This window comes from Actinomyces sp. Z5, assembly GCF_003287795.1.
Classification (GTDB): Bacteria; Actinomycetota; Actinomycetes; order Actinomycetales; family Actinomycetaceae; genus Actinomyces; species Actinomyces glycerinitolerans.
On the sequence record NZ_QMIN01000047.1, the window covers coordinates 1 to 42,526 of the forward strand.

Here is a 42,526-nt window from a genome sequence, read left to right on the forward strand (position 1 = left end):
CGTCGGCGCCGCCGACACCCTCGACCCTACTCCAAGACACCCCCACAAACGACACCGGTGTAACACATCATCTAGGAGCGTAACCGGCCAGCAACCACAACATGTTGTGGTCACAACCCGCACCATACCCGCAACGGTGGCGCCATCCGGCGCGACCGCCGCTCTGCGTAACCCCACTTCTTGTGGGTGGCGCAGCTCACACTTTTACTGACGCGCACGCGCGTGTCGCCAGGCGGGCGAGCCGCGCTACCCCACGCGGCCGCAGGTAGAACCGGCAAGCCTCGGCGAGCGCAAGGTGCTGAGCTACCTGTGGACCTTCCGTCATGCGCAGAACGCCAGCTCGCCGCTGATGCAGAAGGCTTACCGAGCGGCTCTCAGCCATCTGTCGGCGACGACATTCATCCAAATTTCTTGGTCGACCAGAATCGGCCCCGGTTTCTACATCGGACACCGCGGCCGGATCATCATCAATCCGGCCGCAGTGATCGGCAGCAACTGCAACATCGCCACGGGTGTAACTGCCTTCTCCCCCGGTTGAGGCGATGGGTGGGGCCCGATGCGCTCATCGCAGCGATGCGAGCAGCCGGGAAGCCTCCGGAGTCCTGCTCACCCGCCCCGAAAGTGACCATCCGTCGCGGCTTTGACCTCAAGAGCACAGTCGTAGCCCTCATGGGACGTCACGTATGCCCAGGTCAGAGGCGGTTTGTCCCGGCATCGAAATTAGACCGCCGCGCCAAAGCCGCTACGGATGGACACTTTTGGCCGCCGAGGCTCACCCGGCTCATTCGTGCGACGCGAGCAGACGCGCTCGCAGCTCATCCAGAGTGGGGCCGTCAAGGCTCCCCAAGCGCCAGAAAGTCCAGCCGTTCGTGCTGGTGCCTCGCACCTGAGACGCCGGCGTCGACGGAGCCGCATAAGTTACGCCTTCGAACACCAGTCTCCCGGCTGCGTCAACGCCGCCACGCGTTTCCTCGTCCCTTCCAACACCGACCAGCTCATCCCCGACCGCCAGCAGGCCCGCGTCCAGGAGGTCCTTCATCGTCGCATTGTTGACGCTTAGCGCACGGCGCGGGGCGTGGTGAACGTGCCCGGCGGGCGTCGGCCAGATGGCGAGGACCTCTTCGGTCAGTAAGGTATTACGGTCCTGGAGAACGACGGCGCCAAGGAAGTGGGGCTCCGCCGGGCGTCGTGCGTTACCTGGGCCGGGCGCGTGTGGATCAAGCCAGGCCTCGGCGAGGGTGCGAATGTCCTCCCACAGGGGCGCCCACTGGTCCTCCTGGTTCCACACGTATGGGCGCTGGAAGAGCGGTGCATCCAAGCGCATGGTGAGGGCGAAGAGGTCTTGTGGGATCGCGAGCTCGGTGATCATGCGTGCTCCTGGGCGCCGATGGGATGGGGCGATCGTAGGTAACCGTCTGCCGGGGCCTGCACGAATAGACGGAAATCGGCGCCCTGCCGAGACCAACGGCGGCGCTAACAAGCATGAAGTCCGTCAACACCGTCGTCGGCACGCGGCCGAGACCGCTAGTTCAGGAGTCGACCGGCGGGGCATCCCACGTGATGATGCGCGTACCGAAAGCGGGCACCGTCACCATCGCGCCTTCGCGGATGTCCTGCGAGAAGTCGGGGTGGGCCGCACGCTCGGGCGAACAGACGCACAGAGACGCGCTCTGGACCGTGGAGGAGGCGTGAACCTGGACGGGCACCTCAACGGCGGTTGCCCCGTGGTTGGTGGCCACCAGCATGCCTCCCCCGTTACCGGTGAGTACTCCCCTGGTCAACTCGCCGTCGTCCAAGTCCACCGGCAGGCGACATCCCGACAGCTCGCGGACGAAGCGGTACAGGCGCCAGACGCGGTCGTCGTCGTGGGCGTCCGGAGTGGCCGCGGCCATAAGCTCGAGCGGATACGCGCTGACGACCACGGCGCCATCCCCACGGGTGAATAGCGTCAGCGCCGGGGCACCAGCCGCCGTGCGCGCCAGGACCTCGGCGCCCTCCGCCTCCAGTTCCACCCCGCGTCCATGCAGGTCGGCACTGCCTCCGGGAAGGGAAAGCTCATCGCCTACTGCGAAGCCGCCGAAGGGCCGAACGACAGTGAGCCTCAGATCCTCATCGACCGGAGCCCGGTCCTTGATACGCACACCGGCGAACCGGTGCAGCTCGGGGATCGCGCTCTCCGCGGACAGCGACAAGTAGAGAACTCCCCCGTCAGCCACGTAGTTCGACGCACCCTGCCAGAAGGAGGTACGCACGTGCAGCAGGGAGTTCGTCGTCGACGTTAGCGGCGCGGGCAGCACGGTTACAGGCGTCGTCGGCCAGGCGTCGTCTAGGGTCTCCCGGGGGAACTGGACGGGCATCCCCGCCCGCTCGGAGTAGACGAAGGCGTTGAGAAGGCCGCGGATGAGGGGTTTGACGTCGCGGGTGGAGTCCCAGGACTGTTCGGATGGGACGTAGGGTCCCGCCGGCGCATCGTCGAGTCCGTAGTTCTCCTGCGCGTAGGGGTGGGCGTACTCGCGCGGCACCGGTATCGAGGCCAGGGCTCGGGGGCCGTCCGAGGCGCAGCGCTCGAGGTCGAAACCCGCCAGGCAGGCGCGCAGGTCGGACAGGGATGTCAGCCGCGGGCGCGGGACGTTGTCGGCGTCGACGAGTCCGAACTGGGTCTCGTGTGGCATCCGCACATACGGTGCGCGCCCATAGGCGTCGGCCTCGGCGTCGATCCAGCACCAGGCGTAGAAGCCGATGGCGCCCGCCCCAAAACCTGACCAGCACGACAGATGGTCGTAGTGCGCAATGACATCGGGGGCGTGCTGGGTCGACGAAGCACCGAATTCGTGGATCATCACGGATTTGCCGGCGCCGCGCGCCAATGCGGTCTCGAATGCCGCCGCATGCGTCATGCGACGCGATTCCAGCCGATCGGCGTAGAGCTCCGGCGAATAGATCGGGTAGGGGTGCACACAGCAGAAGTCGAGTTCGTCGGCCACGACGTCGCAGCGGAATGGCCCGCCGTCGACCTCCTGGGAGGCGGTTCCCACGGTGATCAGGTGGTTCGGGTCGTTCAAGCGCAACGATTCGGCCAGGCGATGGGTCCATAGGCGCGCGTCCTCATCCGAGGTGGAGTCCCCATAGATCCAGAAGGGCGGTTCATCGGTGAGGTCCCAAGCGATGAGTTCGCGGCGACCGGACCAGCGCTCGGCGAGACGGGCGGCGTGCGCGCACTGCGCGTCAAGCAGATGCCGATCCGAATGGGGGTTGATTCCGCTCGCCCAGGGAAGGTCCCAGTAGGCGTCGCCGACTTCGCCGCCCACAAAGAGCGTCGGGTGAAGTGTCAGTCCGTTAGCGGCCGCCGCGTCGAGGATCCGGTCGAGGGTCTTCAGGTGCTCCTCGTCGAGCACGCCCTCACGCGGTTCGAGGGCCGCCCACAGCAGGTCGATCCTGACCGTGTCCAGTCCGTGAGCCGCGATGTCGCGGAAAGCTCGGGCGAATTCCCCGGACCCCGTGCGCCACGGCCAATCCGGCCCCGAGCGCGGGACGTAGTGAACGCCGACCGGCACGACCGCCCGGCCCTGGTCATATATGAAGTGTGGCCCCATGCGGAAGCGCCCCGGGCCGTCGTTCAACGGATTCACTCGCATGTCGTCACCTTCGCTCCGACGCTGAACACTCCGGGGGTCTCGCTTTTACGGGATGCCTCCGCCCACGCGGCGAGGAGCAGCGGCAGGGCGACGAGTCCCGCATCTATCAGCGGCTCGCTGTCGGGCAGGACATAGTCGATCGGCAGGTCACCGGCCCGGCAGGCATCGACACCGATAGTCATGGTCGATGCTCCTCTACTCAGCAGTTCGTTGCGGAGCCGGGCATCGAGATCGGAGACCGACGGCTCGACGCACATGAGCACCACTCCGAGTCCGGGGGCGGCCAATTCGAGTGGACCGTGACGAAACTCGGCCGAGTCCATCGATTGGGCGGAGACATGCGCCGATTCCTTGAGAACGAGAGCATTGACCTCTGCCGCCGCGACTCCCGCGCCGCGACCGACGATGATGAGGGAATCCACCTGTTCCATCCAGTCGGCGAGCCGCGCGCCCACGCCCTCGGCATCGTCTATCCAGGCCGCCAGGACGTTCGCGGCGGCGTCGGCCCTGCGGTCCGCCCGCGTGAGGATCGATTCGACCGCGTCGTCCAGGGCGAGGAGCTCGGCGAGTACCTGCATGACGAACATGGTCGAGACATAGGTCTTCGACGAAGGACCGACCTCGACTCCGGCGCCCAGCGTGATTGCGACGTCGGCGGCGTCGGTGAGCGGATTGCCCGCCATGTTCGTGACGACGACGACGGGAATGCCTCTTTCCCTGGTCAAAACACTCATGAGTTTGACCGCCTCCACGCTGTGACCGGACTGGCTGACGATTATCACTCCGTGCCGGTCCGTGAGCGACGCGAGACGGAAGTGCAGAAGCTCGGCGGTGTTGATGACGGTGCTTTCGCGTCCGGATCGACCGAGAACGGACGCCAGACCCGTGACCGCGTCCCCGGAAGTGCCCATGCCCGTCAGAATCAGACGACGCCCGGACAGGCGGCGTCTGACCTCGTTGAGCGCGTGTTTCTGGGCGCGCAGTTCATCGGCCGTCCTGCGCAGGGCGTCCCCGCTCTCGCAGATCTCGCTTAGGAAGACGTCGCGTTCAATGGGTTCGGCGGACTCATATGTCGAGTGCATTCTTGTTCCTTTATCGGTTATTCCTTGGTGGAGCCGGCCGTCAGGCCGTCAATGAACTGGCGCTGCGCCAGGAGGAAGATGATGACCATCGGGACGGCTGTGACAACCGCGCCCGCCATGGTCCCGGGCCAGTCGACGGAGTTCTTGCGCGCGAGGAGCGCCAGTCCGACGGGCAGGGTTCTGGTGGACTCCGAACTAGACACGATCAGCGGCCACAGAAAGTCGTTCCATGTATCGAGGAAGGTGAATATCGTCAGGGTCGCCAGCCCCGGAGCGGCGATCGGCAGGACGATTCTGCGCAGGATTTGGAGTTCGGAGGCGCCGTCCAGGCGGGCCGCTTCCAGCATCGAGTCCGGGATCGACAGGAAGAACTGTCGCATGAGGAAGATCCCGAACACCTGGACGATTCCCGGGGCGATGATGCCCGCAAGCGTGTCTACGCCGAACCATGAGAAATACCGGTTCGCCCACACCATCATCCGATACAGGGGGATGAGGTTGACCTGCATGGGAATCATCATCGTCACCATCAGCAGCCAAAACAGGACGTTGCGCCCGGGGAACCTCAGTTTGGCGAAGGCGTATGCCGCGCACGAGTCGAAGAGGATGTTGAGTGCGACCACGCACACGGTGACGATGACCGAGTTCATCGCATAGGTGCCGAAGGAGGTCTCCGTGAAGATCCGCTCGTAGGCGTGCAACGAGAAGGGCGAGGGGATGATCCCCGAGTCCGGCGAGAATACGTCTTGGGAACGCTTGAAGGAGGTAGACAGGGTCCATAGCCACGGAGCGACCATGACGATTGTCGAGACGACGAGGAGTGCGTAAATCGCCGTCGTAGACGCGGCCCTTCTACGCCGCATGCTCGGTTGCGCTACGCGTACGTCCTTCATTGCTCGTCCCTCCTCTCGAGGAGCATTTGGACAGCGGAGGCGAGTGCCAGGAACATGGCAAGGAGATACGCCGCGGCGGAAGCGTGGCCGAGGTCGAGCTCCTCGAAGCGCTTGACGACGAAGTAGACGACGGTCGTCGTCGCCGACACCGGACCCCCCTGAGTCATGACGAAGACCTGGTCGAACACCTGGAAGGCGCCGATGATGCCGACGATGAAGACGAACAGCATCGTCGGGCGCAGCGCGGGAAGGGTAACCGCCCAGAAGCGTCTCCAGGGGCCCGCGCCGTCGACGGCAGCGGCCTCGTAGAGCTCGTGGGGCACGGATTGCAGGGCGGCCAGGAAGACGACCGTTTCGAAGCCGAATCCCTGCCAGACACTGGTCACCGCGACGGCGATCAGCGCGGTCTTCGTGTTGTTCAGCCAGGACACGCCGTTGAGGCCGACCAGTTCCAGCATCTGGTTGATGACCCCGTGTTCGTTGAGCAGCATCTTCCACATGGATGCGACGACGACCAGCGACATGGTCACCGGCAGGAAGAACGCGGACCTGAACAGGGATTGCAGCACCCGCGCCTGATTCAGCAGGAGTGCGGAAAGCAGGCCCAGGAGAGGGCCGGTGGTCATGGTCGCCAGGGCGAATAGTCCCGTGTTGATCCCCGACTTCAGGAAGAGGGGGTCGGTGACGAGGTCGACATAGTTGTCGACGCCGACGAACTGCGGCGGGGCAATACCGTTGTATCTGGTGAAACTCCACCACAGGGAGAGCAGCATCGGGATGAAGAAGAACACCGTGGTGATGAGCATCGCCGGGGCGACCAGGAGCAGGCCCGCCTTGGCCTGGCCCGACGTGAACCGTGATCCGCCGGCGCGCACTCCCGTGCGCCCGCCCTCTCGGCGCCTTCTCCCCCTGCCGCTCAGTGATGGGATCAGATTTGCGCTCATTGCGCCGTCACCTACTTCTGAAGCGCCTCGTCGGCCGTCGCCGCCGCTTTTCGGAGTGACACCTCCGGCGAGGTTCCTTGGACAAGGGTTTCGACCACCCCGTCGGTGATCGCCTGATCGATATCGCTCCATCCGGCCACGTAGGGGAAGGGCTGGGCGGACTCGAGGGCCTTCTCGAAGACGGGGAAGGGGACCTGCCCGTCGAAGAAGGGGTCCGCCTGCGTGAGTGCGGGCAGTTCGAGGGCCTCCAGAGTGGCGGGAGCCGCGCCCGCCTTCGTGTAGACGAGCTCCTGCTGGGCGGGTTGGAGAAGGAACTGCGCGAGCTCCCATCCACCCGCGGGGTTCTTCGCGCCGGTGGGGATGACTAGTCCTGTCCCGCCGAGGTAGCTGCCCGGCTCCTTCGAGAAGGGCGCATCGGCGACCGCCCACTTCCCGGATTGCTCGGGGACACCGTCCTTGAGGATTCCCATCATATAGGGGCCGTTGAGGAACATGCCGATGCGCTCGTCGGCGATGCCGGCCAGACCGCCCGAATCGCCCTCGTCCGGCCCCCAATAGACCGAGCCGGCATCCATGAGTCGTCCCATGTACTCCAGCGCATCTACTCCCTCGGGCGATGCGAAGGCCGACTTCGTACCGTCCTCGGTGACCAGGCTTCCTCCCTCCTGGAAGAGGAACTGGCTGAATTCGAAGGTGTCGGGTCGCAATTGGAAGGCGTACTTGTCCACCTTTCCGTCGCCGTCGGTATCCTCGGACATCTCTTCGACGACGTTGAGCAGCTCCTCATGCGTCGTGGGCACGTCGAGGCCCTTCTGCTCGAGGATGTCCTTGCGGTAGTAGAGGGCATAGGCATCGAAGTCGTAGGGCAGGACGATCGTGCGCCCGTCATACTCCATCGCCTCTAGCGCACCCTTGGAGTACTGACTCTCGATGGGTTCTCCGTTGAGCTCCCCCTGGGAGATCTCCGATATGTCGGAGAGCACGCCCTGTGCGGCGTAGACGGGTGTCCACACCATGTCGATGGTCGCGAGATCGGGCGCCGCACCGGAAGACACGGCGACCGCCAGCTTGTTCTGGAAGGTGTCGTAGTCGTACTCCTGGTAGTCGATGGTGACGTCGGGGTGGCTCTCCTCGAACAGGTCGAGGGCGGGCTTGACCGGAGATGAGGAGCCGTAATAGTCCCAGACGACGATTGCGTCGCTGTTCGCGCCGTCGTTCGCCGAGCAGGCCCCGACGAGTCCGGACAGCGCGAGAGCGCCGGCGACGAGGGCGGCGGCCTTCAATGGCTTACGTGTTTTCCCTGTGTTCATTGTTCGCTCCTTTGCGAATCAATCTCGGATCGGGTTAGAGAGAGCGCGGGCGGGAGACTTCCAGGTGGTACCTGGCGCGAGATCCTTTGACCACTGTTCGGCAGTATTCGATGGGTCTTCCGTCTGACGAGTAGGAGGTGAGGCGCAGCAGGAGGACGGGCTGACTGCGGTCCTGCTCTAGGAGTCGGGCCTCACGAGCCGAGGGCAGAGCGGGTTCGACGGTCTGATGTCCGCGGACCAGCTCCACCCCGAACTGCTCATAGAGGTAGGAGTACAGCGAGGTGGTCCCGAAATCCACCGACAGCAGGCCCGGGAACATGTGCGCAGGAAGGAAGACGTGCTCAATGAGGAGCGGTTCATCGTCGGCCACGCGTAGGCGTTCGATGGCGTAGACCGGCGCGCCTTCGACGATTCCGAGCCTGTCGGCGGTCGAGGCGATGGCTTCGGTGATCTCACCGCCCAGGAGCTTGGTCTCCTGGGACAGGCCCATGAGCGACATCTCGTCGGTGAATGACGTCAGTTGGTTGAGCTCACGGTCAATTCTCCGGGCGGAGACGAAGGTGCCCTTGCCGCGGGTCCTGGTGATCGCCCCCTCCCGAACCAGTTCATCCAGGGCCCGCCTGATGGTCACCAGGGAGCAGCCGAAGGAACTCGCGAGCTCCTTCTCCGTTGGGAGCCGATCTCCGGCCGAGAGCTCCCCCGACTCCAGCCGGGTACGCAGCGCACGGTAGACCTGATGGTAAAGGGGCGATGCCCCTTGTACCAGAGGCCCACCTATACGACTCCACTCCTGCGCGGTCTTCGCGTCGGCACTTCCCTTCGCCAAATCCGACACCCCCTCACGGATCGAAAGATTATAATGTTATAATCAAGTATGGACAGTGTCAGCCCTCTTGTCAACAAGCATCAGATCGCGGCGTTCAGCGCTCGGGACGTCGGCGTCCTCGACATCGGCGGCACCTGGATCCGCGGTGCGCGAGTAAGTCGCCGAGGCCAGATCCTGACGCGAGCACGGCGTAAGACGCCCGGAGGGCCCGACCCGTCGTCCGTCGTCACCACGTGCGTGCGCGCCCTCGAGGGTGCGGGAGCCCTGCTTGAATACGCTCCCGTAAGGCGCATCGGCGTCAGCGTCACCGGACCGGTCGACCCGCGCACCGGCACCCTGTTCACCCCGCCGAACACGGACTCGAACTTCGCCGGACTGGAACTCGGTGCACGCCTGCACGAGGCGACCGGGCTGCCCATCGCGGTCGACAAGGACACCAATGCCGCCGCGCTCGCAGAAAACGCGCGCGGGGCGGCCCAGCACGTCTCGGACTTCATCTACCTCACCCTGTCCACCGGAGTCGGAGGAGCCGCCGTGGTCGATGGCCGACTCCTCTACGGAAGCACCGGGACCGCGGGCGAGCTCGGGCACACGAGTCTGGATCCAGCGGGACCGCGATGTGGCTGCGGGCGGAAGGGGTGCCTGGAGGCCTACACCTCCGGGCCCGCCCTCGCCCGGCGCGCCGCCGAGTTCGCCGCCGATGTAGCCGGCCCGCTGCAGGAGCATCTCGCCGCCGGCCGAGAAGTCACGGGGGCCGACATCAGCCACTTCGCGGAACTCGGCGACCACGCCGCACTCCGCGCCCTCGACGACGCACGTCGCGCCCTGAGCTCCGCCTGCGTCGACCTCGTCAACGTGTTCAACCCCCGACTGATCGTCGTCGGCGGGTCCGTGGCGGCCCACCATGAGGAGTGGCTGGGGGCCGCGTCCCGGGCCATCCGGACCGCCGCCCTCTCCCCGTCCTCCGACGCATGCACCGTCGTACCGGCGCGACTCGGCGACGACGTGTCCCTCATCGGCGCCTCGCTCCTGAGCCGCAGGTGATTGCGGGCGAGTGGAGGCTCGCCATCGGGCATCACACACCGATGGATGCTGAGCCATGCCCCGCCACGTACCGGATCATGGGAGCGGCGATTACCCGGTGCTCGCGGGATCCGACGTCAGGCGTAGTGCCGGAACGCGTCTGGAGCCCCGCCGCTCCCGTTCGCCAGCCCTGGTACCGCCTCACCCGTCCTAGGAGTGGACGCCTGCGCCCGCCGTAACCCGGGGAGCGCCTCATTCCCGCCAGAGGTGCTGCGTACGTACCAGGCGACGGATCGGGCGCTATTACGGGAGAGCCGCGGCCGCCTCCAGCAGCGGGTCGGAGCGCCTCTCCTCCGCGGGCAGGTTCGCGGCCGTCATCAGCACATCCGCAACGCGCCGCAGTCGCTCGCCCTGCTCGCCCGAGGCCGCCCGGTCGGCGAAGTGCGCTGCGAGGTTCTCATCCTTCGTGATGATGTCTAGCCGCGCCCTGTCCTCACCCTGCCGGAACCGGACGTAGCGCACGTCCGCCAGCGGGAAGTCGTCGTCGATCAGTCCGTCTTTGGTGAGCGTGGAACGTGAGGCGAGGAAGAACCGCGTGGGCGTCACCCCCAGGTATCCGCCCTTAAGGTTGTTGTCTCCCGCCCAGGCGCGGCCGAATTCGGCTAGGACGAGTAGGGGCCCGCCATTGGGCAGCGCCCATCTGAGAATGTCGAGCGCGTGCGCCGCGGCGTCGTCATCCTCAACCACTTCGAGGTTCGGCTCCAGTGGCGCGGGGGCGTCATAGGCGCCGACGCACAGCGCTGCCACGTATTGGGTCATGGCGGCGACGACCTGCTCGGTGCTCGCGCCCCGCCGCGCCCGGTGCAGCGCCGGGACGCGTCCGGAGACCTGCCCCGCCAGGTCACCGATCCGGGCACCGGCACGCCCGAGATCGACGCCGCGCCCGTCCAGTAGCACCACCAGGTGACAGTACGCGTCGAGTTGACCGAGCACCTGGGCGATCCTCGCCATGGTTTCCGCCCGCTCAGCCGGTATCCGTTCGGCTCGGTACCGCATGAGCTGCTCATCCTGCTCGCTGCGCTCACTGTCTGAGGCGATCTCGGCCGCTCGGAGCAACTGGTACCCGTAGTGGGCGTTGGCGGACATGACGAGTCCTTGGACGTCTGCGGCGACCTCCTGGGCATGGTCCCGCAGGTAGTCGCGCCGCTCGACAGCGGTCCCGCCCAGCGCCTTTAGGTGACTTTGCAGGCGGCGGTCGAAGTGCTTGTACTCGGCGCGAAGATCGGCCTCAAGGTGCGCGATTGGTTCAAATACCCGTGACGTGACGGCCCCGATCGTGCGTGCCGCATCAATGGCGCCGACGACGGCGTCATACATGCCGCTGAGGGCGTTCCAGTGGTCCTGCAGCAGGCTCTGGAGGACGTCGCGAGTCAGTTCTAGGTTCTGGTCGACCCGTTTGGACAGTGAGGTCAGCTGCGCAGTGATGGCCATCAGGGCGAAGGCCGGACCGGCACTCGCGGCCACCGTGGCGGCCTGAACTCCGGTGGCGGGGACCCAGCGAACCTGGGCCGCGAATTTACCGCCTTGGGTCAGGACGCCGAGGTTGTAGCCGTCTTTAACAATGGTGTTCATGGTGCGCAGGTTGTGCAGAGTCTCCGGCGCAAGTCGCACCAGCCCCTGGGCGGAGACGAGCCCCTGCGCCCCTTGTGCGACGAGGTTGAGTGCACCGGCGGCGTTGCTGACGGCATTGGTGATCTCGGTGTTGGCTCGCTCCCCCAGGTTGAAGGGCTCGATCTCCCAGCCGTCCGGCACCGTGTCGGCGAGTAACACGGCTACGCCGGGGGCGGCCTCCAGCAGCGTAAGTTCGGTGGCGGCATTCGGCGCCGGCGCTTCCGCTCCTGTTTCCGCCGGCGACGGCGTCACCGCCCCGGCCGCCTGCGCAGGGGGTTCACTCGACTCCTGTGAAGCCCGTGATGGACTCCCGACCCCACTCGTGTCCACTTGGATCCCCTCTCGCGCTTGAGCTACGTGTCAGCGGGAACGTTAGCGCCCGCCTAGTCCCGCTAACCCGCCTTCGCATCTCGGAACGAGGGCAGTTCCATCGCTGATCCAATCCGGCCAGTCAACCCCTGGATGGACACGTTAGGCGATCCAGTCTCTCACCCAGCCAAGCACCTGCCCCAGGACATCGTCATCAACAACACCGATACGCTCGACCAGTCTCCTCCGGGAGATCGTGCGGACCTGTTCGGTCATGGCGAAGGAGTCCTGGGGCAGACCCGCACCGCGGGGGATCCGCACATGGTTCGGCCAGCGTCGGTCGACGGAGGTTACCGGGACAGTTACCGCCAACGTCGTTACGGCCTGATGGTAGCGGGCGTTAGAGATCACGAGAACAGGACGTCGCCCAGACTGCTCACGCCCAACCACCGGGTCCGGCGCAGCCCACCACAGTTCGCCAGTCAAAGGCTGCGCAGTCAGTTCCACGCGTCCGACTCCCAGTCAGCGAGTTCGGCAAAGTAAGCCTCATCCGGAGGGTTTGCTTCCATGGCAGCCTTGAGGTCAGCGAAACGTAGCTCACGCTCCGCAGCTTTGGCCATCTGCCGGATGGCGACATCCATGGTGACACCCTGACGCTCAGCGAGGGCGCGGACCGCATCACGGGTGCTGCTCTCGACTTTGATCGTAGTCATCCTATTCATGCTTATAGTATGCCCGCTAGGCATACTCTTGACCATACCTGCAGTCGCTCGACAATAGACGCCTCGGGGAGGCCATCACGCCGGCCCCTCTGAGTTGAGCACCACTGGTCGGTCGATGTTGAGTGTTGCCTCAACATCCAGGGCTCGCGGTTCACCGGAGGCACGGCGACGCTCGCGCTCACGCTCATCACGAAGCCGCGCTTCGCCCTCTCGGCGTAAGAGTGTGCGTACTGACATTGATCGCCGTCACCCTGGACACGACTCCATGTATGCCCGACGACGAACCGCCTATTCGTGGGGACATGGAGGTTGGCGGTGCGAGCATCCGAGGTGGGGCGGCGTAGTAGACGACGTCAGCGCTAAGCACGCGGGCGAGCCAACTCCCGGCTTCATCCACACCCTCAAACGCGAAGAGTTACTATAGCAATGCGATCTGCTGGAGCACCTCACGGACGCACTGCGCAAACCCAGGACACCCGGACCGCATCAACGCATCATCCAACTGCCGATACCCCGGCCTGTCCATCCAGTACTCCATTTGCTTCCGAACGATGGGCATCATACAGTTCGGGGCAGAGTTTGCGATCAATAGGAAGAACTCATCGGGGGCGATGACCGAGTAGCTCTCACCGTCGGGATTATCGGTAAAGTCTCTGGAATCATTATGTGTGAGCAGAAAATCCGCCTGACCGAACACCGCCGCCGCGTGAACATGATAGTCCTTCGGATCAGCGCCGCTGAACGGCACATTGCCGGGATAGTCGGGAATCACCTCATCTAGGCTCTTCCGAATGAGTTCAGCGCGACGGCGGGTGACATGTCCGGGCATCCTCGGCTTCTTCTCACGCATATTTGCAATGACCTCGGCCAAGATATCCTCAGTGGCATAGATCTGGAACATGCCCTGATTATGAAGACGCAGCAGGAACAACCAGTCCATGGTTGTTTTCTGAAACAGTACGTTGGCATCCACGAGCACCCGCTGCGTCATAGACGCAGAGTACGGCAAGACGCAGCCCCGCTCACAGGTTTCCGTGGTTGTTGTCGCAGTCAGTCTTCGAAGTGCTCGAAGTCCCCTTCCGCGTCCAGGGCTCGCAGTGCCTCGAAGGCACGGCGACGCTCGCGCTCACGCTCATCACGAAGCCGCACTACGTCCTCCCGGCGGAAGCGAGTGTGCGAGCCGACCTTGAAAGAGTCAATCAGGCCGTCGCGGCTCCACTTCAGCAGCGTAGGACGCGAGACACCGAGCATGTCGGCGGCAACAGTGCTGGTGAGCTCGTCAGGGACACGTCCGATAGTGACCTCGCCATGCTCGGCGATCGAGGCGAGGGCTGCCAACAGAGCCTTCTGAACACCCTGCGTCAACACGACCTCGCGGCCGTCAGGGTCACGCAGTACGAGTACGGCTCCTTCTATGGGCTTGATCTCCTGGACCTCACGCACGGTCTGCGCCGCGAGGCCGACCCTGGTGAGCGTACCGGCTGACATGATGTCTCCCCTCTCCTCACACACCATTCGTAGGTGCTGTTACAGCATAACGCAGTTTCACGTATATGTGAAACACAGTGGGGATCACCACTCTTCTGGTGCAACCACAGGAGACCGGGCCGCGAACCGGGGCGTCCACCGGATGGCGACATCCGCGACCACGCCCTGACGCTCCGCGACGGCACGGATCACTGCGTTTGACCCTAATCGGCGCCGTCCTGGCATGACTCCATGCCATGCATTCCCGACGAGGACGGCTCCTCGTGCGTGGAGTACGGCGGTTGGCGGCGGCATCTGAGGTTGGGTGCGGCACTAGGGCGCGAACGTATACGGTGGGATGCAGCGCTCGGCATGGCGTTGATGACGCGGAGGCCAGAGCCCGATCATTGGGTACGCCCCTTCGGCCTCTACTACGCCAGTTAGACCTCCGCTAAAGGGCCCAGACCCCTTCAACAAACACCTAACCGGCGTAGTAAACCCCGAACCGGCGTAGTAGACGACGTCACCGCTGAGCACGCGGGCGAGCAGACCCCCGGCTCCACCCACACCCTCCCCGGCCGGATAACAAACCGTCACCCTGGGGGCGCCTTCTCCGGTACCCTCTCCCGGATCACGCATCGTCCTGATGGCCGGGGAAGAAGGAGGTCAGGGAGGAGGTGAGGGGGTGTGCCAAGTCGAAAGGCCGACACGCCAAAGTCCGCAAGGACCAGGAAACGGCCCGGAAGACGAGCGAGTTCATTAACGCTATCGCTCATCTGATCCGGGCCGTTAGTGTCCTGATGGATTCCCTCCGCGGCTGGTTCTAGGACCGACCGCGTCGGGGAGTCATCCGGGTTGCTGCCGGGTGGCTCCCCTCTATTGTGCCCGCCGTACGGCCCGGCGGGCAAGGGCGAGTCACACCTCGAACACAGTTGTCCGTCCTGGCCTCCTGGCCGACGGCGCTTCTTAGGATCATCCCCGTGACCACGGCCACCCCCTCCGACCCAAGCGCAGCGAGCGCGGTCTCCACTCCCGCGCCTTCCGCGGCAACCGTCTCCCCCACCGTCACCGCCCGCTCGGACGCTTCTTCCGCCGACGTTTCCTTGCCCGTCACCGCTCCCGCCAGCGCCGCCCCTTCCCCCACCCCTGCGCCGTCCACCTCCACTCCCCCGCCGTCCCTCGACGTCGCCCCCGGCTCGGTGGTGCGAGTGCGCGACGAGGACTGGCTGGTCACCCAGGTCTCCACGAACTCCGACGGCACCCTGGTGACGGTGCAGGGGCTGTCGGAGCTGGTGCAGGACGTCACCGCCCAGTTCTCCGCCGGGATCGACCGCATCGAGCCCGTTGACCCGCGCCGCACCCGGGTGGTGGCGGATACCTCCACCCGGCATCGGCTTTCGCGCCTGTGGCTGGAGGCGACGCTGCGCAAGACGGCGCTGCCGGCAGGCTCCACGGAGCTGTCGGTGGTGGGCGACATGCTGGCCGACCCGCTCCCCTACCAGCTCACGGCCGTCCGGCAGGCCCTGGACCCGGCCAACCTGCGCCCGCGCATTCTGCTGGCGGACACGGTGGGCCTGGGTAAGACCCTGGAGATCGGCATGATTCTGGCGGAGCTGGTGCGCCGCGGCCGCGGGGACCGGATTCTGATCGTCACGCCCCGGCACGTGCTGGAGCAGATGCAGCATGAGATGTGGTCGCGCTTCGCCCTGCCCTTCGTGCGCCTGGACTCGGTGGGCATTCAGCGGGTGCGGCGCACCATCCCGGCCACCCGCAACCCGTTCTCCGTCTACCACCGGGCGATCATCTCCATCGACACCCTCAAGTCCGACCGCTACCTCAACCACCTGCGTAAGCAGCGCTGGGATGCGGTGGTCATCGACGAGTCGCACAACGTCACTAACAAGGGCACGCTCAACAACCGTCTGGCGGACATCCTGGCCCGCCAGACGGACGCCCTGATCCTGGCCTCCGCCACGCCTCACAACGGGGACCCGAAGTCCTTCGCGGAGCTGATTCGCCTGCTGGAGCCGACGGCAGTCCATGCGGACGGCTCGCTGGATCAGGAGGCGGTGCGTCGGCTGGTGATCCGCCGCCACCGTCACTCCGAGGAGGTGCGCGACGTCGTGGGCGACCGCTGGAAGGAGCGGCTGACTCCGGTGAACCGGCTGGTAGCGCCCTCCCCGGCGGAGGATGCGGTGGCCGGGGAGCTGTCCCGCTCCTGGCTGCACCGGCCCGACGGCGCCTCCGCCCCGGGCGCTGCCGGCCCGGGCACCGCGGGCAATAGCGGCAGCGCCCTGTTCTCCTGGACACTGGCGAAGGCCTTCTTGTCCTCCCCGGCGGCGCTGATTCAGACGATCGACGAGCGCATGGCGCGGCGTCGCGCCCGGGCCGGAAGTGAGGAGGCGCTGGAATCCTCCGAGCAGTCCCGGGCCCTGGCCCGCCTGCGGCAGCTGGCCGAGGCGGCCAATAACACCGAGTCCGGCAAGTACCAGGCGCTGCTGAAGGAACTGCGCCGCATCGGCGTCGGCCCTCGTTCGACGGCGCGGGCGGTGGTATTCGCCGAGCGCGTGGCCACCCTGAACTGGCTGGCCGAGAATCTTCGGCGGGACCTGCGCCTGCGCGACGGCGCGGTGCGCGTGATGCATGGTGGCCTGTCGGATGTGGAGCAGCAGGAGATCGTTGAGGAGTTCCGGCAGGCGCATACGCCGCTGCGCGTGCTGGTGACCGGCGACGTCGCCTCGGAGGGAGTGAACCTGCACGCCCAGTGCCATGAGCTGATCCACTATGACATCCCCTGGTCGCTGATCCGGATCGAGCAGCGCAATGGCCGCATCGACCGCTATGGGCAGGAGACCAGCCCGCAGATCACCACCCTGCTGCTGGACCCCTCCGACGCACGCTTCTCCGGTGATGTGCGCGTGCTGACCCGCCTGATGGAGAAGGAGGATCAGGCGCACCGGGCGCTGGGCGACGCCGCCTCCCTGATGGGCCTGTACTCCGGGGAGAAGGAGGAGCAGGCGATCCGTGAGGCGTTGCAGCAGGGTGCGGACATTGACGCGGTGGTGCCGGATGTGGATGCGGCCCTGGAGCTGGATCCGATGGCGGCCCTGTTCGCCTCCCTGACGGGTACCGCCCAGGCCGGCTCCGACGACGCCCCGGACACCTCCGACGACGGCGCCCCGGCCGCTGCCGCACCAGCCGCTGCCGAAGCCGCCCCGGTCGGCGGCGCCCCGGCCGCCGGGCTCTCGCCGTCGGCCCGCCCCGCGGCCCCGCTGCCGTCCTCCACCCTGTACGACTCCCAGCTGGATTACCTGCGTCAGGCCCTGACCGAGCTGTATGAGCGCCCGGAGGAGGCCGAGCACGGGCAGACCGGCGGCGGTGGCGTCTCCTGGCGGGAGCATGAGGACCATGTGGTGGAGCTGGTGCCGCCCGCGGGCCTGCGCGCCCGCCTGGCGGTGCTGCCGCAGTCGTATCTGAAGGACCGGCACGTGCAGGAGCACCTACTGCTGGCCACCAGCCAGCGCAAGGGCAGGGCGCTGCTGGCGCAGGCGCTGCGGGACTCCTCGGACTCCTCCTGGCCGGAGGCCCACTACCTGGGGCCGCTGCACCCGGTGCTGGAGTGGGCGGGCGACCGGGTGCTGGCCCGGCTGGGCCGCTCCTCCGTGTTCGCGGTGCACGGGGCGGTGGAGTCGCCCACGGTGCTGCTGCTGGGCACGCTCACGAATCTGGCGGGCCGCACGATCTCCCTGGTGAGCGTCTCCGTCGCCTTCCCGTTCCTGGACTTGGCAGCCGCCCGCGCGCAGTTGCAGGCGGGCCGGGACCCGGAGGCGGTGCCGATCGGGCGGGTGCACGCCTCCCCGGCGGAGATGTTCAAGGCGGTCGGTGTGGAGCGGGAGCTGACCAATGCCGGCGGCGCCCCGGATACGGCACTGTTGGAGGCGCTGCTGGCCCCGGCGGTGGATGCGGCCGAGAAGCAGATGACGTTGACGGTGCAGGCGGCCCGGGAGCAGGCGCGCACCCGGGTGGAGGCCTGGGCGCGGCGGGCGGATTCCTGGGACGACGACGCGGGCCGCCTCATCCAGAACCGGCAGCTGCGTTCCCAGCGGCAGACGGTGGCGGCGGAGCATGCGCTGATGGAGCAGCAGCTTCCGGCACACACCCTGGTGCGGCCGCTGCTGGTGGTAGTGCCCCATGGTTTCGACAGCGGCGCGAGTACCGGCCTCGGCGGTGGCGCGAGTACCGGCCTCGGCGGTGGCGCGGGGGCTGGCCTGGGCAGTGGTTTTAGTGGTGGTTTCGGGAAGGAAGGGGACCGCTGATGGCGGCGTCGGATGCGCTCGTGGTGGGCGAGGACTGGATCAGTGAGCACTACTTCACCACCGACGCCACGAAGGAGTCCTTCCTGGCCCGTGTGCTGGAGCGTCGCAAGGAGTGGGAGGAGCTGGAGAAGCCCTCCGACGGCGCCGCCCCGGTGTCCACGCCGCGCAGCCGCTTCCGTTCGGCGCGCCCGCACCTGGAGGAGTTGTTGGCGGCCCTGCCCGACGACGACGCCGCCACACCCACCGCCGCCGCCCTGCGGGCCGCCGGGGAGCTGGACGCCGCGCTGCGGGAGATTCTGGGTTTCGCCTCCGCCGAGTTCCGGCTGGTTGACCGCGGCCCGGTGACGCTGGTGCGGCCGGTCGGCGATGAGGGCCCGGCACCGCTGGCGCTGCTGCGGGCCCGCCCCGCGGCCACGGTGGAGGACCTGCTGGTCAAGGATGCCCAGACGCTGTCCGAGCCGTGGGAGCCGGTGGATTTGGAGGACCCGGATGCCCCCGCCCTGGAGGGCGCCGAGCCGGTGGTTTCGGTGGCGCGGGCGCTGTCCACGCTGATGACCGACGAGCACGGCCCGGCCTTCGCCCTGGTGCTGGCGGGTCGTTGGGCGCTGGTGGCGGAGAAGGAGCGTTGGCCGGAGGGCCGCTGGCTGGCGGTGAATGTGCAGCTGGTGGTGGAGCGCAATGACGCCAAGCGGGGCGGTGAGGTGGAGCGGGCACTGACCTGCATGGACGCTCGCTCCCTGCTGCCGACTCCGGAGGGCGAGACCTGGTGGTCGGGCACGCTCGCGGATTCGGCGGCCCACACGGTGGGGGTGTCGAGGGATCTGCGTGAGGGGGTGCGCTCCTCCATTGAGATCATCGCCAATGAGGTGGTGCGGCGTCGGGCCGCCCGGGGTATGCCGCCGCTGGGCCAGGAGCAGGCGCAGCCACTGGCCTTGCAGTCGCTTAGGTACATCTACCGGATCATCTTCCTGCTGTATGCGGAGGCGAGCCCGGAGCTGGGCGTGCTGCCGGTAGGTGCGGCCGAGTACGACGCCGGCTACGGCCTGGAGCGGCTGCGGGAGCTCACGCTGCGGGAGCTGCATGAGGAGACGGCGCAGGCGGGCACGCACATCTACCAGTCCCTGAAGCTGCTGTTCAAGCTAGTGGATTCGGGTTGGAACACGGGGGTTACGCCGGATCAGGAGGAGACCTTCGACGGCCTGGTGTTCCAGCCGATGCGCGCGGACCTGTTCCGCCCGGAGGCGACGGCGCTGATTGATGAGGTGGGCCTGGGTAATGCGGCCCTGCTGCGGGTGCTGCGGCACCTGCTGCTGACTAAGGAGAACGGCCGGACGGGCCGGGGCTTCATCTCCTATGTGGAGTTGGGCATCAACCAGTTGGGCGCCGTCTATGAGGGGCTGATGAGTTACACGGGTTCCTTCGCCGTCGAGCGCCTGTGGGAGGTGGCGCCGGGCGGGGACGCCTCCAAGGGCTCGTGGGTAGTGCCCGAGGATGTCATGGAAGGCCTGGATGAGAAGGACTTCGTGACGGTGGAGGATGAGGTGACGGGTGAGCGCCGCAACGTCACCTATGAGCCGGGCGAGTTCGTGTTCCGGCTCTCGGGCCGGGATCGGCAGCGGTCGGCGTCCTTCTACACCCCGGAGGTGCTGACGCGTTTCACGGTGCAGCAGGCCCTGGAGGAGTTGCTGGATCAGGATGGCCGCACGACGACGGCGGAGGAGGTGCTGCACCTGACGGTGTGTGAGCCGGCGCTGGGGTCGGGCGCCTTCGCGATTGAGGCGGTGCGCCAGTTGGCCGAGCAGTACCTGTCCCGCCGGGAGCGGGAGCTGGGGCGGCGCGTGGACCCGGAGGAGCGTCCGCGCGAGTTGGCCAGGGTGAAGGCCTACCTGGCGCTGCATCAGGTCTACGGCGTGGACTTGAACGCCACGGCGGTGGAGTTGGCGGAGATTTCCCTGTGGCTGGACACGATGGTGGAGGGGCTGGCGGCGCCGTGGTTCGGCCTGCGGCTGCGGCGAGGCAATTCGCTGGTGGGGGCCAGGCGGGCCCTGTATCCGGTCAGTGCCCTGGGCAGCAAGCGGAAGTGGTTGAGCACCACGCCGGTGGCCGAGCCGCTGCGGCAGGTGGCCGAGGCCATTGATGGTTCGGCGGGTGCCGACGGCGTCGGCCCGGATGGCCCGTCGAGCCCGGCCGGCCCGGGAGGCCTGCCCGCAGGCCGGGGTGAGCCTGCCGCGCCCGTCTCCGTGCACCGCCTGGGCCAGGCCCTGGACATGACCGGCCGGGTGCATCACTTCCTGCTGCCCGCCAGCGGCTGGGGCTCGGCCACGGAGGTGCCCAAGCAGGTGCGTAACCTGGTGGACGCCGGGCGCTTGAAGGCTCTGAAGGAGTGGCGCAAGGACATCACCAAGGCCCCGAAGGACAAGCCGAATAAGCAGATCAAGCGGCTGACGGCGCTGGCGCGGCGCGTGGAGGTGCTTTGGGAGTTGACGCTGCGGCGCCTGCGGGTGGCGGAGGCCGAGGCCTCCCGCCGCATCGACCTGTGGGGCCGCGAGCCCCAGGCGGGTGCGGATTCGGCGGTGACGCGGGAGCAGATAGAGACCTACCTGGCCAACCCGGATTCGGCCTACCGGCGCCTGCGGCTGGTAATGGATGCCTGGTGCGCACTGTGGTACTGGCCGCTAACCACCGACGTCAAGCCGCCGAGCCTGGAGGAGTGGCTGGAGACGCTGGAGCACACGCTCGGCTACGCGGGCGACGCCGCCCCCGCCAACGCGGTGCCGCTTGCCGAGGCGACCACCTGGGAGGGCCTGGAGGAGACGGAGGCCTGGGACCTCCAGTTCGCCGGTGCCCGCAGGGTGGAGGCGGTGCTTGAGCAGCAGCCGTGGCTGCGTGTGGCCAAGCGGGTTGCGGACGAGCAGGGCTTCTTCCATTGGGAACTGGACTTCGCCACTGTGTTTGCGCGCGGCGGATTCGACCTGCAGGTGGGCAACCCGCCGTGGGTGCGGCCCACCGCCGACGTGAACGCGCTTCTATCAGAGAGCGACCCGTGGTGGACCCTGACGAAGAAGCCCTCGGAGGCCGCGAAGCAGGCGCGCCGCCCGGAAACTTTGGCACGCCCGGGCATGCGCAACCTGGTAATCGACGGCACCGCCGAACAGATCGTGCAGTCCGAGTTGCTCAGCGACTCGACCGTCTACCCGCTGCTGAGCGGCCAGCCCGATCTGTATCGAGCCTTCATGTGCCAGGTGTGGGAACACCAGAAGTCGAGCGGCACCTCGGGGCTCATCCATATGGAGACCCACTTCACGGATGCCAAGACCCAGAACTTGCGCGCAGCGACGTATCGGCACCTGCGGAGGCACTGGCAGTTCATCAACGAGCTTCAGCTGTTCGATATTCAGCACCAGAAGATTTACGGCGTCCATGTCTACAGCACCGAACGGGCACCGCATTTCCTTCATGCCGCTTCGCTCTACCATCCCGATACGGTCGCACGTTCTCTCAAGCATGACGGCTCAGGCGAAGAGCCCGGCTTCAAGGACCCGCACACGGGCACTTGGGACCTGCGCCCACACGCCTCCCGCATCCAGCAGGTCGACGACGCCATGCTTCGGACCTGGCAGGCGGTGACCGAGGCCGACGACTGGCGTTCCGCCCCCATGGTCTCCACGGTCAACTCGGCGGCCGCTCGTACTCTGGAAACGCTGTCACGCAGCCAGCGCATAGGCTCCCTCGGTCTTCAGTTCTCCGCCGGCTGGCACGAGACAGCAGACTTTGAGAAGGGCCGCTTCGTCAAGGAATGGGGCCGAACCTTCTGGGAGGACGCCATCTTGCAGGGACCGCACCTGTACGTGTCTACGCCCCTGTATAAATGGCCGAACGAATCCATGAAGAACTTCCTCGATTGGACTCCGACCGACTTCGAGGCCCTGCCGGCGGATGCGCAGCCGGTCACCCAGTACAAGCCTGCCGGCGACCGCGCCACCTACGATCGTCTCTACACCCACTGGGGCACCACCTCCGCCCGCGACCACTACCGCATCGCCTGGCGCAACATGGCTGCCGTAACGGGCGAGCGAACACTCATTCCTTCTCTAGTCCCACCAGGTTCAGCTCACGTCCACACAGTCAGCTCTGCGGCGGCACCAACGCAACCATCTAGATCACTCCCGCTGATACAGGCAGGGGTATCGTCCATGCTTGCTGACTTCGTGGTTCGCTCGTCAGGCAGGGGGCACATCCATCCGACCGATCTTTCTCAGCTCTTCACGCTGGAACCAGAGCACGCGCTAACACCAGCTATCGCTCTCCGGACACTTCGCCTCAACTGCCTGACCGACGCCTACGCCGACCTGTGGGCCGAGTGCTGGGACGAGGCGTTCCTTGAGGACGGGCCGATTCTGGAACGCCACGACGAACGCCCGGTAGGGCCGGTCTGGACGCCCGACGTCCCCCTCCGTCGCGCGGAGGACAGGCGCAACGCGCAGGCGGAGGTAGACGTGATGGTGGCGATAATGCTTGGGGTCCCGATCGAGGACCTGTGCACGATCTACCGCACCCAGTTCGCGGTGCTCTACGACTATGACCATGGCCGGGGCACGGGCGCCTACGTTTATGACGCCAATGGGCGTCAGGTGCCCACGCCGGTGCGTCAGGCCTGGGACAAGCGGAAGCGTCCCGAGTCGGACGCCGACATGCCGCTGGACGAACGGACCCACACCCACCCCGGCTCCGGCGTAACCTACGTCTACGAGCTCCCCTTCCGCACCCGCGACCGCGAACTCGACTTCCGCCGAATCTACACCACCTTGGGAATGAGCAGCACAAACACGAACCCCGACTGACGGTGATTACTTCGTGCCAACGAACCATCGAGTAGCGCAGCGGAAATGACTAAATTCGTTCACACGCAAACCGTCAGCCTTCATCCGCCCTTCTCTCGTCAAGCTCGTCTAAATGACGGCCAGTTACCTCATAGTCGTAGGCAATCTGCCGCAAGACATTCGCTGTCCTTGGCCACTGAAGTTGCAAGTGTTTCACCGCTTGCCGATATCTCGCCGCAGAGCGACGCTCCCACCTTCCACCGTCATACGCGCCCCGAACCGATGCGCCACCCTGGTTGCACCGTCCTGTCACCAGCCCTGCCTCAAGATCTAAACTCTTGAGATCTTCGACGATACCACGCACCACCTCTGTCGGCCATTTTCCGTCATCCCCGTCTGGACTGGTAGCCAACACCTCACCTAACGCATGATCACCCAGCGCACCAAGACCGTAATCCTCAAAACGTTTACGGCATTCCCTAACCCACCCCCTTAGATGGGTAGCATCAATCGAACCATCCGCGCGCAATCCAGGAAGCGCCGACCAATTCCAGAGAACGCTCCAAGCCAATCGTTGGCACGCCACGGATCGCGACGGCTCTCCTACTTCCTCGGAGTTCTTACCGTAAGCGGCTTTTACAACCGCAACGAACTCTTCGGGATGCGCGCCAAGAGCGCCGTACAGCGCATTAGACGGATCGTGACCGCCGACAAAGTCGAAAAAGTAGAACTCTAGCAGAGGCAAATCAGAGTCATCCGGTGCTGTGCTCTCAATCCACTTCAAGAGTCTCGACACCGCCCAGCTATGATGCTGTGCGCTGTGAGCATCCGATGTTGTCAGGCATGCAGCTAGCACCTTCTTTACCGTCGTAACATCAAGCTTGTTCTTGTCATACAACAACAGTTCAACGACTTCGAGCGCGCGCCATGCAGCACCGTATCCTATAAGCACTTCCACAGCCGCCTCACGTTCCCCGACAGGGATCGTTCGACAGTCAGCCCTATGCCAATAGTCCGAAACCAACTTACCGTCAAGTGTGCCTACCCAACTCCAGAAGCGCATCTCCATCGGAATCGCCTCCATCAGAATCACCTGAATATCAGAGTCCTGGGAAAACTTCTCAAAAACATCTTTCACCCATTCCACACCTCGTTCTCTCGCGGCATCAGATACGTATGCGCATACCGCACGCCTAAGTTCCGCCTGCCCCTTCTCCCGTAGCCACGAAACAACTTCCACCGCATTCAAGGAACCGGTGCGCGCCAACAGTGTACCGACAACCTCTGGTCTCTCAGCGTGCACAGCGAGTATTCGAACAGCATCCCCTCCCTGGCTGACCAGCCTGTCAACAGCTTTCTGCTGCTCTGCCTCCAACGCGGCGTCGTAGCCCTCATCGTCCCAACGTAGACCATTGACCTTCAGGTCTATGCTCCACCCGAACAAATGGGCGTACTGCCGGGGGTCGTCAGGGTTATTGAGCAACTCAGCGGCTTGGCGTAAAGTTTCCAAGACGGAGCCTGACGCCGCCCAGCTAGCAGAACGATGCGCTTCGTACGCGCTGATTTCCGCCTTCAAAGCACACCATACAGAATACCGTTCATTATCATTCCACGAACACGCCGCAGATTGAACGGCATTCAAGATCGCTTGAACGAGCTCAGTTCTGCCTTCACCTGAAAGATGATGGGTCAGGCTGACCAGCTCGCACCAGCGGTCAGCCTCACTGTCCGCGGCCTTCACAACAAGGCCCAGGACATTTTGAGTATATTGGGAGAACTCACCATATGAAACATCCGCTTGCGGCAGTTCCCAATCCCGATAAAGAGGCCCGCTCGCGCTGACCAAAATCGACCGCTCCGGCCGCAGTAACTCTTGGCCGAGGCGCCATCCGACTTCGGGATACCGATCTAGTACCGCACGAACCACCTCGATCTTGTCATCAACGCTCGCATCGCTTTGAACACACCACCCCGCAGTCACCTTATACAGGCTTTCTAGCGGCCCCCCACCATGGGCGCCGCTTCGGTCGAACGACGCTAGACCTGCCAAAATCATCCCAGCAGAACCGAAATACTCATTGGACCAACAGAGACGCTCGAGCGCCGACTGCAGATGATGATGTCGGGAGGAAGACCCAAAGAGGGATTCATCTGCGATATCCTCGCGGAACAGAGCCGAGACGACCGGATTCTCACTATCGATGTCATTGGACACCGCTGCTAAGAATTCGTCCGGCGCGGCTTCAGCGAGCAAGGGAATAGCCGGAGCGACATCAACCAGAATACCTCCGGTAGGATCATCGAAAGCCGCGGAAAGTAATTGCCGCACTAATCCTTTGACCTGCAACTCCAAGGCACTCGACGATACCGCAGCCAGTACTAAGCCCTCGGCAACATGCTCCCGGAGCACATCTGAACAACTCGGTCTCAGTCCGTTCACCTGAGCCACTAGTCGCTCACCCGCCTTCATACCCGTGTACGGATCGCCTGCGAGGAGAACCTTAGGTACCAAAGACTTCCATCGATTGACGGTCTCCGGATCTGGCTCAATCCCATCGTCATGTAGCAATAGCCGCGCTGCGCCAACCGGATCAGCTAAACGCCATACAGAAGCCGAATAAACGAAAAGCGGATCGCTCTCTTCATTGAGTAACTCCAGCCGACTTCGTATGTATTTCATGGACTCGCCAACGAGTTCTTCGATCAACTCCTTGTCCCCTGTATCGTCGTCTTGCCACGCACCTACGAGTACGAGCGGCTGAAGCAATGTCAGTGTCTCGGTGTTATAGAACCACGTTGGTTTATCTTGTTTTTTGTTCGGGGAACCGAAACGAAAGAATGCGGTCATACTCCTTCGGGCTAACGCCGCCATTCGTTCGGCCTGATGAATGTCGAATCCTGCGTCACGTAGTATTGCAGAAGCTTCGGCTCGCCCCACCTTATTTAGGGCGACAGTTGCGTCGCCCCTACTATACGCGGTAGCATCGATTGCCTCTAATACCCGATGACCCCTCTTCAAGGCTCTCGTCACGTCCGGATTAGCGAATTGCGGAATCAACAGCGTCGGGGTATTATCTTCCGTCAGCCGTGCCCAAGCGTCCGCGCTATCAACGACAAAAGCTCGCTCTAACAGAGCTCGTTCTTCCACCAAACTTGCATAAACGAACGCCAAGACGTCATTGGCGGCAACGGATGACACTGACAGCGATTCTTCGGAGTGCTCGCTCTTGAGTTCAGCAACAAGTTTTTGTGCCTGCTCGTCACGACCAGCGCGAAAGAAACATGGTGGAACATCTATCGCCCTTTCGTCGCCTATCTTCATATGAGGCTGAAAGCATTCCCACCATGCTTGTAACGTCTGAGCGTGCAGTTTCCTGCCGAGGCGCTCCGACAACCAATAGTGCACTGGCGGCGTCGCCTGCAGCCACCCTTCTAACGTGTGCGCGTCGATGACCTTTACGTCAGCGAACTTTCGTTCCGCCCGACGTTTTTCTGCCCACTTCTGTGCATTCGACCAGTTTCTAGGCGTCGCGAATACAAATACTCGGCTGGAGAGCTCGCCTGGCGGCGCATCGATGCGCTTTTGGTAGTCATTGTCAGCCTTTGCCTTTACGCTCTTACTTGTGCCGAATTCGAAGCAAAGCTTGCCTGCAGGCAGATATGTGCTTCCGGCCGAATCCGCAGTCGCGTCCCAGCCGGGTGCGGCAACCCCTTCGTGCGCACGTACTTCCAGATTCGTAATTCCCGAAGTCTGTTCGAGAAGCCTGCGCATTAGCTCGGGGAAGGTCTCTTTTGCGTCTAGCCTTCCAGACCACTGATCGATCTCGATCGCGGTAACCAGCTCAGGACTGCCCAGCTGGAGTGCCGGAGAGACTGCTTGGTCACCTGGAGTCACAATTCGCCCGCTTCCCATTGGGGCATCGTAACCCCCGCCTTACGACACCAAACGCCGTAGTAGTTACGGTTACCTATCGACTCCCATCAGCTTCTTCAACCGCCGACGGCGTAGAATACGCTCCTCACGCAGCGTGGAACCGGTTGCACGCTTCTCGGTACATCATGCCGAGCACAGGTTTCGCGCTAGCCACGGCGACTAGCCTCATGCACTGCGATCGCCGACTCATTGACTGCGAGCGCACGAATGCGCTTAGGGGTAGGGCCGCGGACCGGCGACCCGGTGATATCGAAGCCTTGTGGCTCTCGCGACCAAGCCGCGCCTACCGACACGAGCTCTTGCCCGTTGTGACCTGGAGCGAGCGAGGTACCCAGGCCCTCCAGAACCCTTGGGGGGCTGCGTCAAAGGAGTTCGTCGTGACTGCCGGTGCGCGCCAGTATGAGAGTCCCGTTGGCATCAATGGAGTACAGGAGTAGCCAGTCGGCCGCGATGTGTAGTTCACGGTAGGCCGCAAGGTTGCCCGTGAGCTGGTGGTCGCGATGCCGCTTAAGCCAGTCGGTGCGCCGTTGCGCGACTGCCTGGATCGCGATCTTGAGCGCGTCCATGTTGTTGTGCTTGCGTTTGAGCCGTTTCACGTCGCGTAGGAAGGCCGGACGATATGCGATCTCACGTTCACGCACGGTCGATGAGGTCCATCAACTCGTCGACGTCTCGGACCCTGATAGCCGGTTCCGCCTCGGCCTCGCGGATCGCATCGGCGTAGGGGGTGAGACTCGGCTGGAAGGGCAGCCTCTGGTCGTGGACGATCTGGCTGAGGAACATGTTGATCGCAGTGGGCATGTCGATGCCCATCCGGTCAAGAGTCCTCGTGGCCTGCTCCTTGAGCTGGCTGTTGGTACGGACCTGAATACGGGTGTCGAGCTCCACCATTCCCCTCCGCTTGTGAGCCTGTTGTGCTGCCATGGTACTCATCCGTGAGAAGTGCGCCAAGAGCTGGCACCCGACCTACGCTGTCTAGCAGAAGCCGGACAGCGTGGAACCGTTTGTTCGCTCAATCGCAGGCCATGCCGAGTACGTCGCCGATCGCCTGCCACGACCGGCCGGCCTCACGCGCCGCCATCACGGACTCATCTAGCGCGTGCTCGGCAGCGCGCGCACGCACCTGCGCGACCGCGATACGCGCGAGAGCAGGATCGTCGACCGTCACCAGAGGGGTTGGTCCCTCGCCACCATTGGCGGTCTCGACCTCGTCCAGCATCTCTTCAACAGTCCTCATGGCTCAGTCCTCCCCTGGAAACCCCATACACGCGGCCATGGCATGACAGCGCGAGGGCTGGTCTCACCTGTGAGAGTAGCAACGTTGACCGAAGAGCCCGGCGGCAAACACCAGCCCAGGCAGTTGCATGCCAGTCTGCCGGGTCTGAAATGCCAACCGGCCATGCGACCAAGTGCAGGCCACGCGGCTCGGGGATGAAGGGCAAGGGTCTGCCGGGTGCGACGCCGACAAGTTCGCGGATTTCGGCGTCGGTGAGCCCGGCGTCCGCAAGGGCCTTCCCGACGCTCGCTGCCAGGCGGGGCGTCTCTGGCGGCAACATGTCGCCGCCGGGCTCTTGCTTGCGCCACCCGCGACGCGAGAGTCGCTTATAGAAGTCCTGACGCTCCTGTGCACTGACGGCGCCGAGGGTGAGCGCACGCAACTGGGGACGTATGACGTGCTCAGGCATCAGGAACTCGGCGGCGAAGGCGTTGGCCTGTGTCTCGACGTCTTCGTCCTGGCGCTGGGAGTGAATTACGAGATGGCCGAGTTCGTAGGCGCCACAGCTCGACTCAAACCCAGACACCACGTAGGGGCAGTCCGGGTGACGAGCCGTCGCATGCGCCATCTACCGACGGCGGTCCGAGCGTCAGCCGCGCCCGAGGGGTACGGTGTCAAAATCGATGACAAACACCACCGACAGCCCTCAAGAGCCAGTACGGCACCCGCATGATTCCGGCGATTCGTCCGACGAGGCCAACGCCGCCGAGTCCGTTTGTCATCAATTGTGACACCGCATGCCCCAGGCCCCTTGCCCACCGACACACGGGGCAGCGGCAAGCCGCACAGCGCGCTCTCGAGCCATAACACCTACGACTACTCGTTACCTGCGCCGGTAGACCTCGCGGCGGTGCCCGACGGCGAGGACCAGAACCAGCAGCACACCGTCGTCGATGTCGTAGACGATGCGGTAGTCGCCGGTGCGCACGCGCCACTCGCCCCGCCCTCCGACGAGCTTCTTCGCGCCAGAGGGGCGGGGCTCTTGTGCCAGCAGCTCAACCACCGCCTGAACCCGGAGCCGGGCTCGGCCATCCAGCTTGCGCAGCTGGCGCGCGGCGGCGGGGCTGAACTCGATCCGGTATGTCATGCCAGCCCGAGGTCCGCCTTGACCTCATCCCAGGGAATGGTGCCGTGCTCGGCGACCTCCGCACGAGCCGCTTCGGCCGCCTTGATGTCCTCAAGGTCCTCCGCCGCCTCGGTCAGGCGCTCAAGGTCCTCCGCATCGATGACCGCCGCAACGCGACGGCCCCTGCGGGTGAGGAAGACAGGTGCATGGTGCACGCGGGCGTCATCAATGACGTCGGCGAGCCTGCTGCGCGCGGCGGAGACACTGATCTCGGTCATGATGACCAGTATGCGCAATAACGCTCAAAATGTACATCTTGCTCATCAACGCTGGTCCCCGCCCATGCGCCCCTGGTACCGCTTCTCGTAGTGCGCGTCGGCCAGGTGACTCCATGTCAACCACCCGACCCCTCCAGCACTGATGAAGGCATCCAGCGCATAGCGGCCTACCAGCTCCCGCACTCGAGCGCGCCTTCATAATCGCCTCCTGAACCGCCTCAATGTCCTACTCCAGCGTGTTTCCGCCGGATGCGATGCAACCCGCCCGAGCGCCGCCAGCTCGCATCAGAACCGGACCAAGTCCGACTAGCAGTCCCCGCCCCCAGCCACACTCAGCGCCAGATCGCAAGCGGTCTCACCCGGATCATGCACAGCCCCATCTCCGCACCACAGCACCAACGCCGGATCAAGGCCCCACCCATACACCCACAGCAAGCGCCGTCTCTCCCAGCAGTACCACACCGGCCACACACACCGGCGCCACGCGCCCCACCTGCACCCCCACGTCCGGATACACGCATGCTGTAGCATTCACCTTGAAGGTGTCTCTCACCCAGAACAGCAAGATCATCGACAACCCGCAGTATTCCAGGAACCACCGGCCATCTTCACTCCTCCCGACGAACAACCGATGCGAGAGCTACGAAGCGAGTCATGACCGCTACAGTTTCTTTGAGAACCGATGAGGTCTGGGCACAGGTGAGCACCGTCGGCAAGAACATGATCCGACAGCTGCTCGTTCCGGCACATGACGGACTTGAACTGACAAATGAAGTGCCTCCGCGCATTCGCAGCCGTTACGGCGAGTGGCCCACAGCACCCGATTACGTCACTCCAGCAGACGGCGAACTCCGGGCCTTAATTCCCGCCGATGGCGTCACCGACACCACAGTCACTTGGGTCGGGCAGCGGGAGCCAACACCTACAGAAGCCGTTCGCAACTCCTTCGACGGAGCGATCGGGTTCACGCCACACAGCCGCCCACACAGTCTCCGCCGCCCGCAGATCGGTGCATTACATTCGATTATTGGCTACCAATCTTCCGGCATGACCGAACCCGGGATCGTGGTCATGCCTACAGGAACAGGTAAGACCGAAACGATGCTCGCGTGGCTGGTCGCACAGCGCCCGGAACACGTACTTGTAGTGGTCCCTTCCTCCGCCCTGCGAGACCAGATCGCATCGAAGTTCGAAACTCTAGGAATTCTCCAACGAGAGGAAATCGTCCGAGCTACCGCGCTGAGGCCGCGGGTCGGGCGTGTTGCGGGACGATTCGAAAGTGAAGAGGCGGCCACAAGTTTCGTAGCCGCCTGCAACGTCGTTGTCGCAACTCCAAGCGCCATCCGCGCATCGACACCCTCCGTTCGCGCGTCATTCTTCTCCGGCTTCACCCACCTCCTGGTCGACGAGGCACACCACGCGTGCGCGCGAACATGGGCGGAGATTATCCATACCTTCGACGAGCGTCCGGTACTGCTATTCACCGCAACTCCTTACCGGCGCGATGGGCGAACGCTGCCCGGACGCGTCATCTATAGATTCCCTCTCCGGGAGGCACAGCGTGAAGGATACTTCAGCAAAATCGATTTTACTGCAGTTCTCGATCTTGATGGCGACGACGAAGCACTCGCAAACGCCGCCTTAGCCAGGCTTCGCGACGATTTACGAGCTGGCTATGAGCACCTACTGTTGGCCAGAGTCGGAACGAAACAGCGAGCCGACGAGGTCCATGCACTGTACTCCAGCCTCGCCCCTGATCTCCATCCTAAGGTTATCTACGATTCGCTACCTGCTGCCGAACGGGACGCAGCAGTCCAAGCTATGCGGGATCGATTGAGTCGGGTTATTGTCTGTGTCGACATGCTCGGAGAAGGTTTTGACCTTCCCACGCTCAAAGTCGGAGCATTTCATGACACACACCAGTCTCTCAGCCCTATGGTCCAGCTCATCGGGCGACTCGCTCGCACTTCCGCCCCGGTCCCAATCGGCAAAGCTAGCGTCTTCATTCGGCAGGAACCGAGGCATGCACTCTCGCCGCTACGGTCCCTCCTGCGTGAGGACCCCGATTGGGACAAGGTACTCAGCGACACCACGGAGCGAGCAACAGAACGCGCCGATGAGGTCAGTAGGTTCGAGGCGTCATTCGTCGATAACCCGCCCGAGGTACCAGTTGGCCTCCTCCAGCCGAAAATGAGCGCTCGCGCCTTTGCGACGACAACAGATGACTGGGATCCATTCGCCGCACGCGACGTCTACGGCGACGCGATCTTGGACGATACGATCAGCGTCAACCGCGAGAATACTATGGCATGGTTCGTGATCGAGAACGTCTCAGACCTCCGGTGGGGGAGAATCCCGTCCTTACGGACCACTGACTATACGCTGATTGCGCTCTTTCTGGACCGAGCACTGGGGCTGCTCTATGTCCATTGCTCCGATACAAGACGTGCCCTGGACGACCTGGTCAAGGCGATACTCGGCCACGAGGCAATTCCTGTCAAAGGTTACGACGCTTTCAAGGTCTTCTCCAACCTCGACCGTCTTATACCGACGAACATAGGACTCCTTGATGTCAGAGACCGCGACAAACGATTCTCCATGCACGTGGGCAGCGACGTCGAGACCGCGCTCACCGAAGCCGAACGCTCCCACAAAGCCAACACCCATGTAGCAGCTAAGGCATTTCAAGAAGGGGAACGCGTTACTATTGCAGCAGCGTTGTCGGGACGTTTCTGGTCAACACGGACCGCGTCAAATCTCGCCGAATGGCGATGGTGGTGCCATGAACAAGGCAGAAAACTCCGGGACTCAACCATTGACGTCCACTCCCTGTTCCGCGACATGATCATCCCTATAGACGTCAAGGAACGCCCACCTTATCCGTGCCTTGCGATCGAATGGCCCTGGAGCCTTTATCTCGGAACTGAGACCATACCCCGAATTGTTTACAATAAGCGCGACGTCTTTTTAACCGATGCCGAACTTAAGGTCGACGATTATGGAGTGGAGGGGCCGCTTCGTTTCTCCGTAGTCACGCCATCATGGAACCTTAAGTATGAGGGGCGTTTCGGCGCTTCAGGCGTTCATTATCGTGCCGTGGAAGACGAAGCTATCGTGGAAGGTGGACACAGGCAGGAAGTTCCGTTGTCTAAGTGGCTGAACGACCATAAGCCCACTCTTCTACTAGCTGGCGACCGGCTAATCACCAGCGATGACCGGTTATTGGAATCACGGTCCGAGCTACCACCATATCCGCGCGATAAATTGCGACCACTCAAGTGGGCCGAGAACGGCGTGGATATTAAGGTCGAATCGCAAGGCCCAGACCGGCGTAAAGACTCGATTCAAGCATTCATGGCACGCTACCTAATGGACAACCGAACCTTCGACGTTCTCATTGACGACGATAGGTCCGGCGAAGCAGCCGACCTAGTCGGGCTCAGGGTTGAGGCCGGCGACCTGCACGTCACTCTCGTACACTGCAAGTATTCGTCACAACCTGCGCCCGGGGCCCGCCTTGCAGATCTTTATGAAGTCTGCGGTCAAGCGATGCGGGGCGCACGATGGCGAGACATGGCAGCCTCGCCGCTTCTCGATCATCTCGCCCGCCGAACTACTAATTACATAAAGACCTTCAAACATTCCCCATTTGAGATAGGCGACCGTAAGACACTGCACATGATCAGGCAGAAAGCGCCTACTCTGCTTCCTCGGTTCACAACGATCATCGCGCAACCCGGCATGAGTATTGGTTCAGCGAGTGATGAACAGCTACGTCTGATTGCAGGTGCCGCGTCCTACGTACAGACGGTGACAAAGGGCGGCTTCGAGGTCTACGGATCAGCCTGAACGAACGTCTGTGCCACCGATATCTCCCACATACTTACGCGTACCGTTCCTGTCATGAGCCCAGAGTGGGCCAGGGGCGGTTGTTCAGGTTCTTCCGGCAAAGTTCCCGCAAGACCGAGCTAACCGATTTTCCCAAGATCATCACCGTCCCTGCGGTACCCTCGCCCCTGTGAGCCGCATCTCCCACCGGGCCCGTCGTCCGCGTCCTACCGCCCCGTGCCGGGCGCGCCGCCTCACCCCCACCGCCAAGCTCACCCTCACCCCCACCGCCGGGCTCAGTCCCCTTCGTCCCCTCCCCCGCCCCTACGGCCCGCGAGGCTGACCCATGTCCCTCCTGCTGCCCAGCCCCCAGGCCGAACGCATCCGCCGCTCCATCGTCGACTACCTCTCCACCAACTTCGCACTCACGGACGCGGAGCCGCGGCGGGCCCTCGCCGACTTCCTCCAGGACCCCGAACAGGGCATCTTCGTGGGCCCCTACGTGCGGCTGCGCCTGCCCTACCTGCCCGCGAGCGCCCGCTCCGACGCCCTCGACTGGGACCCCGGCCTCGCCCCCTACCGGCACCAGGCCGACGCCTACCGCCGCCTCACCACCAAAGATGGCCACCGCCCCGAGCCGACCATCGTCACCACCGGCACCGGCTCCGGCAAGACCGAGGCCTTCCTCCACCCCGTCCTCGACCACGTGCTGCGCGCCCGCGCACAGGGCATCACCGGCATCAAGGCCCTCATCCTCTACCCGATGAACGCCCTGGCCGCTGACCAGGCCGCCCGCCTCGCCCACCTGCTCGCCACCGACCCGGCCCTGGCCGGCGTCACCGCAGGCCTCTACACCGGTGACACCGCCCAGGACCACAGCCGCGTCACCGCCGACTCCCTCATCACCGACCGCCACCAGTTGCGCCAGTCCCCGCCGGACATTCTGCTGACCAACTACAAGATGCTCGACCAGCTCCTGCTGCGCCCCGAGGACCGCGAGCTGTGGCGGGCCTCCGCCGCGTCCCTCACCTACCTGGTGCTGGACGAGTTCCACACCTACGACGGCGCCCAGGGCACCGACGTGGCCATGCTGCTGCGCCGCCTCGGCCTGGCCCTGCGCGACCTGCTGCCCGACGACGACCCGCGCCGCCAGGCCTTCGACACCTCCCCGCTCGGGCCCGTCTGCCCCGTGGCCACCTCCGCCACCCTCGGCGACGGCGGCGACCCCTCCCGCATGCTCGCCTTCGCCCGCGACGTGTTCGGGGTGGACATGCCCGCCGACGCCGTCGTCCTGGAGACCCGCGCCGACCTGGAGCAGTGGGCCGCCTCCCGCCGCGCCGCTGTTCCCGCCGGTGCGCTCGGCACCCCGATCCACCTGCGCAACCTCACCGCGCCTGCCCTCCAGGCCCTCGCCGGCCTCGCCCTTGCCGGCTCCCCCGACCCCGCCGACCTGCTCGCCCACGTCGTCGCCGCCCTGTATCGGCGTCCCGACGCCGTCGGCACCCCCGACGACGCCGCCCTGGCGGCCCCCGACTCACCCCCGACCGCCGCTGCCGATCCGGTCGACCCGGCCGATCCGGTCGACCCAACCGAGGCGCTCCCCGACGCCCCGGTCCTCGCGGCCGCCCTGCACTCCCACCCCGACGTGGTGGAACTGATCCGCGCCGCCGAGCACGCCACCGCCCTGAGCAACCTCGCCTACCGCCTGTTCGGACCCGCCGCCGATCCGGAGACCGCCCGCCTGGCCCTGGCCACCATCCTTGCGGCGCTGTCCACCATCCGCGCCGGGCTGGACGGCAACCCGGACCGCGGCGCCGTCGGCGTCGAAGTCACCATGTGGATTCGGGAGGTCACCCGCATCGACCGGGCCCTGGACGCCCGCCCCGCCTTCAGGTGGTCCGACGACGCCCCCGCCCACACCGAGGAGGACGAGCGCCCGGATGCCCGCCCCGCCGTGTACTGCCGTTCCTGCGGCCGCTCCGGATGGGGCATTGTCCTGGCCCCCACCGGGCAGGGCGAGAAGCACGACCAGTCCACCGTCCGCCGCGACCACCTGCTGGGGGACCCGCGCTTCCGCGCCCTCCTGCACGCCCCCGGGGAGGAGACCGACTACCGCGCCCGGCTCGACGCCGGCGACCCCAGCCCCGAGGCCCGCCACCCCGGGCTGCGCTGGTACTCCGTGGACGGCCGCGAGCTACTCACCCGCCCGCCGCAGGAGGCCGACCTGGAAACCCGGGAGGGCCGCTTCCTGCCCGTGCTCACCCTGACCGGGGACGAGCGCGCCGTCGCCGACGGCTCCGTCCGCGACGTGTGCCCTTCCTGCGGCGCCACCGACTCCATCCGCTTCCTCGGCTCCGCCGTCGCCACCCTCCTGTCCGTCTCCCTGACCACGCTGTTCGGCGACGACGCCCTCGACGACGCCGAGAAGCGCGCCCTGATCTTCACCGACTCCGTGCAGGACGCCGCCCACCGGGCCGGATTCGTGGACCAGCGCTCCCACACCATGAGCCTGCGCTCCGCCCTGCGCGGCGCCCTGCGGGCGGACATGCCGATCGACGCCTGGGCGGACGCCGCCCTCGACGCCGCCAGAGCCAGCGCCTTCGACCGCTACCGCCTGGTCCCCTCCGCCCTGGTCGAGCATGAGCGCTTCAAGCCCTACTGGGACTCGGAGGCCACCGCCCGCAGGCGGCGCACCGCCCAGGACTATGTGCGGCGTCGGCTTCTGTTCGACATCGCCCTGGAGGTCGGCCTCCAGTCCACCTACGGGCGCACCCTGGAGGCCACCGGCTCCGTCACCGTGCACGTGTCCGCCGGACGCGCCGGCGCCCTGACCCGCCTGGCCCGCGCGGCCCTCGGTGAGGGTGGCGAGCAGTCGGCCCTGCCCGGATTCGACGACGTCTCCGATAGGGACCTGCTCGCCTGGGTGCGTGGCACGCTGGAGCACATGCGCCGGGACGGCGCCATCGACCACGAATGGCTGACCCGCTACAAGCGCGACGACGGCAAGCGCCTGTGGATCTGGTACAAGCGCAACCGGCGCCAGGGGCAGCCCGCCTTCCCCGCAGGCCGCAGCGCGCCCGCCTTCCCGGAGGTCGGCGGCAGCCTGGACACGCGCCGCTCCGCCTTCGTGCCGGTCGGCTCCCCACGCTCCTGGTACGCCACCTGGACCCGCAAATGCCTGCACGTCACCCCCACGCACGCCGCCCGGCTCGCCCGCGCCCTGCTGGCAGACCTGGCGAAGGCGGAGATTATTTCCGCCACCACAACCGACACCGGCGGCACCGTCTACGGCATCCCCGCCGAGCGCGTCATCGTCTCCCCGCTGCACGACGCCACCGGGGAGGAGCTGCTCCTGGTGTGCGACACCTGCCGCAGCCAGCTGCCGGCCGCCGTCGCCACCGTGGACCAGCTCGACGGCGCCCACTGCCTGACCGCCGACTGCCCCGGCACCCTTGCGGCCCGAGCGCACCAGGCGGACAGCTTCTACCGGGACATGTACGCCGGTGCGCATGTGCGGCGCGTGGACGCCCACGAGCACACCTCCCTGCTGGACGCCGATGAGCGCGCCGCCGTGGAGGCCGGCTTCAAACGCCCCGTGCAGCGGCCCGGCGACCCCAACGTGCTGGTGGCCACCCCCACCCTGGAGATGGGTATCGACATCGGGGACCTGTCCACCGTCATACTCGGCTCCCTGCCGGATACGGTCGCCTCCTACGTGCAGCGGGTCGGGCGTGCAGGCAGACGCAACGGCTCCGCCCTGGCACTGGCGTACGTGCCCGGCAGGCGCGAGCAGCTGGCTCTGCTCAAGGACCCCGCCAACCTGCTGGACGGCTCGGTCAGGCTGCCATCCACCTACCTGGGGGCGGAGGAGATCCTGCGCCGCCAGTTCATCGCCTACGTCATTGACGTGCTCACCCGGGAGAACCACCCCGCCGTGCCCTCCGCCGGGCACGGGAGCGGCAACGCCCGCACCGCCCTTAGCGCCAACGACGACTCCTTCATAGGCGCCGTATGCGAGCGGATCTCCCGCGATGGGGCGATCCTGGCACGCACCTTCGCCGCCACCTTCGCCGACCGCACCCCGGCACTGACCCGTCTGGAAACCTGGATCCGGCACGACGACGGCGCCGGCCCCCGGGATATGCTGCAGCGGGCCGTGGCCGAGCACCGGACCGAGGCCGAGCAGCTGCGCCGCCAGCACAAGCAGGTCAAGGACGCCCTGCCCGAGTTGCAGGCCGCCACGCTCCGGCCCAACCCCACTGAGGAGGACCGACGGGCCCTGCGCGCCGCCGAGGGCACCCGGCGCGCCGTCGAGGCCCGCCTGCTGGACCTGGAGCAGGAGCACTGGGTCTCCGCCCTGGAACGGCACGGGGTGCTGCCCAACTACGCCCTGATCGATGACATGGTGCGCCTGTCTGCCCGGGTGTCCTGGCGCAATCCGGAGACCGACGAGTTCCACTCCGAGCCCTACGACATCGACCGGCCCTCCGTTCACGCCCTGAGCGAGTTCGCGCCCGGCGCCACCTTCTACACCCACGGCATGGAGATGGGTATTCAGGGCGTTGACGCCTCCGGGCTGAGTGGGCAGGCGCAGTGGTGGCTGTGCTGCCAGGCCTGCGGTTACGTGGACGTCCGGCCCCCGCAGGAGGATCTACCCGCTGCCCCCACGCAGTGCCCCCGCTGCCATGACACCGCCATCGCCGATGTGGGGCGCGCCCGCCGCGTGCTGCGCCTGAACCGGGTCTTCGCCGACGTCTCCAAGGACGACGCCCGCATCGGGGACGGCAGCGAGGACCGCATCCGCACCGGCTTCGAGGTGCTGCCCCTGGCCGACTTCAACCCGGAGCGGGTCGAGCGCGAGTGGAGCGTGAACGCCTCCGGCTTCGGGCTGGTCCGCTACCGCGGCCTGGCCCTGCGCTGGCTCAACACCGGGCGGGCCTTGGCGGGGCAGGCGGTGGACCAGGTCGCCTCCCTGCCGGTCTCCTCCCGTGACTTCCGCCTGTGCGAGGCCTGCGGCAAACTCGACACGGACACCGGCGCCTCCAGCCCCTCCGAGCACCGGCCCTGGTGCGAGCACCGCACCGACCCCAAAGAGCACGTGATCCAGGTGGACCTGATGCGGGAACTGACCACCGAGGCCATCGCCCTAGTGCTCCCCGTGGGGCTGGTCGGCTACCAGGAGGGCCTGGGCTCCCTGGCCTCCGCGATCCTGCTCGGCCTGGAACTGCTGACCGGCGGCGCCCCCGACCACCTGGAGATCACCGCCGTCCCCTACCCCGTGGCCGACGGCGAGGCCGGGGAGACCCGACCCGCCCTGCTACTGCACGACGCGGTCCCCGGCGGCACCGGCTACCTGACCGACTTCGACAGCCCCGAACGACTGTGGGAGCTGATCGTCACCACCGGCCGGCACCTGGAGGACTGCCCGTGCCGCGGCGAGGAAACCGCCATGTGCCACCGCTGCCTGCAGCCCCACGCGACATCCGCCGGGGTGACCCGCGTGGCCGCACTGCACGCGCTGCGGCAGCTGCTGGGCATGGATGAGGAGGAACTGTTCGCCGACCTCGACCCGCACGTGCCCACCTGGAAGGTCACCGATGAGGCCGTACACGCCGGCGTCGGCGAAAGCCCCCTGGAGGCCAGCTTCCGCACGGTGTTGGCCCGGCGCCTGAGCAAGACCATGAATGTGACCACCGTGGCCAGCCTCTCCGGCGCGCCCGCGCTCGACCTGGACGGCGGCCGCTGGCGCATCCGCCCGCAGCTCGACGCCCACGGCACCCGCCCCGACTTCACCTGCCAGCGGCCGCTGGGCCGCTCCCCCATCGCCGTCTACACCGACGGCCGCGGCTACCACGCCAGCCTGTCCCACAACCGGCTCGCCGACGACGCCGCCAAGCGGGCCCGTCTGCGCGCACACGGCTACCGGGTCATCTCCCTGGGCTTCGAGGACCTGACGGACGCATGGGAGCCCGCCTGGCTAGACGATCCCGCCGTCGCCCAGTTGCGCACCGGGATGCCGCGCCCCGCCCGCGCGGGCGCTGTCACCGAGCAGGCCCTGACAGCCTGGCGGGGCGGCCCCATGGAGCTGCTGGTGACCATGCTGCTGGACGACGCCGACGGCCAGGGTCCTACCGGCACGGCCCTCAGCGCCCTGGCCGACTCCATCTGGAGCCCGCTCATCCTCGGCGCCACCCGGCACCTGCCCCTGGCCGGGGGCGCCGCCATGCGGTACGCGCCCGCCACCAGCCCTAACAATGACCCCCTGTGGGAGGCGCTGCGGGCACTGCGCCCCGGCAGCCGACTCCCCGAGCCGGCCACCACCTCCGCCCAGACCTCCTGCTCGGTGTTCGTGGCCGATCACCTGTCCCTGGCAATACAGCTCACCGGCACCGCCACCACCGGCATGGCGCTCGTCCTCGACGACTCCGCCGACGCGCTGGCCTCACCCGCGCACGCCGACTCCTGGCGCACCTGGCTGCGACTGAGCAATGTGCTCGCCCTGGCGCAGGCACCCGTCACCATCACCACCACCTCCCTGGCCCTGACCGAACTGCAGGAGCGGGCCGCCGCCGAGGCCGCCGTCAGCGGCAGCGGCGTCTCCGCCGAAGCCATGCATGAGCTCGGCTGGGACGCCGTCGACACCACGCTCATGCCCGAGGAAGTCCTGGCCCTGGTACCCCACCTGGCCCGGGCCGGCATTGCCCGCGACGGCGAGGGACAGGAGGCCGCCGACGGCGTCATGACCGAGCTGTCATGGAAGGCGCAGCGGGTCGCCCTCGTCTACCAGCCGCTCGAAGGCGACGTGGCAGCATTGCAGGCGGCCGGCTGGAGGGCCGTCGTCGCCGGGGCCGATCCCGCCTCCACCGCCGCAGAAGTCTCCGCACTCCTGAAGGAACACTGATATGCCCGCAATCGTCTGGCCCAGCAGCAAGGTCAAGGACGCGACCGCCAAGGATCCGTCACTGCAGGCCAAGATCGGCCCGTTCCTGAACAAGCTCGCGGGCGACTCCACCAGCTCCGGGCTGCACGTGGAGCCGATCCGGAATGCTCGGGACCGGCGCGTGCGCACCGCCCGCGTGACCGGCTTCTACCGGGCGGTGCTGTTCGAGCTGAATGCGGACGCCGAGCCCGTATACGTCTTCCACGGCATCTGGCCGCACGACGACGCGATCAAGATCGCCGAGTCCGTCACCGTCCGCATCAACCCCGCCAATGGCACCACCGAGGTGACCCGGATTCAGGACGCCATCGCACAGGGCGCCGACGCCGTCGAGCAGGCCCGGCGGGAGGCACAGGCCAAGCTGGATGCAGCTCAGCGTGAGGCGGCGGAGATCGCGCGTGAGGCCGCCCGCCTCCAGGCCGCCAACGCGCAGGCGCGTCAGGACGCCGCTTCCGCCGCGACGTCGGGATCGCCAGTGCAGCCGACCCCGGGGGCGGCGCAGGCCGGTCCGGCAACGGGGGCCGGGGCCGCCACCGGAACGGGGGGCGCCACTGCGCTCGCCCCGGATGCCGCACCGAAGCCCCTGCCGGACGCCGTCGTCGTCGCCAGCAGAGATGCCGCCCCCACTTGGCCGGACGGCCTCAGCATCGAGGTGCTGCGCGACGAGCTCGGCATCGATGTCACGCTCGCCGCCGCGGCGCTGGCCGCCACCCGCGAATCCCAGCTGCTGGACCTGGCCACCACCGCGGAGGTGCCCTGGCAGGGGGAGGCGCTGCTCGCCCTGGCCACGGGCTCCACAATCGAGGACGTCCGCGACGACTTCCAGTTGCGCCGCCCGGAGCAGGTGGCCGCCGGCTCCTCTGACTCGGAGCTCATTGAGGGACTGCGCACGCGCGCCGCCCGCTCCTCCTTCACCTGGATCGAGAACGATGAGGACCTGCGCCGCGCCATCGACGGCCTCACCTTCGCCCAGTGGCAGGTGTTCCTCCACCCCCAGCAGCGGGCGCTGGTGGACAGTCGCCCGAACGGACCGATGCGTATCTCCGGCGGTGCCGGGACGGGCAAGACCGTCGTCGCCGTGCACCGTACCGTCGAGCTGGCCAGGCGTGACGCCGCAGCCGGGCAGGAGCCGCGCATCCTGCTGACCACCTACACGCGCAACCTGGCCGACGACCTGCGCCGCCAGGTGGCGGAACTCGATCCATCACTCAACTTCACCGAACAGGTCGGGCGGCCCGGGCTGATGGTCAGCGGCCTGGACAAGGTGGCCCGGGCGATTCTTCAGCGGGCCGGGGACGCCATCGCAGACACCGCCGCGCAGGTGCTCGGCAGGCGGCGCACGAACGTGCTGACCGTGACCCGGAAGAACCTCTGGGACGACGCCCTGACCCTCACCGGTGATGACCTGCCGGAGAACCTGCGCTCCACGGATTTCTTGGAGTCGGAGTACGAACTGGTGGTGCTGCCGCACCGCGTGACCACCCTCCAGCAGTACCTGCGCATCCGGCGGCCGGGCCGTGGTGTGGCGCTGGACCGGCGCAAGCGGGCGTCCGTGTGGAACGTGATCGAGAAGTACCGGGACCGCAGTGCCGAGCTCGGCGTCGCCTCCTTCGCAGAGATGCTGGCGCTGGCCGCCGCCTGGCTGGATGCGCAGGCGGCGCACGGAGTGCCCCGGCCGTACCGGCATGTGCTGGTGGATGAGGCCCAGGACCTCACGCCCGCGCACCTGCAACTGCTGCGCGCGCTGGTAGAGCCCGGGCCCGACGACCTGTTCCTGGCGGAGGACTCCCACCAGCGGATCTACGGTAAGAAGATCACGCTCAGACATTACGGCATTCAGGTGCGGGGGCGTTCGCGGCGGCTGACGCGCAACTACCGCACCACCCGGCAGAACCTCGACCTGGCCTTCGAGATCCTGGAGCGCGGCACCTTCGAGGACCTGGAGGGGCAGGCCGAGCAGCACCACTACGTGTCTCCGCGCTCCGGTCCCGAGCCGCTGCTGCTGCACGCCAAGGACCACGCCGCCGAACTCGACGACGCCGCGGCGCTGCTGAACCTGTGGCTTGAGGAGGACCGTGCCGCGGGGGCGGGCGCTCCCGAGTCCATCGCCATCCTGGTGCGCGACCGCTACCAGCGGGACAACGTGGTCACCGGTCTGGCGCACCGGGGCGTGGAGGTGCGCCCGG

Annotated in this window: 27 protein-coding genes; 7 read left to right on the forward strand and 20 right to left on the reverse strand. The window is 65.9% G+C overall.

The window, feature by feature from the left end; all coding sequences use genetic code 11:
- Positions 1–295 precede the first annotated feature (295 nt).
- Positions 296–538: a hypothetical protein gene (locus DRB06_RS16050; protein ID WP_181575202.1), complete on the forward strand. Its 243-nt coding sequence runs from the start codon at positions 296–298 to the stop codon at positions 536–538.
- Between the two features lie 243 nt (positions 539–781).
- On the opposite strand, the gene DRB06_RS05875 is transcribed toward DRB06_RS16050, so the two are convergent.
- The 7 genes from DRB06_RS05875 to DRB06_RS05905 all read right to left on the reverse strand — a co-directional run bounded on the left by DRB06_RS05875 (position 782) and on the right by DRB06_RS05905 (position 8,699).
- Positions 782–1,369, reverse strand: a complete 588-nt coding sequence (locus DRB06_RS05875; RefSeq protein WP_111819372.1) for a DUF262 domain-containing protein — start codon at positions 1,367–1,369, stop codon at positions 782–784.
- A 160-nt stretch (positions 1,370–1,529) separates the two neighbouring features.
- Positions 1,530–3,635, reverse strand: coding sequence for a cellulase family glycosylhydrolase (locus DRB06_RS05880; protein WP_111819373.1), 2,106 nt, complete (start codon positions 3,633–3,635; stop codon positions 1,530–1,532).
- Positions 3,626–4,717, reverse strand: coding sequence for an SIS domain-containing protein (locus DRB06_RS05885; protein WP_073330328.1), 1,092 nt, complete (start codon positions 4,715–4,717; stop codon positions 3,626–3,628). Before DRB06_RS05885 ends, DRB06_RS05880 begins: the two co-directional genes overlap by 10 nt.
- Positions 4,718–4,734: 17 nt before the next feature.
- Positions 4,735–5,610 (reverse strand): carbohydrate ABC transporter permease, encoded by an 876-nt coding sequence (locus DRB06_RS05890; RefSeq protein ID WP_108965706.1) that lies wholly within the window; start codon positions 5,608–5,610, stop codon positions 4,735–4,737.
- Positions 5,607–6,554 carry a carbohydrate ABC transporter permease gene (locus tag DRB06_RS05895; protein WP_083565772.1) on the reverse strand — a complete coding sequence of 316 codons (948 nt, stop codon included), beginning with the start codon at positions 6,552–6,554 and terminating at the stop codon, positions 5,607–5,609. The genes DRB06_RS05890 and DRB06_RS05895 overlap by 4 nt, the downstream gene beginning before the upstream one ends.
- An 11-nt stretch (positions 6,555–6,565) precedes the next feature.
- Positions 6,566–7,864, reverse strand: a complete 1,299-nt coding sequence (locus DRB06_RS05900) for a sugar ABC transporter substrate-binding protein (protein WP_111819374.1) — start codon at positions 7,862–7,864, stop codon at positions 6,566–6,568.
- Between the two features lie 34 nt (positions 7,865–7,898).
- Entirely contained in the window at positions 7,899–8,699 is an 801-nt protein-coding gene (locus tag DRB06_RS05905; RefSeq protein ID WP_111819375.1) for a GntR family transcriptional regulator, read from the reverse strand.
- A gap of 39 nt (positions 8,700–8,738) precedes the next feature.
- Here DRB06_RS05905 and DRB06_RS05910 point away from each other — a divergent pair, with 39 nt between their 5' ends.
- Positions 8,739–9,734 carry an ROK family protein gene (locus DRB06_RS05910; RefSeq protein WP_111819376.1) on the forward strand — a complete coding sequence of 332 codons (996 nt, stop codon included), beginning with the start codon at positions 8,739–8,741 and terminating at the stop codon, positions 9,732–9,734.
- A 282-nt stretch (positions 9,735–10,016) separates the two neighbouring features.
- Here DRB06_RS05910 and DRB06_RS05915 read toward each other — a convergent pair whose 3' ends face one another.
- The 5 genes from DRB06_RS05915 to DRB06_RS05935 form a co-directional block, all read right to left on the reverse strand.
- The gene (locus tag DRB06_RS05915) at positions 10,017–11,636 is read right to left on the reverse strand and encodes a hypothetical protein (RefSeq protein ID WP_111819377.1); all 1,620 of its coding nucleotides are present in this window, start codon (positions 11,634–11,636) and stop codon (positions 10,017–10,019) included.
- Positions 11,637–11,855: 219 nt separating this feature from the next.
- A complete protein-coding gene (locus DRB06_RS05920; RefSeq protein ID WP_258522156.1) occupies positions 11,856–12,200 on the reverse strand; it encodes a type II toxin-antitoxin system PemK/MazF family toxin in 345 nt (114 codons plus the stop codon).
- Positions 12,191–12,406 (reverse strand): hypothetical protein, encoded by a 216-nt coding sequence (locus DRB06_RS05925; protein WP_258522157.1) that lies wholly within the window; start codon positions 12,404–12,406, stop codon positions 12,191–12,193. The genes DRB06_RS05920 and DRB06_RS05925 overlap by 10 nt, the downstream gene beginning before the upstream one ends.
- 427 nt (positions 12,407–12,833) lie before the next feature.
- Positions 12,834–13,406, reverse strand: coding sequence for a putative toxin-antitoxin system toxin component, PIN family (locus DRB06_RS05930; protein ID WP_111819380.1), 573 nt, complete (start codon positions 13,404–13,406; stop codon positions 12,834–12,836).
- Between the two features lie 59 nt (positions 13,407–13,465).
- The gene (locus tag DRB06_RS05935) at positions 13,466–13,903 is read right to left on the reverse strand and encodes a helix-turn-helix domain-containing protein (RefSeq protein WP_108965692.1); all 438 of its coding nucleotides are present in this window, start codon (positions 13,901–13,903) and stop codon (positions 13,466–13,468) included.
- Between the two features lie 959 nt (positions 13,904–14,862).
- Between DRB06_RS05935 and DRB06_RS05940 the strand changes: the two genes are divergently transcribed.
- Both DRB06_RS05940 and DRB06_RS05945 read left to right on the forward strand, forming a co-directional pair.
- Positions 14,863–18,198, forward strand: coding sequence for a helicase-related protein (locus tag DRB06_RS05940; protein WP_234416026.1), 3,336 nt, complete (start codon positions 14,863–14,865; stop codon positions 18,196–18,198).
- Positions 18,198–23,039 (forward strand): class I SAM-dependent DNA methyltransferase, encoded by a 4,842-nt coding sequence (locus tag DRB06_RS05945; RefSeq protein WP_111819381.1) that lies wholly within the window; start codon positions 18,198–18,200, stop codon positions 23,037–23,039. The genes DRB06_RS05940 and DRB06_RS05945 overlap by 1 nt, the downstream gene beginning before the upstream one ends.
- A gap of 73 nt (positions 23,040–23,112) precedes the next feature.
- On the opposite strand, the gene DRB06_RS15785 is transcribed toward DRB06_RS05945, so the two are convergent.
- The 8 genes from DRB06_RS15785 to DRB06_RS16350 all read right to left on the reverse strand — a co-directional run bounded on the left by DRB06_RS15785 (position 23,113) and on the right by DRB06_RS16350 (position 29,755).
- On the reverse strand, positions 23,113–26,931 hold the full coding sequence (locus DRB06_RS15785) for a hypothetical protein (protein WP_146750812.1): 3,819 nt from the start codon (positions 26,929–26,931) through the stop codon (positions 23,113–23,115).
- Between the two features lie 383 nt (positions 26,932–27,314).
- Complete coding sequence (locus tag DRB06_RS05950) at positions 27,315–27,593, reverse strand: type II toxin-antitoxin system YafQ family toxin (RefSeq protein WP_111819382.1); 279 nt, start codon at positions 27,591–27,593, stop codon at positions 27,315–27,317.
- On the reverse strand, positions 27,586–27,876 hold the full coding sequence (locus DRB06_RS05955) for a type II toxin-antitoxin system RelB/DinJ family antitoxin (protein ID WP_220092980.1): 291 nt from the start codon (positions 27,874–27,876) through the stop codon (positions 27,586–27,588). Before DRB06_RS05955 ends, DRB06_RS05950 begins: the two co-directional genes overlap by 8 nt.
- An 88-nt stretch (positions 27,877–27,964) precedes the next feature.
- Positions 27,965–28,189, reverse strand: coding sequence for a hypothetical protein (locus DRB06_RS05960; protein ID WP_111819383.1), 225 nt, complete (start codon positions 28,187–28,189; stop codon positions 27,965–27,967).
- Positions 28,176–28,796: an ImmA/IrrE family metallo-endopeptidase gene (locus DRB06_RS16920; RefSeq protein ID WP_111819384.1), complete on the reverse strand. Its 621-nt coding sequence runs from the start codon at positions 28,794–28,796 to the stop codon at positions 28,176–28,178. The genes DRB06_RS05960 and DRB06_RS16920 overlap by 14 nt, the downstream gene beginning before the upstream one ends.
- Before the next feature lie 255 nt (positions 28,797–29,051).
- Positions 29,052–29,315 (reverse strand): type II toxin-antitoxin system RelE/ParE family toxin, encoded by a 264-nt coding sequence (locus DRB06_RS05970; RefSeq protein ID WP_111819385.1) that lies wholly within the window; start codon positions 29,313–29,315, stop codon positions 29,052–29,054.
- Positions 29,312–29,572, reverse strand: a complete 261-nt coding sequence (locus tag DRB06_RS05975; RefSeq protein WP_174721926.1) for a type II toxin-antitoxin system Phd/YefM family antitoxin — start codon at positions 29,570–29,572, stop codon at positions 29,312–29,314. Before DRB06_RS05975 ends, DRB06_RS05970 begins: the two co-directional genes overlap by 4 nt.
- 45 nt (positions 29,573–29,617) lie before the next feature.
- Complete coding sequence (locus DRB06_RS16350; protein ID WP_220092981.1) at positions 29,618–29,755, reverse strand: hypothetical protein; 138 nt, start codon at positions 29,753–29,755, stop codon at positions 29,618–29,620.
- 471 nt (positions 29,756–30,226) lie between these two features.
- On the opposite strand from DRB06_RS16350, the gene DRB06_RS05980 reads away from it, so the two are divergent.
- The 3 genes from DRB06_RS05980 to DRB06_RS05990 all read left to right on the forward strand — a co-directional run.
- Positions 30,227–33,421, forward strand: coding sequence for a DEAD/DEAH box helicase (locus tag DRB06_RS05980; protein ID WP_111819386.1), 3,195 nt, complete (start codon positions 30,227–30,229; stop codon positions 33,419–33,421).
- Between the two features lie 325 nt (positions 33,422–33,746).
- Positions 33,747–40,301 (forward strand): DEAD/DEAH box helicase, encoded by a 6,555-nt coding sequence (locus DRB06_RS05985; RefSeq protein ID WP_111819387.1) that lies wholly within the window; start codon positions 33,747–33,749, stop codon positions 40,299–40,301.
- Between the two features lies 1 nt (position 40,302).
- Positions 40,303–42,526 (forward strand): UvrD-helicase domain-containing protein (locus tag DRB06_RS05990; RefSeq protein WP_146750820.1); only part of this gene is annotated, 2,224 nt, incomplete at its 3' end.

What these genes read in the sequence shown, in the direction of transcription:
- DRB06_RS05980 (WP_111819386.1), top strand. Translation starts at nt 30,227, where the DNA reads ATGACCGCTACAGTTTCTTTGAGAACCGATGAGGTCTGGGCACAGGTG.
- DRB06_RS05880 (WP_111819373.1), bottom strand. Translation starts at nt 3,635, where the DNA reads ATGCGAGTGAATCCGTTGAACGACGGCCCGGGGCGCTTCCGCATGGGG.
- DRB06_RS15785 (WP_146750812.1), bottom strand. Translation starts at nt 26,931, where the DNA reads ATGGGAAGCGGGCGAATTGTGACTCCAGGTGACCAAGCAGTCTCTCCG.
- DRB06_RS05985 (WP_111819387.1), top strand. Translation starts at nt 33,747, where the DNA reads ATGTCCCTCCTGCTGCCCAGCCCCCAGGCCGAACGCATCCGCCGCTCC.
- DRB06_RS05945 (WP_111819381.1), top strand. Translation starts at nt 18,198, where the DNA reads ATGGCGGCGTCGGATGCGCTCGTGGTGGGCGAGGACTGGATCAGTGAG.
- DRB06_RS05925 (WP_258522157.1), bottom strand. Translation starts at nt 12,406, where the DNA reads ATGACTACGATCAAAGTCGAGAGCAGCACCCGTGATGCGGTCCGCGCC.
- DRB06_RS05875 (WP_111819372.1), bottom strand. Translation starts at nt 1,369, where the DNA reads ATGATCACCGAGCTCGCGATCCCACAAGACCTCTTCGCCCTCACCATG.
- DRB06_RS05970 (WP_111819385.1), bottom strand. Translation starts at nt 29,315, where the DNA reads ATGACATACCGGATCGAGTTCAGCCCCGCCGCCGCGCGCCAGCTGCGC.
- DRB06_RS05900 (WP_111819374.1), bottom strand. Translation starts at nt 7,864, where the DNA reads ATGAACACAGGGAAAACACGTAAGCCATTGAAGGCCGCCGCCCTCGTC.
- DRB06_RS05975 (WP_174721926.1), bottom strand. Translation starts at nt 29,572, where the DNA reads ATGACCGAGATCAGTGTCTCCGCCGCGCGCAGCAGGCTCGCCGACGTC.
- DRB06_RS05955 (WP_220092980.1), bottom strand. Translation starts at nt 27,876, where the DNA reads ATGGCAGCACAACAGGCTCACAAGCGGAGGGGAATGGTGGAGCTCGAC.
- DRB06_RS05895 (WP_083565772.1), bottom strand. Translation starts at nt 6,554, where the DNA reads ATGAGCGCAAATCTGATCCCATCACTGAGCGGCAGGGGGAGAAGGCGC.
- DRB06_RS05885 (WP_073330328.1), bottom strand. Translation starts at nt 4,717, where the DNA reads ATGCACTCGACATATGAGTCCGCCGAACCCATTGAACGCGACGTCTTC.
- DRB06_RS16920 (WP_111819384.1), bottom strand. Translation starts at nt 28,796, where the DNA reads ATGGCGCATGCGACGGCTCGTCACCCGGACTGCCCCTACGTGGTGTCT.
- DRB06_RS05930 (WP_111819380.1), bottom strand. Translation starts at nt 13,406, where the DNA reads ATGACGCAGCGGGTGCTCGTGGATGCCAACGTACTGTTTCAGAAAACA.
- DRB06_RS05890 (WP_108965706.1), bottom strand. Translation starts at nt 5,610, where the DNA reads ATGAAGGACGTACGCGTAGCGCAACCGAGCATGCGGCGTAGAAGGGCC.
- DRB06_RS05910 (WP_111819376.1), top strand. Translation starts at nt 8,739, where the DNA reads ATGGACAGTGTCAGCCCTCTTGTCAACAAGCATCAGATCGCGGCGTTC.
- DRB06_RS05960 (WP_111819383.1), bottom strand. Translation starts at nt 28,189, where the DNA reads ATGAGGACTGTTGAAGAGATGCTGGACGAGGTCGAGACCGCCAATGGT.
- DRB06_RS05935 (WP_108965692.1), bottom strand. Translation starts at nt 13,903, where the DNA reads ATGTCAGCCGGTACGCTCACCAGGGTCGGCCTCGCGGCGCAGACCGTG.